Consider the following 57,671-nt stretch of genomic DNA (forward strand, 5'->3'; position numbering starts at 1 on the left):
TCACCGCGCCCCCCGGCCCTGCTTACATCGCGTTGGACTGGTGCTGGAGTGCCGCATGCAGAATCCACGTTTCAGTGACACTTGGCAATGACCGACGAGCATGTAATGGATCGCAAACTGCATCCACGCATGGCGTGGATCTACCGGTACGCCTGCACCTGCTTCCTCAGCAGATGCGGCACGATCAACCGATGCACCGGGGCGACCGGCAGCATGTACACGCGCCCGAACGCGTTGTGCGTATGCACCACCGTCGCCACTTCCAGCACGTCGCCCTGCCACTGCAGCGCCAGCTGCACGCGCAGGTGGCGGTCGTCGTCTTCCAGCACGATGGCATCGTCGTCCAGCGACTGCAGGGTGAAGATGCCCAGCCGCTGGCCGGGTTGAGGATCCTCAACATCCTGCACCGCACGCAACGAGCCCAGGTGCTTCATGCCGAGCAGGCGCATGCCGCGATTGCGCAGTGCCATCAGCCCATCGAACCAGCCGGGAATGGTCGCGGCCATATCGCGGTAGGCCTGCAGGGCCGAGCGCCCATCGCGACGAGTCGTCGCCTGGCAGGCGTGCACGAAGTCGGCACCGGGCAATTGCGCACGCAGCACACTGCAGGCAGTTGGCGGCCTGCTCACGACGGACGCACTGCTCACGGCTTCGGTCCCTGCCCCTCGTTGTCTTCCCAATGCAGGATGCGGCGGGTGACGAAGCGATAGACCGGCTTGCCGGTAGCGAACCACAGTTCGCGCACCCACGAGGTGCGCTTGAGCACGCGCTTCTCCACCGGGGTGAGCGACTCGCGGCAATACATGCGCTTGTGCTTGAGCAGGTGGCGCAGGTCCTCGCGGGCCAGCAGCCGCATCCAGCGCGAGCGCGGGTTGCCTATCACCGCCAGCTGGAAGTCGATCAGCGCTGGACGACCGTCTTCGGTGACCAGCCAGTTGGCTTCCTTGGCCAGATCGTTGTGGGCCACGCCATTGCGGTGCAGCTGCTGCAGCAGCCGACGCGCCGAGCGGAACCAGGCCAGGTCACCGCGTGGTGGACGCTGGTACATGGCATCGCCGGCCATGAAGCTGCGGTCGAGGTGACGGCCATCCCACGCCAGCAGCTGCGGCACATCGGCCATGCCGTGGATGTGGCGCAGCGCGCGTGCTTCGCGGCGGGCCAGCCACCAGGCCGGCAGCCGCAGCCACAGCGGTGTGGCGCCCAGATCACGGCGCACGAAGGGGCCATCGGGCCCTTTCACAAGAAGGATCTGGCCGAAGCTGTCGGCCTTCAAAGCGTGCGGTGGAGCGTCTGGCGTATGCGGCATGGGGCCATTCTAGGCGAAGGCGCCGGTTGCAAACGGTCACGAAGCGGCTGGGAACCAGTCACCTTCACGCCCCTATAATCGGGCAATGGACTCTTCATGGATCGACGCCACGCTCGCGTGGATTGCCGCTCACCCCGTGTTGGCGGGTGCCGTTATCTTCCTCATCGCCTTCTGCGATGCGGTGATCATTCTTGGCGCCATCGTGCCGGCGCTGCCGTTGCTGTTCGCGGTGGGCGTGTTCATCGGCCTGGGCCAGATCTCCGGGCCGTACGCGGTGGCGGCTGCAGCCCTGGGCGCATTTGCGGGCGACGGTATCAGTTACTGGATCGGCCGCCGCTGGGGTGACCGCCTGCGCGGCGTGTGGCCGTTCAGCCGCTACCCGCAGCTGCTCGACCGCGGCGAGAACCTGTTCCGCCGCAATGCCTTCAAAAGCATCCTGATCGCACGCTACGTCGGCGCGATCCGACCGTTCGTGCCGGCCATCGCCGGCATGATGAAGATGCCGGCCAGCCGTTACGTGCAGGCCAGCGGCATCGCCAGCATCTCCTGGGCGGTGCTGTTCCTGGCGCCGGGCTGGATTCTTGGCGAGGCGTATGACGCCGTGGCCGCCGTGGCCGGACGACTGGTGGTGGTGGTCGGCCTGCTGGCGGTGATCCTCGGCCTGGTCTGGGCCATCGTTCTGTACGGCTATCGCTGGTCGGCCGCGCGCATGGACAACTGGCTGGCGCGGCTGCTGGATTGGTCCAACCGTCACCCGACGCTGGGCCGCTACACCGTTGGCGTGCTGGACCCGAAGCGGCGTGAGTCCGTGCCGCTGGCAATGCTGGCGTTGATGTTGCTGGTACTGGGCTGGGGCTGGTTCGCGTTGCTGACCGTGGTGGTCGCACACGGCGAGCCGCTGGCGATCGACCTGCTGGTGCACCAGGCCATGCTGGCGCTGCGCAACCCGCTGGCCGACTACCCGATGGCCGCACTGGCATCGCTGGGCGCCTGGCAGGTACTGCTGCCGGCCACCGCGGCGGCGATGGGCTACCTGATCTGGCGCCGACGCTGGATGGCGGCCGCGCACTGGCTGGCCGCGCTTGCCTTCGGCCTGGCGCTGACCATGCTGCTCGGTGCCACCGTGGATGTGGTGCGCCCGATCGATGCCAGCAGCGGCTTTGGCTTCCCGTCGGTGTCGGTGACCATGGCCACCATCACCTTCGGCTTCTTCGCGGTGCTGATCGCCCGCGAGATGCCGGGTCGCACCCGCGTCTGGCCGTACCTGGTGTCGGGCATCGTGGTCAGCCTGATCGGCTTCTCGCGCCTGTACCTGGGCGCGCATTGGCTGAGCGATGTGATCGGCGGCATGCTGTTCGGCACGTTCTGGCTGCTGGTGCTGGGCATCGCCTACCGCCGCCGCTTCAACCGCTCGTTCTGGGTGAAGCCGGTGGCCTGGCTGTTCTACGGCGTCTTCGCCGTGGCGGCGATGTGGTACGCACCGCGCCACATTCCGGTGAAGCTGGAGCGGTTCGAGCCGACCCTGCCGGCACCGCAGGCGATGGATGCGCAAGCCTGGTGGCAGCACGACTGGGCCACGCTGCCGGCGCGCCGCAACGAGTTCGACGACGACCAGCGCTGGCCGCTGGACGTGCAGGTGGCGGGCCCGCTGGCGCCGCTGCAGGCGCAGCTGGAAGCCCGCGGCTGGAAGCGGCAGGAGCAGGCCGGCTGGCAGCAGGCGCTGCTGATGCTGGACAAGAACACCGGTGCCGACGAGCTGCCGGTGTTGCCGGCGACGCTGGATACCCGCGTGGAAGCACTGCTGATGGTGCGCCAGGGTGCGAAGCCGGATGAGCGCTATGTGCTGCGCTTGTGGCCGGCACCCGCGCAGCTGCAGCCGGGCAACACGCCGCTGTGGCTGGGCAGTGCACAGACCCTGCGTTACGAGCGCCACTTCGAATGGATCGGCATGTGGCACCCGCTGCGGGGTGTCGACCCGGCGTTGAACGCGGTGAAGGACGCCGTGCAGAACCTGCCGCAGCGGGAGGATGTGCACAGCGAAACCGGGCTGCCGGTGCTGCGGTTGAAGACCACGCCGTGATCGAGCCGGTGCTTCTCTGGTAGTCGCCAACCTTGGTTGGCGCTTCGGGAAAAGGCCGCCAACCAAGGTTGGCAGCTACCGGTTCCGGTGCGCTCTGGCTGTCGCCAACCCTGGTTGGCGTTTCCCGGTTCCGGCGCGCTCTGGCTGTCGCCAACCCTGGTTGGCGTTTCCCGGTTCCGCCGCGCTCCGGCTGTCGCCAACCCTGGTTGGCGTTTCCCGGTTCCGCCGCGCTCTGGTAGTCGCCAACCTTGGTTGGCGTTTTCCGGTTCCGCTGCGCTCTGGTAGTGGCCAACCTTGGTTGGCGTTTTCCGGTTCCGCTGCGCTCTGGTAGTGGCCAACCTTGGTTGGCGGTTATCGGCTACGGCATCCAGCCCAGCAACTGCTGCAATCGCTGGTGCGGGTCATCCATCTGCAGCAGCTGCAGGCGCTGCTGCTCGCTCAGCGGCAGCAGTTCGGCCAGCCGCCAGCCGACCCAGCTGGCCTGGTCCAGCAACACCGGGTTGGCCGGCGCATAGGTCTCGCCGGCCTGTTCGATGATGTGCCCCAGCACCGTGGCCAGCAGCGCATGCTGCGGCCGTAGCTCATCGTCCGGGTCTTCATCGCACCAACGCACGTCGGCTACCACCAGGCCGTTGTCGCGTACGCGGGTGCGCTCGACATGGAAGCGGCGGGTACCACGCAGGCGCAACTGCAGCACGCCGTCGGCGCCGACATCGAAGTCTTCGATGCGTACCTGCACGCCATAGGCGGCCGGCGTCGCTGGTGCGCCGACTTCCTCGCCATCGAGGATCAGACAGACACCAAACCCCTCACCACTGCGGCCGCTGTCGCGGACCAGGTCCAGATAGCGGCGCTCGAATACACGCAGGCCCACCGCCGCACCCGGCACCAGCGTGGTGTGCAGCGGAAACAGCGGCAGCGAACCGTCGACGCTCATCGGGCCTGCAGCGCGGCCAGGAAACGGCGCGGCGCGCCGTCGAAGCCACCATTGGACATGAACACCACGTGGTCACCACTGCGCGCGCTGGCCTGCAATTGCGCCAGCAACGCGTCGGTATCGGGCACCGCGTGCGCTTCGCCACGCACCGCGGCGATCACCGCAGCGGCATCCCAGGCCAGTTCCGGGCGATGCAGGAACACCACTTCATCGGCCAGCGCCAGCGACGGAGCCAGCGCCTGCGCGTGTGCGCCCAGTCGCATCGAATTGCTGCGCGGCTCCATCGCGACCACGATGCGCGCATCACCCACCTTGGCACGCAGGCCTTCCAATGTGGTGGCGATCGCGGTCGGGTGATGGGCGAAATCGTCGTAAATGGTGATGCCGTCATGCTGGCCGATCACTTCCATGCGGCGCTTGACGCTGCGGAAGCGTGACAACGCAGGAATCACGTCGGCCGGTGCCACGCCCACCGCATGCGCGGCGGCCAGCGCAGCCAGGCCGTTGAGCACGTTGTGGCGGCCCAGCAACGACCACTGCACGTCGCCCATTGCCTGCCCGCGGTGATGCACGCGGAAGGCGCTGCCATCGGCGGCCAGCAGCTCGGCATGCCATTCCAGCGACGGATCGAATCCGAAGCGTTCGACCGGCGTCCAGCAGCCCATCGCCAGCACTTCGGCCAGATGCTGATCCTCGCCGTTGACGATCAGTCGGCCACGCGCCGGCACCGTGCGCACCAGATGGTGGAACTGGCGCTGGATCGCGGCCACGTCGGGGAAGATATCGGCGTGGTCGTATTCAAGGTTGTTGAGGATGGCCACCAGCGGCCGGTAGTGCACGAACTTGCTGCGCTTGTCGAAGAAGGCGGTGTCGTACTCGTCGGCCTCGACCACGAACTCGCGGCCCTGGCCCAGGCGGGCGGAGACGCCGAAATCCTCGGCTACGCCGCCGATCAGGAAACCGGGTGAACGACCGGCGCTTTCCAGCAGCCAGGTGAGGATGGTGGTGGTGGTGGTCTTGCCGTGGGTACCGGCCACGGCCAGGGTGTCGCGGCCCGGCAGCACCTGTTCGGACAGCCACTGGGCGCCGGAGATGTAGCGCTGGCCGGCGTCGAGCACGGCCTCCACGGCCGGGTTGCCGCGCGAGAGCGCGTTGCCGATCACCACCTCGTCGGTGCCGGCCGGCACGCTGTCGGCGCGGTAACCCTGGTCCAGGGTGATGCCCAGCTGTTCGAGCTGGGTCGACATCGGCGGATAGATGGCCTGGTCGCTGCCGCTGACCGTATGGCCCAGTTCCCGCGCCAGGGCGGCCACGCCGCCCATGAAGGTGCCGGCGATTGCAAGGATATGTACGCTGCTCATGACCGAGGATTGTGACCGATGACGGCTGTATAGGGCCAATGTCCGATCCGGGGTAAGACAAGTCCTACACAGGATGTGAGAAAACTCCAATCATCTGTCAGGGAAATCCCGATAGCGATGTTCTGTGAACCCGGACACAATTCGAACTGCCAGCCGCAGTACCCGAACCGGTCCTACTCCCCAAGAGGCCATCCCCAAGGGAGCTCATGCTGCGGGGCCCTGAGCAAGCCCTCTGCTGGCGCCTATCAAACGACACAGGCCTGGTCCTCGCGGACCAGGCCTGTGCTTTTTGCGCCCGAAGGACCGGCAGTGCACCGGCCCTGCAGGATCAACCCTTGATCGCCGCCAGGATGCGGGCTTCGATCTCGTCCAGCTCACCGACGCCGTCGACGCGGGCCAGGGTGCCACGGCCGGCGTAGAAGTCGACCACCGGGGCGGTCTGGTCGTTGTAGACCTGCAGGCGCTGGCGCACCGCTTCCGGCGTGTCATCGGCGCGGCCCTGTTCCTTGGCACGACCGGCGATGCGCTCGACCAGCAGCTCGGTGGCCACGTCCAGCTGCACCACGGCATCCAGCGGCTGGCCGATCTTGGCTAGCAGGCCGTCCATCGCATTGGCCTGGGCCACATTGCGCGGGTAGCCATCGAGGATGAAGCCCTTGGCGACATCGGCCTGGGTCAGGCGCGACTCCAGCATGCCCAGCAGGATGTCGTCCGACACCAGGTTGCCGGCATCCATCACCGTCTTGGCCTGCTTGCCCAGCTCCGTGCCCGCGGCGATTTCCGCGCGCAGCATGTCACCGGTCGAAATGTGGGCGATCCCCAGCTTTTCCTTCAGGCGCGTCGCCTGTGTCCCCTTGCCCGAACCGGGCGGTCCCAACAGAACCAATCGCATTGACCTGACTCCAACGTGTTGAAAACAAAGAAGGTTCGCGTCCCGGACGGACCGGTATCGCTGCACCGCAATAGCGCCACTTTACCGCATCCGGGTAATGTCCCTGCAATGTCCCCTCCCCCGAGCAGGTAGAAGCATGCGCAACGGTACTCTCCTCTACGCCCAGTCCGGCGGTGTCACCGCGGTCATCAACGCCACGGCAGCGGCGGTGATCGAGCAGGCCCGGGCCAAGGGCATCAAGGTCCTGGCTGCCCGCAACGGCATCCTCGGCGCGCTGCGCGAGGAGCTGATCGACACCAGCAAGGAGAGTGCCGCCGCGATCCGCGCCCTCGCCCATACCCCGGGCGGCGCCTTCGGCTCGTGCCGGGTCAAGCTGAAATCGCTGGACGCCGACCGCGCCCGCTACGACCGCCTGCTGGAGGTGCTGCGCGCACATGACGTGCGCTGGTTCCTCTACAACGGTGGCAACGACTCGGCCGATACCGCGCTGAAGGTCTCGCAGCTGGCCAAGGCCTCCGGCTACGACCTGACCTGCATCGGCGTGCCCAAGACCATCGACAACGATCTGGCGGTGACCGACACCTGCCCCGGCTTCGGCTCGGCGGCCAAGTACACCGCCGTCTCGGTGCGCGAGGCGGCGCTGGACGTCGCAGCGATGGCCGAGACCTCCACCCGCGTGTTCATCTACGAAGCGATGGGCCGCCACGCCGGCTGGCTGGCCGCGGCCGCCGGCCTGGCTGGCAACGGTGATGACGAAGCGCCGCACATCATCCTGCTGCCCGAGCGCGCCTACGACGAGGCCGCGTTCCTGACCAAGGTGAAGGCCGTGGTCGAGCGGGTCGGCTACTGCGTGGTGGTGGCGTCGGAAGGCATCGCCACCGCCGATGGCCGCTTCGTCGCCGATGCTGGCGGCGGCAAGGACTCCTTCGGTCACTCGCAACTAGGCGGCGTGGCTGCCCACCTGGCCGCACGGGTCAAGGGCCAGCTGGGCCTGAAGGTGCATTGGGCCCTGCCCGACTACCTGCAGCGCTCGGCCCGCCACCTGGCCAGCAAGACCGACTGGGAGCAGGCGCAGGCAGTCGGCAAGGCCGCCGTGCAGCTGGCGTTGAAGGGCCAGAACGGCGTGATGCCGGTGATCGTGCGCAGCAGCGATGCGCCCTATCGCTGGAGGATCGAAGCGGCGCCGCTGTCGAAGATCGCCAACCACGAGAAGAAAATGCCGGCCGGCTTCATCCGCCGCGATGGCTTCGGCATCACCGCCAAGGCACGCGCCTACCTGTCGCCGCTGATCAAGGGCGAAGCACCGCTGCCGTACGGCACCGACGGCCTGCCGAAGTACGTGACGCTGAAGAACGTGGCCGTGAAGCAGAAGCTGCCGGCCTTCGAGGGCTGAGCCGAAAAAGGGGACGGAGGGGATTAAGTCGTATACGCCCCTCTGTGCTGAGCCCTGTGCGGAGCGCAGGGCACATTGCGGCGGCCGCCGAAGCACCCCACAATCGGGCTCCGGCCCGGGGCAAAGGGGCCGCCGCAAGCCAGATTCGACGCTGCCCGGCCTTCAAGGCCCGGGCCTGTGCTGCCATTTCACAAGGACTGTAACCATGAAGCACCCGATCCTGATCGCCGCGCTGCTGTCCGGTGCCGCCGCGCCGGCCTTCGCTGCGACCTGCGAAAGCAACTTCCAGAAGAAGGGCAATCCCTTCGTCGGCACGACCTTCACCTCATCGGTCACCCATCCAGACCTGACCGTGGCCAGTGCCATCGGCCAGATGCGGGTGATCGCCAAGAACGCCAACATGGACGTCCTCAGCGAGGACGTGGAAGGCGGCTCGATGCTGATCGAAGAGCCGGAATCCATGGCCCACAAGCCGATTCCGATGATCATCAGTGCCACCTCCGAAGGCGGCCAGGGCACCGTCGGCATGGTGGTGAAGGTCAACAAGGGCGCCATTGCCTCGGCCGATGGCGTGCGCGAAGAAATGTGCAAGCTGCTCAACCAGATCAAGCCGGGCAAGGCTGGCGAACAGGCAGCCAAGGCCACTCCGCAGGCGTCGGTGGTAACGATTGCCGCCGACCGCTTCGGCTTCCAGCTGCGCAACCAGAACAAGGACAACCCGGCCGCGGTCGAGCCGCGCTACAAGGGCAAGACCTACGCCATCACCGGTCGCATCACCTCCGTGCTGCGCAGTGGCGGCACCTACAACACCAGCTTCGACCTGCCCAGCGATGGCAGCATCGACTTTGAGCGCGTGGCCATTTCCTGCTCGTTTGCAGCCAATCAGGCCGCGTATGCGCTGGCCCTGCGCCCGCGCGAGAAGGTGACGCTGACCGGCGTGGTCGACAGCTACGACCAGATTGGTCGTGTGTTGTGGTTGAAGGACTGCCGCGGCAACTGATCGCTGCCAGCATGGGAAAAGGCCCGGGTGCGCAGGCGCCCGGGCCTTTTCGTTTCCACAGCGGTTCACACCTGGCGCACGTGCATCGCAGGATGATGGATACCCCGTCCGGAGGTCATCATGGCACTGCGTGTTGTTCGACTGGGTACGCCGCGCCACCCCGGCGAAGGGCTGCGTATCGGTACCGTGCGGCGACCACCGCGCGGCGTACCACGCAGCGAATTCGCGACACAGGACTGGTACGACGTCTGGTTCCCGACCCTGTCACCCAGCGCGGAACTGGTAAAGCGGGCGCACGAAGCGAAAACCGCGGCCGACTGGAATGCGTTCTTCCGCCACTACAAGGCCGAGATGAAGGCGCCGGACGCGGCCCACGCGCTGGATCTTCTGGCCGCGATGTCACAGCACAGCGACATCAGCGTGGGGTGCTACTGCGAGGATGAAGCGCATTGCCATCGCAGGGCCCTGCGAGAGCTGCTGGTGGCGCGCGGGGCGACGCTGGCGGAGTGATGATTGCAGGGTTGCCGGCCAGCGGCCGGCACTACCAGGTTGCCCGCCGGGCATGGCCCGGCACTACCGATGCGCAGCGAAGTAGATCCACGCCATGCGTGGATGCGCAGCGCCGGGCACGTCAGTAGATCCACGCCATGCGTTGATGCGCGCTGCTGGACGGCCTCAATTGCAGGCCTTGCCTTCCATCTGCAGCTGCGCGGCGAACATCGTCACCTGCGGAATCTGGCCGGCAGCGGCCTGCTTCTTGGCCTCTTCCAGATAGATGCGCGACTGGCCCTGCCCGTCCAGCTCGACCTTGTTGCTCGACGGCAGGCGCCACACCCGCACTACCGCCTGCTGCGCCGGGCACGCGGCATTGGGCACGCGGATCACATCATTGAGCTTCCAGCCCTTGTCCACACTCGGCTGCGCCTTGGCATAGTCGACGAAACGCGCGCGCGGCTGGCACTGCTCGCTGGTCCGCACCGGCGCGAAGCGATACGGCTCGGCCGCCTGACCGGTGAAGGCACCTTCCAGGCGCGCGCAGGCCTCGGGAATCTGCCGCAGGGTGTGTACCGCGCCCACGGCCTGGGGGGCACCCACGGCACGCTGCAGCTCCGGGGTTTCCGCGGCGAGTGCCGGTACGGCGGGGACCAGGGCGGCAAGCATCAACAGGGACAGGCGCATGGGGAATCTCCTACGGGACTGAGCGCAGGCTTGCAGAGGCTGGCTTAACGGGGTGCAAAGGCCTGTGGATCTCGAAGCATGCTCATGGACTGGCGGCGGGTTCCGCGCGCATGGCGATGCGTTCAGCGGGAGGGCGCCCACGGGTGATGCGGCGCGGCTCGCAAAAGCCAGTCGAGCAAGCTCGACTCTACAGGTGGCGGCACGCATACTGCGGGCACCAGGGAATGCTGAACACCGCCATACGTCGGACGACCACCAAGGTCGGTACGGGTTGGTTCCAGGCTGCAGCCCGTCGTCCCCCTCGTGGTGCCGTTCATCGCCACTGGATGCCTACATCCATTCTGCGGAGGGGTCTAATGCTGGAACGTCACGGGCTGTCATTGGCGCTGGGCTGCGCCATTCTCGCGATCCTGTTCGGAATCGTCTCGGCGCGCTGGATCCTGCGCCAACCCACCGGCAATGAACGCATGGTCGCGATCGCCACCGCGATCCAGGAAGGTGCGCGTGCCTACCTCAACCGCCAGTACCTGACCATCGGCGTCGCCGGCGTGGTGCTGTTCGTGCTGGTCGGCATCTTCCTCAGCTGGTACACCGCGATCGGCTTCGCCATCGGTGCGGTGCTGTCCGGCGCGGCCGGCTACATCGGCATGAACGTGTCGGTACGCGCCAACGTACGCACTGCCGAAGCTGCACGCCACGGCATCAGCGCGGCGATGGATGTCGCCTTCCGCGGCGGCGCGATCACCGGCATGCTGGTGGTAGGGCTGGGCCTGCTAGGCGTGGCCGGCTATTACGCGCTGCTGCTGCGCATGGGCCTGCAGATGGACCAGGCGCTGCATGCACTGGTCGGGCTGGCGTTCGGCTCGTCGCTGATCTCGATCTTCGCGCGCCTGGGCGGCGGCATCTTCACCAAGGGCGCGGACGTCGGTGCCGACCTGGTCGGCAAGGTCGAAGCCGGGATTCCCGAGGATGACCCGCGCAACCCGGCGGTGATCGCCGACAACGTCGGTGACAACGTCGGCGACTGCGCCGGCATGGCCGCCGACCTGTTCGAGACCTACGCGGTGACCGTGATCGCCACCATGCTGCTGGGCAGCCTGATGCTGGCCGAGGCAGGCGCCAATGCGGTGCTGTATCCGCTGGTGCTGGGCGGCGTGTCGATCATCGCCTCGATCATCGGCGCGCTGTTCGTCAAGGTGGGCGAACCGGGTAGTGGCCGGGGCAGCTCGATCATGGGGGCGCTGTACAAGGGCGTGATCGTCTCCGGCGTTCTGGCCGCCATCGCCTTCTACCCGATCACCACCGGGTTGATGAGTGACAACGTGCATGGGCCGATGGCGCTGTATGGCTGCGCATTGATCGGGCTGGTGCTGACCGGCCTGATCGTGTGGATCACCGAGTACTACACCGGCACCCAGTACAAGCCGGTGCAGCACGTGGCACAGGCCTCGACCACTGGGCATGGCACCAACATCATCGCCGGCCTTGGCATTTCGATGAAGTCCACCGCGCTACCGGTGGTCGCGGTGTGTGCGGCAATCTGGGGCGCGTTCGCGCTTGGGGGCCTGTACGGCATCGCCATCGCCGCCACCGCGATGCTGTCGATGGCCGGCATGATCGTCGCCCTCGATGCCTATGGACCGATCACCGACAACGCCGGTGGCATCGCCGAGATGGCCGAGCTGCCCTCGGAGATCCGCGACATCACCGACCCGCTGGATGCGGTGGGCAACACCACCAAGGCAGTGACCAAGGGTTACGCGATCGGCTCAGCGGCGCTGGCGGCACTGGTGCTGTTCGCCGACTACACCCATAACCTGCAGGCGGCCAATCCCGGCCAGGAGTTCCGCTTCGACCTCAGCGACCACACGGTGATCATCGGCCTGCTGATCGGTGGCCTGATCCCCTACCTGTTCGGTGCGATGGCGATGGAAGCGGTCGGCCGCGCCGCCGGCGCGGTGGTGGAAGAAGTGCGCCGCCAGTTCCGCGAGATCCCCGGCATCATGCAGGGCACCGGCAAGCCGCAGTACGACAAGGCGGTGGACATGCTGACCCGCTCGGCGATCCGCGAAATGATCGTGCCCTCACTGCTGCCGGTGGCGGTGCCGGTGGTGGTCGGCCTGCTGCTGGGGCCGCGCGCACTGGGCGGCCTGCTGATCGGCACGATCGTGACCGGCCTGTTCGTGGCCATCTCGATGACCACCGGCGGCGGCGCCTGGGACAACGCCAAGAAGTACATCGAGGACGGCCACTTCGGCGGCAAGGGCAGCGAGGCGCACAAGGCGGCGGTAACCGGCGATACCGTCGGTGACCCCTACAAGGACACCGCCGGCCCGGCGATCAATCCGCTGATCAAGATCATCAACATCGTGGCACTGCTGCTGGTGCCCCTGCTGTAGATCCACGCCTTGCGCAAACCCGTAGAGTCGAGCTTGCTCGACTGCTTCTGGCCCACACCGCAAGAGCAGTCGAGCAAGCTCGACGCTACAAGGTCACCGCCCGCGCAGGAAGAACGACACCGGCACCATCACTTCCACCGGGTCGCCGGCCACTTCGGCCGGCGGCGCCGGTACCGGGCTGGCCCGCTGCACGGTGTCCAGCGTCTCCTGGTCGAGCAGCGCGAAGCCACTGCTGCGGCCCAGTTTCAACCCCGAGACCGCGCCATCGCGGGCAACCGCAAAGCGCACGTAGACCACACCCTGCTGGCGCAGCCGCTCGGCCTGGCGCGGATAGCGGCGGTGTTTCTGCAGGTGCCCGAGCAGGCGTCCTTCCCAGGTCGCCTCGGCACGACTGCGCTCACCCGCCGTGGTCTGCGGTGCGGTGTAGCGTGTAGCCGCATCAGCCGCCACCTGCGGCGGTGCGCTGGTCTGCGCGACGTTGGCGTCAGCGGTGTCCGGCGACGGCGTCGGCTCCGGTGTACGCGGTGGCGGCAGGTCACCCTGCGGCTGCACCGGCGCCTTGGGTTGTTCACGCAGGGCCGGCGTCGGCGCCTGCCGCTGTTGTTGCTGCTGCAGCGGCCCGGTCGCGACCTCGCGCGGCGGCACCGGCGGTGCCTGTGCCATCGGCGCCAGTTCCAGCATCAGCGCCGCAGGCGGAACCGCAGCCGTCAGCGCCGGCGCACGGGCCGCCCACCAGCAGGCCGCGCCGATCAACAGCGCATGCACCAGCAGCACGATCGCCAGGCTGGTCGCCCAGCGCCGCAGTCCACTCATCGTGCGCCCTGCTCCAGGCCGACCAGTGCCACCTTCAGGTAGCCGGCCGCGCGCAGCGCATCCAGCGTGGCCATCAGTTCGCCATAGGGCACACGGGTATCGGCACGCAGGAAGATGCGCTGCGTGGTGTCACTGTGAGTGGCCGCCTGCAATGCAGCCGCCAGGCTGTCGCGCGCCACGGCCTGTTCACCAACGCGCAGCGACAGATCGGCCTGGACGGTCACGTACACCGGTGCCTGTTCCGGCGGCGTGGCACTGGCATTGCTGGCCGGCAGCTGCACCGGCACCGACACGGTGGCCAGCGGTGCGGCCACCATGAAGATGATCAGCAGCACCAGCATCACGTCGATGAAGGGCGTGACATTGATCTCGTGTGCTTCTTCCGGCACATCGTCGCGGTCGGACGCGGTCCTGATCGCCATCGACGCGCCTCAGTGCACCGCACGCAGCGGCGCCGCTGCGGTACGCGGAACGGCACGATCGAGATCGCGCGAGACCAGTTGCTGCACAGCCGCGGACAGATCGCCGAGCAGACCCCGCAGGCCGGCCAGCACACGGCTGAAGTGGTTGTAGACCAGCACGGCGGGAATCGCTGCGACCAGACCCAGCGCGGTCGCCAGCAGAGCCTCGGCGATGCCGGGCGCAACCACCGCCAGGTTGGTGGTGTTGCTGTGCGCGATGCCGATGAAGCTGTTCATGATGCCCCACACCGTGCCGAACAGGCCGACGAACGGCGCCACCGCGCCGATGCTGGCGAGCACGCCGATGCCGCGTCGCTGCACGCGCGCGGTTTCCAGTTCAATGCGGTCCAGGCGCGAGGCCACGCGCTCCTTGATGCCGTCGCGGCTATCCAGTTCCTGCGACAGGCGCAGTTCGGTGCGCGCTGCGTCCAGCATGGCGAGTGCGGTACCCTGCTGCATACTGGCGTCGGCGCTCTCGCCGGGCAGGCTCGGCGCCTGCAGCAGCAGCGCACGCGCTGCGCGCAGCTGCCGTGCCTGGCGGGCCAGTTCCCAGCCCTTGGCCAGCAGCACGGTCCAGGTGGCCAGCGACGCCAGCGCGAGCGCGATCATCACCGTTTTCACCACCACGTCGGCGGCCAGATACATGCCCCAGGGCGTCAGTGCAGGGGCAGCCACGGGGGCCAGGTCAGCAGGCAGCATCGTCTCGTTTTCCATCAGCATCAGGGGTCGCTGCACGGCGGCGTACCGTGCGCGGATCATTGGCGTCGTCCACTTCCACGACCGGGTTGGGCTCCAACCGCGGTGCGGGCCGACTGAGCACGTAGCCGGCGCTGACCGCGAAGAACAGGCCCACGCCCAGCAGCAGCCGCCAGGACGGATGTGCGCCCCAACAGAACAGCACGAAGCCCACCGCCATGCCGGCGCTGGCAAACGCCTTGCCCTTGCCCGACACCGCGCCCTGCTCGCGCCACAGCCGCAGTGACGGGCCGTAGCGCGGGTGCGCCAGCAGGCGTTGCTCGAACTTCGGCGAACTGCGCGCGAAGCAGCCCACGGCCAGGATCAGGAAGATGGTGGTCGGCATCACCGGCAGCAGCGCGCCGATCACCCCGAGGCCGACCATCACCCAGCCCAGCGCGAACCAGAGCCAGCGCATCAGCGTTGCGCCGATAGGCGGGAGGCGTGCATCAGGCGAATTCCACTTCGACGTGGCCGTGCACGCTGCGGAAGGCGGCGTCCGCCGCATCGATCACCTGCTGCTCCTGCTCGGCGCTCAGCGGCACCGCATCCAGCGCAGCGGTGAATTCACGCCAGTGGCGCGCCGCGCCATCCGGGTGCGCGGCCAGGTGACGGGCGCCGAAGTCGCGGTCCAGGCCGAGCTTGGCAGCCATCTTGTACAGAATGGTGCCGCCGAGATTGGAGCCTTCGGCCACATACAGCCACCCCAATGCGGCGGGTAGCTCCAGATCGGACGGCAACGCCGCGATGTCGGCCCCCGGCAGGGTCTGCTCCAGATCCTGCAGGTCGCGCGCCACCTGGGTCAGGCGGCGGCGCTCGCCCAGGTCCGGCAGCAGTGCATCCAGCGCAGGGTTGGCATACAGCGCATCGATACTGCGGTGGAAGCGATACTGCACGCGCAGGAAACGGGCGAAGTTGCTGCGGTCGGCGAAGATGTCGCCGGCCATGATGCGCTTGTCCAGCGCGCCATGGCTGTCGCGGGTGGCGGCCTTGAGCCGCAGGCTGCGGCTGTCTTCAGGGGCGATGTGTGCGTTCATGGGGGATGCCAAGGGGGTCGTCCTGCTGTAGACGTTCGCCACGGGGCTTTCCCCAAGGCCATGTGCACCGATAATGGCGTATCCCTTCTTCCCGCAGGAACCGACGATGATCACCACCGAACCGCGCATGACCAACCTGTTCCTGCAGCTGGGCCTGGACGCCAGCGCCGAGGGCATCGCCCGCTTCATCCGCGAGCACCAGCTGGCCACCGATGTGGAAGTGGTCGAAGCGCCGTACTGGAACGATGCCCAGCGCCAGTTCCTGTCCGAATCGCTGCAGGCCGACGCGGCGTGGACCACGGTGGTGGATGAGCTGAACGAGTCGCTGCACGAAGATGCGGTGAAGGCGGCGACCGGGCTGTAACTGGCTGGAGGAAGGCGCCGGGCATGGCCCGGCGCTACCGTTGTCTCCCGCTGGGGTCAGAGCCCTTTCTGCAGGAAAGGGATCCGACCCCGACGATCAGTACTTCCAGGTCAACGCCAGGCGCGCGGTGCGGCCCGGGGCCGGCATCACGCCCAGGGCAAGCGGGTCCAGGTAGTAGCGGTCGGTCAGGTTGTCCACGCCGGCTTCCACCGACAGCTGGTCGTTGAAGCTCCAGCTGGCGAACAGGTCGACCAGGGTGGTCGGCCGGTACAGCTGCTGGATCGCCGACAGGCCCACGTTCCAGTCCTTGTCCAGCTTGCTGATCGGGCCGGCGTTGTGGACCACGCGGGTACCGAAGGTCAGGCGCTCGTCGAACAGGCGCGAGCCCAGGGTCAGGTTGACCATGTAGCGCGGCGGGTTCTGGGTATTGGTGTACGAGCCCTCGAAGCCGCCGTCCACGCAGTTCGGCGTGTTGGCCAGTTCATCGTTCCTGCGCTGTGCACCATAGGCACGGCGCTCGGCTGCGATGTCCGGTGCGCAGGTCTTGGCCTTGAAGTAATAGTGCGCGGACAGATCAGCAAATACCTTGCCGCTGTCATAGCTGGACTGGAACTCCATGCCCGAGACCTTGAACTGGTCGACGTTGCGGATCAGTCCAGCCGACAGCGTGCGGTAGTCGCGGGTGATCAGGTCATCGATGCGGGTATCGAAGTAGGCCAGCTTCAGTGCCAGGCGGTCGCCGGCAGTGAACAGATCGTAGCGGATGGTGCTGGCACCGATTTCCCAGCTGCGCGCACGCTCCGGCTTCAGTTCGCCGACCGGCTTGGCGGCGGTGAACAGCCCCAGCGTGGTCTCGAACAGGCTCGGCACCTTGGTGCCTTCGGCGTACTTCACGTAGACCATGGTGTCTTCGCTGAAGCGGTAGGCCACGCTGGCGGTCGGCGAGAACGCGGTGTCACGACGGCGGATCGGTTGCGACCAGGTCCAGCTGACCGGCACCTCCAGGTCCTGCGCCTTGCCGGCGTCGTAGAAGTTCCAGCCACCGATGTCGCCCACCGTACCCTTCTTGTACGGTGAAGCCAGCAGCGATTCCTGGGTGAAATTGCCGTTGGCGTCCGGATACCAGTTCAGCAGCGCGATGCGCTTGGCCCGCCAAGACGGCAGCGCCGGGTTGCCATTGAGCAGCTCGGTGTAGCGGTACTGGCCCTGCACCTCGTAGGCATCGGGCGTGGCCAGGCGGTTGCGGTCATGCACATCCACGCGGTTCCAGCGGCCGCCGGCCAGCAGTTCCCAATGCTCATCGGGCTGCCACTTCAGCGAGGCCACGGCACTGTATTCCTTGCGCTCGGCGTTGCGCAGGAAGCGGTTGTTGATCAGGTCATCGTGCATGACCGGCCCCGAACTGCCCGGTGCAATGTCCTCATCGCTGTAGGACAGGCCGTAGTCGAGGGTGAATGCACCGGCGTGGGTATCGAACTTCGAGGTGTTGCTGGCATCCAGGCCGAAGCGCTTCTGCCGCAGCGGATTGCGGTAGGCATCCTTGTAACCGGGGTCGCCACTGAAGCTGGGCGCGTCGTACCACTCGGTGCGGCGATCGAAGTACCAGGGGGTGATGCCGGTCAAGCTGTTGTACATCACGCTGTCGGTGTCGGTGTACGTGGCGTTGACGCGCAGGTCGACCAGCTCGCTGTCCGGGTTGAAGCGATAGCGCAGGGTGTAGCTGTCCATGTCGACGTGGCCCGGGTCCCATTGCGGAATGCGGTCACGATCCACACGGATGATCTGCGAGGCCATGATCTCGCCGGCGGTGCCCTCGTAGCGGCGGTAGCCCGCTTCCAGGGTCTGTGCATCGTCGATGCGCCAGGTGCCCTTGAGCAGCGCCGACTTCGAGCGGGCCGAGGTATTGAATACCTCGGTACGCGGCGGATTCAGCGGTGCCAGCGTGCGCCGGGTCTGCGGGAAGACATCGTAGCCATGCTTGCCGGAGAAGTAGTTGCCGTTGTCGCGGTAGGCGTAGGCGGCAACCAGATCGAAGCGATCCCAGTGTCCCGCAGCGGCCACGTTGAAGAACTGGCTGCCGGTGGCGCTGCGGTCGGTGCGCGGCGCGGCGCTGTAGGACGGCAGGTTGTTGGCGCTGTTGTTGGCCAGGCCGCCACGCACGCGCACGCCGAAGTCCCGGCCTTCGCGCAGCACGTCACCGATCTTCAGCGTCTCCATCTCGACCACACCGCCGATGCCACCGGAGGCGTTGGCCTGCAGGCTCGGGCCCTTGGTGATGGTCAGGCTGGAGATCAGGTCCGGGTCGAGGTAGGTGCGCTGCGACTGGCCGGCATAACCACGGTAGGTATCCATGCTGGACTGGCCACCGTCGATGATCACCGGCACGCGGCCCTGGCCCTGGATGCCACGGATGTTGACGTCGAAGCCGTTGCCCACGCGCGGATCACCGGCGGTGACGCCAGCCACGCCCTTGACGATGTCGCCGTTGGACGTACCGCGGAATCGCTCCAGGTGCGTGCGGTTGAGCGTGGTGGTGGAGCCAACGCTGCGATAGCCGTCGAGCAGGCGCGCCTCGTCGCTGGTTGCGCCGCTGTCGATACGGTCGCCGGCCACGCTCAGCGTATCGGTGACGATCACACCGCTGTCGGCCTGCGCCGACGCTGCCGCTTCCAGGGTCACCGCATCGGCACTGACCCGGCGCACCGCCAGGCCACTGCCCTGCAGCAGGTGCTGCAAAGCCTCGCTGGCCGACAGGCTGCCGCTGACCGTACGCGAGGTAACACCCCGGGCCAGAGTGGCCGGGTACACGACCTGCACGCCGGACTGGCGCATGTAGCTGCGCAGCGCCTCGTCCAGTGGCTGCGCGGGGATATCGAAGCGCTGCACGGCAGCGTGGTCACCGCTGGCATCCTGCGCGAGTACGGAGGGCGCGGCGCTGGCCAGGCCGGCCGCCAGCAGGGCGATGCACAGGCGGGACGGGCGCGGCATGCGGCCCGGACGATGGAAATCGAACATGGGGGAACCTGTCAGGTAATCGGTGCCGCGGGCGCGGCGACATCCGCAACACGGGCGGACACGGCGACGTACTGGCGGCGGCGGGTACGTTCGCGGAGTAAGACGGATGAAAGCGTGGCAACCCCAAGAGCGATTTGCGGCCGCGGCAGGTGCCGACCGTGGGTCGGCTGGTTGCAGTGGTGGGTGCCAACCGTTGATAGGCTGCTTGCAGTGGTGGGTGCCGACCGTTGGTCGGCACAGGGACGGTCATCCACGCATGGCGTGGATCTACTGCACGATGGCGACGCCGAATGGAAGACGAGTAACCCTAAGACCTGCTGTTGCCGCCAACGCGTCCAGCGCCTGTTCCGGGCGATCGATGCGCAATGCTGCACTGACGGCCGGCAGCTGCGACAGATCGCCACGCACGAAGGTCGGGCCAGCGCGATAGCGCCCGACCCATTGCACGGCCTCGGCGACGCTGGCCTGCTCCAGCAGCAGTTCACCCTGCCGCCACGCGCCGACACTGTCGGCCGCCACATCTCCCAGACGCGTCACGCCACTGCGCTCGCCATAGACCGCACGCTGTCCCACCTGCAGGTAGGTCCAGCCACCGTCGGCCGGGCTGGCCACGCGCACCCTGCCCTGTCCGACCTGGGTTTCCACCTGATCGTTGTCGCGTGCGACGGAGAACGCGGTCGAGATGTCCTCGACCACGCCATTGCCCGCGCGCACGCTGAAACGCCGCTGGGCATCCGGGCTGACCTCGAACCAGGCGCGCCCGCGCAGCAGCTCGATCCGGCGTGCATCGGCATCAAACCGCACGGCGATCGCGCTGTCCGCATCCAGCACGGCGCGACTGCCATCGGGCAGTTGCACGTTCTGCACGACATGCGAACTGCGATGGTCGGCCTGTAGCCGCAACCAGGCCTCCGGCCATGCCACCAGCATCGCCAGCGCAGCTGCAGCGGCCATTGCCCAGCGCAGCCGCCGCGTGCGCCGGCGTTCGGCGGGCCGGGCCTGCGGGCGTGGTCCGACGCTGCGCCACAGCGCGCGCTCGTGCTCGAAGGCCCGACGGTGCCCCGGCTGTGCCAGCCAGCGTTCGAACTCATGCATGCGCCCCTCGCCGATGTCACCCGAGGCCAGCCACGCGATCCAGCCCCGGGCCTGTTCGGCCAGGGCATCGTCATTGGCGGCGGGCAGCGTGTTCGGCGGGCTCATCGGCTGGCGGACAGGCGCATTCAAGCGCGGGCGGAGGAACTAGACCGCATCCGCGGTCCAGTGATCAAGACGTTTCAGCGAGGGCCAACCCCAAGCCGGGGCGATCATCGGCCGCTGCGCGCCCAGGCCAGGCGTTGCAGCGCGGTGCGCACATGGTTCTCGATGGTAGTCACCGACACCCCCAGACGGCGGGCGATCTCGGCCTGGGTCAGGCCCTGCAGGCGGTTGAGCCGGAAGATGGTGCGGGTCGGCTCCGGCAGGTGTCCCGCCGCGTCGAGCACCCGCTGCAGCTCGTCCTGTGCCATCGCCTGCTCCTCGGTCGAGATCACCTCGTCCGGCCCCCAAAGGTAGTGGTCGGCCAGCAGACGGTTGCGCCGGGTCGATTCGCGGCCATGGTCGGTGGCCAGGTTGGCGGCCAGCCGGTACAGATAGGCGCGCGGGTTGTCGATGGCCTGGCTGTCATCGACGCCACGTGCCTTGAACCACACCGCCTGGATCACGTCCTCGGCGCCGTTGTCGCCCCCCAGGATGCGTTGCACCCGGCGCAGCAACGCAGGCCGCTCGCGGATCAGCAGTTCGGTGAGGGAGGCGGCATTGGAGGACATGCGCGGAACCGGGACGACAGACGGAAGGCGCCGCGCATGCTACTCCGTTAATGAGAATCAGTCACGTTCTCATCAATGGATGCACCCGGTCAGCCCGTCATAGACGCTCTGCGAGGTCCCCGGCAGCGGGTCATGCAGTGGATTGCGGGCGGCGAGCGCGGCATGGAAGGCTTCCACCGGGGTTCCCGCCACCAGCGGCAGGCGGCACAACCAGGTCGGTTGCCGGGCCACGATCGCGCCATCGTTGCGGGACACCTCCAGATCGCTGGCGGCGAATGCCCACAGGCATTCATGCACGGTTCCCCGCACCGCATCCACCGAACAGCGCAGGCGCAGGGCGCGGATATCGCTGTATTCGCCCTCGCAGAAGGTGTCGCCACAGATGGCATCGAAGCCATGCTGCAAACGGCCTTCCAGGGCAAAGAAGCGGTCCCAGTTGGCCTCCTGGTGCGGGTAGTCGATCAGGTCGACATAAGGGGACGCCTGGGCCAAAGGCGCAACCAGCAACATGCAGGTCAGGCCAAACGACAGGGCAGACACGTTCATGGGCAGACTCCTTGGGAAGGTTGGTCCAGCCTGCGCTCCCATGCCGGCCGCCCCCATCAGCCAATCCCGGCCTGCCCGGTAGGCCCCCGCCCCGCAGCGCCGTCGGCCCCTCCCTCTGCACAGCGCCCGGCAAAGGCATAAAATGGGGGGCTATCCGTCTACATCCCCCACCTGGAGCACGACCATGGGTCTGGAACTCGTCTCGCCCGGCAAGAACCCGCCGGAAGAAATCAACGTCATCATCGAGATCCCGAAGGACTCGGAGCCGGTGAAGTACGAAGTGGACAAGGAAACCGGCGCGATCTTCGTCGACCGCATCCTGTCCACCCCGATGCGCTACCCCTGCAACTACGGCTACGTGCCGAGCACCCTGTGCGGCGACGGCGATCCGGCCGACGTGCTGGTGGTGCTGCCGCTGCCGCTGGTGCCGGGCTCGGTCGTGCGCTGCCGTCCGGTCGGCGTGCTGAAGATGAGCGATGAGGCAGGCAGCGACGAGAAGATCCTGGCCGTGCCGGTCTCGAAGATCTTCAGTGGCTATGCCCACGTCGAAGACATCGCCCAGGTGTCCAGCCACTGGCTGGAGCGCATCGGCCACTTCTTCGAGCACTACAAGGACCTGGAGAAGGGCAAGTGGGTCAAGCTGGACGGTTGGGGCGGCGCCGCTGAGGCCAAGCAGATCCTGATCGAGGCGCACCAGCGCCATCTCGACAGCAAGGCCTGAGCCTGAACCGGATCGCTCCGGCGGCACCCCGCCGGAGCGATGCGGGTCACGTTTCATGACGACGGCACATCACACGTGCCGCCGTATTAGGTAAATTGCGTCACTTCACACGTCGTCGACATCCATCGTCGAGACAGCCAGGGGAATGTGTCGTGCGTATTCTGCTTGTTGGGGATGCAGCCAGCCTGCCGGCCGAGCTGACCGAATTCATTGCCGATCTTGGGGAAGACTGGCAGCCGCTGACCGCCACCGATGGCCAGACCGCGATGACTGCGGTGGCCACACAGGGCGTGGATGCAGTGATCGTCTGCCCGCAGCTGCCGGATCTCAATGCCACCACGCTGCTGGGCCAGATCCGGACCTTGCGCCCGGAAACCATCCGCATCGCGCTGATCGATGCCCAGCACGGCAACCGGCCGCCGCCGGCACGCCTGATCGGTGTCGCTCACCGTTTCCTGCCGTTGCCACTGGCACCGGAAGTGCTGCTGGAAGCGCTGACCAGCCTGGAAGAGCTGCGCGAAGTACTGGACAGCCCACGCCTGCGCGATGCCATCGGCCGTATCGAGAAGCTGCCCTCGCCGCCGCACCTGTACCTGAGCCTGACCCAGGCGCTGGAGCATGACGACGACGCCGACAGCGCCGACGTCGCCAAGCTGGTGGCGGCCGACCCGGCCATTGCCGCGAAGGTGCTGCAGCTGTCGAACTCGGCGTTCTTCAGCCAGGGACGCACCATCGCTGACCTGCGCACGGCCGTGACCCGCCTGGGCCTGTCGACGCTGCGCGACCTGGTGCTGGCCAGCGAGGTGTTTTCCGCACCCACGTTGTCCACCGCCGAACGCAATTCACTGCAGCAGCGCGCCCTGCTCGCCTCGCGCCTGGCCGCGCGCCTGCTGCCCGAATCCAGTGCCGAACTGGGCGCGACCGCCGCCCTGCTGGCCGACATCGGCCTGCTGCTGCCCGGCGTACGCAACGAGCGCAGCGAACCGTCGCTGGCCGGTGACACCCGCCCCGGCCATGCCGAGGCCGGCGCCTACCTGCTGGGCCTGTGGGGCCTGCCGATGCCGATCATCGAAGCGGTTGCCTTCCACCTGCAGCCGCAGCGCGCCAATACGCGCAGCTTCTGGGTGACCGGTGCGGTGCATGTGGCGCTGGCGCTGGTCAACGGCGATCCGGTGGATGAGGACTACCTGCAGCGCGCAGGTGTACTCAACAGGCTGCCGCAGTGGCGCGAGCATGCCAATGCGTTGATGGGACTGGTACCCAGCGAGGCCTGAGCTGTCAACGCAGGAACAACCTCGAAGGCGCGCCCAAAGGCGCGCCTTTTTTTGCATCAGCGCGCGCCGCAGGCGTCCTGCACGCAGTGGCGATACTGCAGATCGCACATGACCTTCGAATTGCCTGCAGCCAGGCATTGCTGGCGCAGCTCTTCGCAGTACAGCCCGCCCCCACAGACGCCACCGGTCTGGGCGAACACCGCACCCACCAATGTTGCATAGATCAGTGCAGCAGCAGACAGTTTGTGCAACAGCGTGCTCTTCATCGCTCTCTCCATGTGCAAGTGTCCGCAAGTGGACCCAGCAACTGTGTTGATTACGACACGACAGGAACGTGACTCTGCTCACCTTCCACGACATTTCGGAATTCCCCTACAAAAAAAGAGGGCGGACCTTGCGGTCCGCCCTCCCGGTATTGCTATCGCACTTCGAACGATCAGAAGCGCTGGGTGTACTTCATGTACAGGAAGCGACCGACGTCGAAGCCACCGTAGTAGGCGAAGCTCGAGTTCGGCGCCGAGTACTGCAGCGCACCGCGGTGATCGAACACGTTGTTCGCACCCAGGGCGATGGTGGCATCCCACGGAGCCTTCCAGCTGACCTGCACGTCGTGGAAGGTGTTGGAGCCGGTGTGGCGCAGCGGATCCGGCTCACCATTGGCGTAGTGGTTCGGGGCGTCGCACCATGCGTCGTCGATGCAGCTTTCCTTCATGCCCGAGTAGTAACGAGCAGTCCAGTTGACACCGAAGTCACCCAGCTCCCAGTTCACGCCCAGGTTCGAACGGACGCGGAACAGGCCCGGCTCACCAACGCGACCGATGGTGATGTTCTCACCCTTCTTGTTCTGGCCGGCTTCGTCGTACTTGGCCAGGTAGCTGGTCTGCCAGTCGATGCTGAACTTGCCGATCGACAGTTCCGGCAGGCGGTACTTGACACCCAGGTCGTAGCCTTCGGTCTCCATCGAGCCGAGGTTGGCCAGGCCGTAGGTCAGCGCCTCGATATGGCCATCGGCGGCACGGGTGACGCCTTCACAGCGAGCTGCGTTGCCCAGCACGTAGCAGTCACGCAGGATGCGATCAACGCTGTCAGCGATGATCATGTTCTTCAGCTCGTAGCGGTACCAGTCGAGCGAGATGTCCAGGCCCTGCACCCAACGCGGGCTCCAGACCAGGCCAACCGTCTTGCTCTTGGAGGTTTCCGGCTTCAGAGCCGAATTCGAACCGCTGACGAACTGGTCCGGGGTCGCGCACGGGAAGGTGCTGCAAGGCGCGAAGCCCTGGCCGACCTGCACGTAGTTGGCCGGCACGCCAGCCCCGGCGCAGGCAGCATTGCCAGCGACGTTGCCCGGCGAGGTCGAACCGCACGGGTCGGTGTAACGCTCGAAGCTCGAGTTGGTGCCGCCGTACAGATCGTCGACGGTCGGCGCGCGGAAGCCTTCTGCGTAGGTACCGCGGACCAGCAGCTCTTCGATCGGGCGCCACACCAGGCCGAACTTCGAGTTGATCGTGTCACCGAAGTTGCTGTAGTCGGAGTAGCGGCTGGCGACGTTGAAGGTCAGTTCCTTGGCAAACGGCAGGTCCGACAGGATCGGCACGTTCAGTTCCAGGTAGAACTCATCCAGCGAGTAGTTGCCCGAGGTGGTGGTCGACGCCAGGCCGGTCGACTGGCCCGACTGACGGAAGGCGTCCGGCACGAAGCGGCCTTCTTCCTTGCGGTGCTCGTAGCCCATGGCCACGCCCAGGTCACCGGCCGGCAGCTCGAACAGCGAACCGGACAGGTTGGCGGTGTAGCTGGTGGTCTTGGTCACACCGGTGTCGGTGTAGGTCGGGAACAGGAAGTTTTGCAGATCACGGTCGGCAAGCGAGCCCTGGCCGTTGACGCCATACGGCAGCAGCGGGTTCCACGGACGGCACTGGCTCAGCGGGATCGGGTTGGCGGCGGTGCCGCACTGGGCAACACCCTGGCCGTTGATGAACGACTTGCCAAGTGCCTGCTCGGATGCGATCAGGCTCATGTCGCCGTAGCCGGTCTTGGTCAGCTCGTTGCGGTTCCACAGCGCGCCGACGTCCCAGTCCCAGGTCTTGCCGGCGAATTCGAAGAAGCCGCTCAGGCTCGGCGCGAAGCGCAGGGTCTTGAGGTCGCTCTTGGTGGTACGCGGCACTTCCCACAGGCGGCGACGGAACTCGACGTCCTGACCGATCGGGTTGAACGCGCTGTCCTTCGACAGCGGGGTACCGAACGACAGCGACTGGTACGGGTAACCCGCGATCTGCTGGTCGGTGGTGCGCTGGTTGTACAGCACGTCAGCATTGAAGGTGATCGAGTCGGCCAGATCGTAGCTGCCGTTGACGTACACGGACTTACGCTCGATGCCGGTCTGCACCATCATCTGCTGGTTGGCATTGGAGTACTCGGCCGGGGTCAGCTGGTGGTAGTCGGCCGCATTCTTCGGGTCACCGCCCGGATTCAGGGTCATCCACTCCGGCTGCGGCTGGCCTGCAGCGCGCGGCTTGCAGTCGCCCCACACGCGCGGGTCGCACCAGGTGCTGTTCTGGCTCAGCGGGCTCCAATCACCGGAGGTGGTGTTCGGGCCCAGGCCGCCGTCGCGGCTGAACCAACGATCCTTCGCCCACACCGGATCCTGCTTGGAGTATTCGGCCGACAGGGTCACGCCGCCACGCTCGCCTTCGGAGCCGAGGGTGAACGAGTAGGTGTTGGTGTCGCCGTCGCCGCGGCCGTACTGGCCGACGTAGACGCTGGCTTCAGCACCGTCGAAGCGCTTGCGGGTAATCACATTGACCACGCCAGCGATGGCGTCCGAACCGTAGATGGCGGAGGCGCCATCCTTCAGCACTTCGATGCGCTCGACGGCGGCCATCGGAATCTGGCTCAGATCCTGGTAGCCGGCAGTGGTTGCGCCCAGGCGCTTGCCGTTCATCAGCACCAGGGTGCGCTGCGCGCCCAGGTTGCGCAGGTCGACGTAGTAGCCGCCAACGTTTTCGCCGGAGGACAGCGAGTCCGCACGGGAAATGGCCGGCGAACCTGCCGAGGTCAGGTTCTGCAGGACATCGGCGACGGTGGTGTAGCCCTGCTTTTCCAGGTTCTCACGGCTCAGGGTGAGGACCGGCTGCTGGGTCTCCATCGAGGCGCCGCGGATGCGCGAGCCCGTGATTTCGATGCGATCCAGGGTGGTCGCATCCTTTGCTTCCTGTGCAGAAGCAAAGGCGGGCGTCAGCGCCAACGCAATGCCAGCCGGCAGAAGGCCCAGCCGCACTGCGGGATTACGAACGTTCATCTATCTCTCCAAGGTACGTGTTAGCAGCGTGTTAAAACACCCCAGCACGTTACGATTGCGTTGCAGCGCTGTATTTGCGCGAACCAACCGGAGACTTTGCAGATTGTGGCGGCAGCAAGCCGCCGTTCTCCCTGAAGCGCGATGCGGACTGGCCGTAGCGGGCGCGGAACGCACGCGCGAAGCTGCAGCAGTTGTCGAAGCCACTGGCTGCAGCAACTTCGCCGACCATCATGTCGGTGTCACGCAGCAGGTCGGCAGCGCGCTCAAGGCGCAGCCGCGCCGAAAGCGACTGCGGGCTTTCCTCGTACAGGCTCTGGAAGGTCTTGGAGAGATACCAGCTGGAGAAGTTGGTCAGCTCGGCCAGTTCACCGATGCGCACCACGCGGTGGCTGTTGCCTTCCAGGTACAGGCGGGCGCGCTGCATGCGGCCGAACACCTGGCGCTTGCGGCTGCGCGAGCGCCCCGGGCAACGCTGCACGTTGTCGGCCAGCCCACGCTGCAGGCCCGCCAGGTGCAGCAGCAGCGGGCGCAGTGCCTGTGCCGGCTGGCCACTGGCCAGCGCATCGCGCCACAGGCGCAGCGCAACGCGGGCATCGCCACGGTTCATGCGGCCACGCCCGGCATACAGACCGCAATCGGCCATCTCGGCCAGCACGCGCAGCGCTTCGACCGTCAGGTTCAGGCCAACGCACAAGCCGTTGCGACCGGCCTGCACCAGCGGCCGCGACTCCTTCTCGAAGGCGATCCACTCGCCCTGGCGCAAGCGGAAGCGTCCTTCCTTGGCTTCCACCCAGGAGCTGCCGCGCACCTGCATCCACACAGTGAAGCTGCTGCCTGCGGTCTGCAGGCTGCCGAGCCGGGCCACGCCCAGGCAGGTCGGCGCAGCATCGTCGAGCGACCGGTCCAGAGAGACGGTTTGGCCGCGATCGGCCAGCGAGAGTTGACGCATGGGGGCACCACGGATTTGCCTAGTACAGGCCTCCGTTTTGCCAAATCAGGCGGCACCACGTCAGGAAAGTCAGACGAGATCGCCACGAATTCGCGGCGAGGTCGCCACGAAGAAATTACGAAGGCCCATTTCCGTTGAACAACAACAACTTGGAGAACGCCGGAAGCAGCGTCGGCGAGCGCTCGGGCAAACGCATCACACCGATGTCGGCACCGTCGCTGACCGCCATTGCCACGAACAGGGTGCGCCCATCGGCGCCGGCACTCAGCCCGTTGCCGGCACTGAGGCGTTCCGCATCCAGGCAGCGTTCCGGTTCCTCGCGCCCGGCCTGGATCAGCACCAGTGTCGTACCGCAGCGGGTGGACGTACCGAGATAGCCGATCGCACTGTTGCCGGCCACGGTCCAGGCCCGGTACCGCCACCGGCTGGGCTGGTCATCGCTGATCTGCTGCACGCTGCCTGGCGCCAGCGCCGCATCCACCGACCACAGGCCACCTGCCGCCAGGCGGGTGAACAGCACACGCCCGCTGCTGCGATCGAACCGCGCCTGAGACACGCCCTCGATGCTGGCAAGGCGGCGCCAAGGCTGCACGCTTCGATCAAACAGGCTCAGCCGGGTCTGTTGCTGGTCATCGCGCTCGACTACCAGCAGCTGGTCCGGGTTTGCGCCGTACAGTGCCTGCAGCGGCTGCTCCGACGGTACCGGCAACGGCTGGACGCGTTCGTCACGTGGGGCGATCTCATAGACCACCGTGCGTCCGTGTTCGTCGCGCCCGACCACCAGCAACCGCCGGCTGTCGGCCGACCAGTCCGGTGCCTGACGTGCCTCAGGCCGCAATCCTTCGATAGGCCGCAGCGAATCGGGGCGCTCCATGTCCGCCCACCACAGCGCGAAGCTGCCTGAACGATCGGACGTGAACACCAGTTGGCGTCCATCCGGCGCCGCCATCGGCTGCCCATCCCGGCCGCTGGACGCAAACAGGCGCTGCGGGGGTGAACCGCCCTCCATCGGCACCTTGAAGATGCCGAACTGCGCGCGGCGGTGAACGAAGGCCAGCATGCCCGCGCGGCGCGCCGTCGCCGGCCATTGTGCGTCGTCGAGCCCGGCGTCGCGCAGCGTGCGGCTCTCGACGTCCAGGTAATACAGGCGCACCTCACTGTCGACACGGCGTCCAAACACGATCGTCCGGCCATCACGCAACCAGGCCCAGCCACGCAGTTCAGCGGCCTCGTTGGTCAGCTGCTCGGGCGTGCCACCCGCGGCCGGCATGCGCCACAGGTCGCCCAGCTGCGGATTGCGCACGAATACCAGCCACTTGCCATCAGGCGAGTAGCGCGGCGCATAGTCGAAGTCATCCTCGGCGACACCGTAGTCCAGCGCCTTCCATTGGCCACTGGCCAGATCAAGCTTGCGGATGCCGCGATGGGCATAGCGCCCCACCATGCTGCCGAACACCAGACCACGGCCGTCCGGCGTCCAGTCGAAACTGAGCAGCTCGGTGCCATCACACCGTGTGGCCTGGCGCAGGGCACCACCGGTCGCGCTGGCGATCAGCACCTGGCAACCGCCGTTGTTGCTGAACCGCGCGAAGGCGATCTCGCGTCCATCCGGCGACCAGCTCGGGAAGCGATCGACCGAGCCGGCCGGCGGAGCCAGCAGCTGCCGCGCAGGCGCGTTGCCGGAGGTCTGCACCTTGATCGCGCCACCGCCCTGCCCGTCTTCGTTGGCGCCCTCATAGGCCACCAATGAACCATCGGGTGAAAGCGTGGGATAGGTTTCAAAGCCGCTGGTCGCGGTGATCAACCGATAGGGACGCTGCGGGCTGCCGATCACGCGCGTGCCGTTCTCCACGGCCGCATCCACAGCTGAACTGCTGGCCGGTGCCCGCCGCAGCAGCAGCGCGGTCAGCACCACCACCGTGGCCAGCATCAGCACGCCCAGCACCAGCAGTACGCGCCGGCGGACGTGGCGCCAGCGGCGGCGCGATGCCTGCACGTGTGGCGGCATCATCTCGGCGATGGCCATCGCCGGTTGCATGTCCACGATTTCGTCATCGGCTCCCGCGGGCGGCGCCGGCTCGACATCGTCCAGTACCTGCACCGGCACCAGCAGGCGATAGCCGGTCTTGGCGATGGTCTCGATATAGGCCTGGCCGTTGTCGTCGTCGTTGCTGAACGCCTTGCGCAGCTGGGTGACGGCCTGGGTAAGCACATCATTGGTCGGCAGCGTGTCCGGCCAGACTTCCGCGAACAGTTCATCGCGGGTGACAACACGCCCCGGCTGGCGCAGCAGCACACGCAGCACGCCCAGCGCCTTCGGCGTCAGCCGACGCGGGCGACGCGCACCCACGACCTCGACTTCGCGCGAGGACAGAGTGACAGTGCACTCTCCTATCCGGATCCGATCGAATCCGGGGGGCTGGTTTTCACTGCTGTTCATTTTCCGCTACACAGTAGAGACAGGTCCGGGGCAGCGTTTGCCTTCGATACCCTCCCGTCCTGGGAACAGCAAAAAGCCAGACTCCGCACAAAGCATCGGCGCATACCGCAAAAACAATGAAGCGGGCGAATACTAGCCTATGCGGGTTACCTCGCCTATCGCGTGGTCGACATCCAGGCTCTCTCTCGCCGACGAATTCACATAATCTGCAGCACCATTCGCGCCCTGCGGGGCGCGAAATTTTTATCTGGCGTTCATTTTCACATGCGCCGCAGCATGGTCAATCCAACCAGTCGCGAAACCACCAAAGCTACGTACATCACGCCTGAAAACTGCTCCAGCATGACCAAGGCGCGCGCCTGCGGATGCAGTGGCACAACGTCGCTCAAGCCAACACCCGAGAGCAAACTGAAGCTCAGATAAAGAAGCTCCATCCAGGTGCGCTGCGCGCCACCACCGGTGCCCTGGAAACTGCCCGGATACCATTGCTGGCACACGGCGAAAGCAAACGCGAAGGCCCACGCCAGCAACGTGAATGTCGCACCTGCTGCGAACAGTTCATCGCGGGTGACTTTATGGTCCTGGAGCATGTAGGCGATGAGCGCACCGGCCGTATAGAAGTACAGCAGGCTTTCCAGCAGCTGCGCGGTGGTCAGCAGCGCACTGCGATCCAGCAGTGCGCCGGCCAGCGAGAACACCACCGAAGGAATGGCCAGCAGCAGTGCCAGCCAGGTGCCCAGCGGACTGCGCTGGACCACCCACAGCGCCAGGCCGAGTACCGCCATGCCGAACATGCCCAGTGCCGCACGGCCGCCGGCGGTGTCATCAAGTGCGGGATACAGCAGCACCGCGATCAACTGGGCACCCAGCAGCCAGGCCGAAGGATGGCGGCGGGCAATGGCCAGCCAGCGGGTGGTGATGGCAACGGGCATGGCGTCCTTCCCCAGGGTGATGGGCGGAGGATAGCCGGGAGCGGCGTGATGAGCGGTAGTGCCGGCCACTGGCCGGCACTCTCCCCGGTCCCACGCACGACGGAATGCCGGCCAGCGGCCGGCACTACCCGTTACACGTCAGCCCTGGTGATAGACCTCGGCGCCGGCGGCGCGGAACTCTTCCGACTTCTCCTTCATGCCGGCCTCAGCGTAGTCGCGCACGTCCTGGGTGATCTTCATCGAGCAGAAGTGCGGGCCGCACATCGAGCAGAAGTGCGCCAGCTTGTGCGCATCCTTCGGCAGGGTCTCATCATGGAATTCCTTGGCCTTCTCCGGGTCCAGCCCGAGATGGAACTGGTCTTCCCAGCGGAACTCGAAGCGCGCCTTGCTCAGCGCGTTGTCGCGCACCTGCGCGCCGGGGTGTCCCTTGGCCAGGTCCGCCGCATGCGCGGCGATACGGTAGGCCATGATGCCGTCGCGCACGTCCTGGCGATTGGGCAGGCCGAGGTGTTCCTTCGGCGTCACGTAGCAGAGCATCGCCGTACCGAACCAGCCGATCATCGCCGCACCGATCGCGCTGGTGATGTGGTCGTAGCCCGGTGCGATATCGGTGGTCAGGGGGCCCAGCGTATAGAACGGCGCTTCGCCACACTCGCGCAGCTGCTTGTCCATGTTCTCCTTGATCAGCTGCATCGGCACGTGGCCGGGGCCTTCGATCATGGTCTGCACGTCGTGCTTCCAGGCGATCTTCGTCAACTCACCCAGCGTCTCCAGCTCACCGAACTGCGCGGCATCGTTGGCATCGGCGATGCAGCCCGGGCGCAGGCCATCGCCCAGCGAGAAGGTCACGTCGTAGGCCTTCATGATTTCGCAGATGTCTTCGAAATGCGTGTAGAGGAAGTTCTCCTTGTGGTGTGCCAGGCACCACTTGGCCATGATCGAGCCACCGCGGCTGACGATGCCGGTGACCCGCTTGGCGGTGAGCGGAACATAGCGCAGCAGCACGCCAGCGTGGATGGTGAAGTAGTCCACGCCCTGCTCGGCCTGCTCGATCAGTGTGTCGCGGAAGATCTCCCAGGTGAGTGCTTCGGCGCGGCCATCGACCTTCTCCAGCGCCTGGTAGATCGGCACGGTACCGATCGCCACCGGCGAGTTGCGGATGATCCACTCGCGGGTCTCATGGATGTGCTTGCCGGTGGACAGGTCCATCACCGTGTCACCGCCCCAGCGGATCGCCCACACCAGCTTCTCCACCTCCTCGGCAATGCCCGAGGAAACAGCGCTGTTGCCGATGTTGGCGTTGATCTTGGTCAGGAAATTTCGGCCGATGATCATCGGCTCGCTTTCCGGATGGTTGATGTTGTTGGGCAGCACCGCACGGCCGCGGGCGATTTCGTCGCGCACGAACTCCGGCGTGATGATCTTCTGGATCGACGCGCCGAACGCCTCGCCCGGGTGCTGCTGCAGCAGCCCGGCATCGCGGATCACGTCCAGCCGCTGGTTCTCGCGGATGGCGACGAATTCCATTTCCGGCGTGATGATGCCGCGGCGCGCGTAGTGCATCTGGGTGACGTTGGCACCTGCACGCGCACGGCGTGGCAGGCTGCGCGCGGGGAAGCGCACCGCATCGAGCTTCGGGTCATGCTCGCGATCGCGACCGAACGAAGAACTCAGTCCTTCCAGCCGCTCGGTATCACCGCGTTCTTCCACCCAGCCGCGACGCAGTGCCGGCAAACCAGCGGACAGATCGATGCGCACCTCCGGATCGGTGTACGGGCCCGACGTGTCGTAAACGGTCACCGGTGCATTCTCTTCGCCGCCGAACAAGGTCGGCGTGCGGGTCAGCGCGATCTCGCGCATCGGCACCTGCAGATCCGGGCGTGAACCGGGCACGTGGATCTTGCGCGAGCCGGGAATGGGCCGGGTCACGGATTCGGAGAGTTGCTGGGCCTGTTGCTGCAGGGCGGAGAGCTGTGCGTTCATCGGGCATCGTCCAGGAAGGTCAGGGACGAAGCGGCGGCGCACTGCTGCCGCGCCCGGACGGTCCTTGGGCGGAGTCCGGGCATGGCTGCACTGCAAAGCTTCCCTACGCCGGTATGAGCCGGATCAGGTTCCAAGGGACTGTCTCAACCGTGGCCACATGGCCGCGGTACCCCCGCTTCTTGGTGTGCATTAGAGCATAGAACGCACTGCAGCTCCTGGCTGTTCCATCCACGCACGGCGTGGATCCGCTGTTTCTGTATTAACAGAACCGTGACATCGCATTCAGTAACGTGCACGCGCATCGTGCCGCTGCGGCCGGTGTTTCCCCGCCGCCTTCGCGGCCCCTGCCCGGTCTGTGCTGCATGTCGCCGGCCCCTCGCAGCAAGCTCTGCTCGCTCCCCTCAATCCCTTGATCGGAGAAGCTCCTTCATGGTGTTTCGCGTTTCCATCGCACTGGTTCTGCTTCTGGTGCTGCTTGCCGGTGTTGCACCCGGCCCCTTCAATACCGTGGTGCAGTCGGTACTGGCCGATGTCATCCGCAGTGTCGGCTGGCTCTATCTTCTGGTCGTGTTCCTGGCACTGACGTTCCTGATGTACCTGGCATTCGGTCGCTTCGGCAACCTGCGCATCGGCGGTGAAGATGCCGAGCCGGAGTTCTCGCGCGCCAGCTGGATGTCGATGCTGTTCGCCGCCGGCATGGGCATCGGCCTGGTGTTCTGGGGCGCCGCCGAGCCGATTTCCCACTTCACCAAGCCTCCGGAAGGCCTCGCACCGCAGAGCATGGACGCGGCGCGGGCTTCGATGCGCTATGCATTCTTCCATTGGGGCCTGCATCCATGGGCAATCTACGCGCTGATCGGCCTGGCGATGGCCTGGTTCCAGTTCAACCGCAATGGCCGTGGACTGGTCAGTGACATGCTGCAACCGATCATCGGCCGGCACCATCGCGGCTGGATCGGACGCGTGGTCAACATCGCCGCGGTTGTTGCCACTGCCATTGGCGTGGCCACCACGCTGGGCTTCGGCACCATCCAGATCGCTGCCGGCATGGAACGCGTGTTCGGCCTGCACGCGGGTGTGCCACTGCAGCTGACCATCATCGCCATCGCGTTCGTGCTGTACATGGCGTCCACCGCCAGCGGAGTCGAGCGCGGGGTGAAGTGGCTGTCCAACTTCAACCTTGCGCTGGCCGCGCTTCTTGCGGCCACCGTACTGGTGCTGGGCCCGACCGGATTCATCTTCGATACGTTCACCACCACACTGGGGTCGTACCTCAACCAGTTGGTGACGATGAGCCTGCGCATGTCGCCGTTCTCGGGCAGCACATGGGTAGCGGACTGGACCATCTTCTACTGGGCGTGGTGGATTTCCTGGGCCCCGTTCGTCGGCTCGTTCATCGCGCGCATCTCGCGTGGGCGCAGCGTCCGCGAGTTCGTCATCGGCGTCGTGCTGGCACCCACGGTGCTGGGCTTCTTCTGGTTCGCGGTGTTTGGTGGTACTGCGCTGTGGGCGCAGATCTTCGGCCACGCCGACCTGGTGCAGGCGCTGGGCAATGGCTATGAAACGGTGCTGTTCACCCTGTTTGACAGCATGCCGCTGCCCTTGCTGCTTTCCTGCATCGCACTGGTGCTGCTGATGATCTTCTTCGTGACATCAGCCGATTCGGCGGTGCTGGTACTGGCCAGCATGTCCACTGACGAGGCAGGCGATCCGCCGTTGAAGCGCAAGCTGGCCTGGGGCATCGCGGTGGCGCTGATCGCAGCGGCGTTGCTGCTGGCCGGTGGCCTGGATGCACTGCAGGGCATGATCACGATTGCGGCGTTGCCATTCGCGCTGCTGATGGTGCTGGTGATGGTGTCGCTGTACCGGGTGCTGGACCAGGAGTACACGCGCGAGCGGCGGCAGGCGCAGCGCCAGCGGCATATGATCGATGCGTGGATCGCGCGCGAGATGGCGGCGCAGGAGGAGACCCAGGCGGAGGCGGCGCGCGCGCACGATCAGGATTGAGGGGGTTTTGCAGCCTGCGGCTGCACTGCTTTTCTTTCAAGCAAGAGCAAGTTCAAAAGCCAGAGCGGCTCTGGGTTACTGCTGGTTTGGCGGGGCGGTGTGGGCTGGCAGGACACGCCGTAAACCCGTCCATGGGGGCTCGATGGCGCCATCCATGGCGCCAACGGTCCTGCCAGCCCACACCGCCCCACCCCCGACAGTTTCCGTGTGACGGTGGGTTTTCCACGCCATGCGTGGATGAGGTGTATCGGAAAACAAGAAGGGGGCGGATTCGTTTTCCTCCGGAAAACGGATCCGACCCCAACTCACAGCACGCGGCTGTTGCTGCTGCCTTTGCTTTTGATCTTCTTCTTTCTCTTCCTGCGGTGGCAGCCACAGGAAACTGTCCGTGGCCGGGCGGGTGGATTGGCTGGGGGCGTGAGCCGCATGGATGCGGCGACCGAGCTTACATGGACGTACTTGCAGCGGCCCCCAGACAATCCACCCGCCCGGCCAAACCCAGCTTTACGGAATCCACCGCAGAGGGGGCTCCGCCCGGTGGCCGGGAAACCTCAATACCCCGCCGCCTGCCCATCCTTTCGACTCTCAGACGCACCGTAGTAAACGCCGGATTCCGGATCACGCATGATCGCCTGATACCCGCCATACGGACCGTCGGCGAACACGATGCGATGCCCCTTGCGCATCAGCGCACGCACCGTCTCATACGGGAAGCCGGTTTCCAGATTCACCTCACCACCGTCGGTCATCGCCGTGGCCTGCCCGGTCGGTTCGGTCGAGCCTTCATGCTGGATGCGCGGTGCATCACCGGCCTCCTGCAGGTTCATGCCGAAGTCCACCAGGTTCATCACGATCTGCGCGTGGCCCTGCGGCTGCATCGCGCCGCCCATCACGCCGAAGCTGGCATACGGCTTGCCGCCCTTGGTGATGAACGCCGGGATGATGGTCTGGAACGGGCGCTTGCCCGGTGCATAGCCGTTGGGATGATTCTTCTGCAGCACGAACATCTCGCCACGATCCTGCAGGATGAAGCCCAGCCCTGGCGGCGCCATGCCGCTGCCCATGCCGCGGTAATTGGACTGTATCAACGACACCATCATGCCGTCGGCGTCAGCCACGGTCATGTAGATGGTGTCGCCCTCCTCCAGCTGCTTCGGCGTGCCCGGTTGCACTTCCTTCAGCGCCTTGTCCATCGAGATCAGCGCGCGGCGCTGTGCGGCGTACTCCTTGGAGATCAGCTTCTGCACCGGCGCCGGCTGGAACGCCATGTCGGCATAGAAGCGCGCACGGTCGGCGAAGGCCAGCTTCTTCGCTTCAACGAACAGGTGCACATGCTCCGGTGAACCGAACGGGATCTTCGAGAAGTCGTAGCCTTCCAGCACGTTGAGGATCTGCAGCGCGGCGATGCCCTGGCTGTTCGGCGGCAGCTCCCACACGTCGTAGCCACGGTAGTTGCTGCTGACCGGTTCGACCCACTCACCGTGGTGGTCGGCCATGTCCTGGTAGCTCAGGAAGCCGCCGTTGGCCTTGAAGTAGTCGCCGATGGTGCGGGCGATATCGCCCTTGTAGAAGGCATCACGACCGCCGTCGGCGATTTTCTGCAGCGTGCTGGCCAGATTCGGGTTCTTCCACATCTCGCCCTTGCGCGGGGCGTGGCCGTTGATCGTGAACTGTTCCTTGAACCCCGGATACTGCGACAGCTTGGGCACCGAGCGGTCCCAGTAGTAGGCGATCACCTCAGCCACCGGGTGACCCTCGCGGGCGTAACGGATGGCCGGTGCCAGGTTGTCCGCCATCGGCTTGCGGCCGAAGCGGTCGTGCAGTGCGAACCAGCCGTCGACAGCGCCCGGTACCGACACCGGCAGTGGACCGGTGGCCGGGATGTCCTTCAGGCCACGGCGCTGGAACTCGGCCAGGGTGAGCGACTTCGGCGAGCGGCCCGAGCCGTTGTAGCCGTAGAGCTTCTGCGTCTTCGGGTCCCACACGATGGCGAACAGGTCGCCGCCGATGCCGTTGCCGGTGGGCTCCATCAGGCCAAGCGCGGCGTTGGCGGCAATCGCCGCGTCCACCGCCGAGCCACCGCCCTTCATCACGTCCAGCGCGATCTGGGTGGCCAGCGGCTGTGAAGTGGCAGCCATCGCATGCGGGGCGATCACCTCCGAACGCGTGGCAAAGGTGTGGCCGGTGATGCGGTCGGCGGCGGAAGACAGTGCGGGCACAGCGGCCAGCAGAGCAGCGGCCAGCAGGGAACGGGCAAGGCGTCGGGACACGGTCGGGTTCCGATGGAAGGGTGGTCCCTCGATCTTCGCCGCTGCGGCCTGCATGCGGTATCGGGCAGAGGTCATGGACGCTGATCCTGGGGTGGGTGCGGAAGGTCCGCACCCGCCAAGGCGAAAACCCGCCGGATTCCGCGCAAAAATCGCGCTGAAAGGAGTGAATTCGGGTTCACCGAAACACTTTCAGCGGCAACCATCCTTGTGCCACAAGCGATTGCGCTGGATGCAGCGGAAACCTATAAAAATTCCGTCGCGAGGGTTGACATCACCAAAACGGCTGTGTTTCTCTCGATCACATGTTGCATCACAACACGCCACCGCGAACCCATATCGAAGCCGCCGACACCGGCGCCGCCTCGCTGCGTTCGATTCTTGTGCTCGTACTTATTACCCAACCAACAGGTGCGGGACGAGCCAGCGTGTAAGCAACAAACACACCGGAACTCTTCAAAAACCCGCACCCGCCCCGGTGCGGGTTTTTTCATTTCAGGACCTGGTTTCAGACGCAACCACCATGCACAACGCCGATCGCACAACCCGGACCTGCACCACCGCGACGCCTCGTGGTGGCTGTGCCTGTGCAACGCGCGGCGCCTCCTCCACCGCTTTCCCCTGACCGGCCGGCACGTCACCTCGACGACCGGCCGTTCTTTTTTCTTCCCACCGCAAGGAACCTCCCCCATGAGCACCAACGACCTGCCCCAGACCAAGATCGCCGTCATCGGCTACGGCAGCCAGGGCCGCGCCCACGCGCTGAACCTGCGTGAATCCGGCTTCGATGTGGTGGTAGGCCTGCGTCCGGGCGGCCCGACCGAAGCCAAGGCGCAGGCCGATGGCTTCACCGTGATCGCGCCCGCTGAAGCGGTGAAAGACGCCGACCTGGTCGCCGTGCTGACCCCGGACATGGTGCAGAAGAAGCTCTACAACGACGTGCTGGCGCCGAACATGAAGCAGGGCGCCTGCCTGCTGTTCGCGCATGGCCTGAACGTGCACTACGGCATGATCGAGCCGCGCGCCGACCTGGACGTGGTGCTGGTTGCGCCGAAGGGCCCGGGTGCGCTGGTGCGTCGTGAGTATGAGATCGGGCGCGGCGTACCGTGCATCTGGGCGGTCTACCAGGATGTCAGCGGCAAGGCTGCGCAGCACGCGCAGGCCTATGCGGCCGGCCTCGGCGGCGCTCGCGCCAACCTGATCCAGACCACCTTCAAGGAAGAGACCGAGACCGATCTGTTCGGCGAGCAGGCGGTGCTGTGCGGCGGTGCCTCGGCACTGGTGCAGGCCGGTTTCGAAACCCTGGTCGAAGCCGGCTACCAGCCGGAGATCGCCTACTACGAAGTACTGCACGAACTGAAGCTGATCGTCGACCTGTTCTATGAAGGCGGCATCTCGCGCATGCTGGAGTTCATCTCCGAGACCGCGCAGTACGGCGACTACGTCAGCGGCCCGCGCGTGATCGACGCCGGCACCAAGGCGCGCATGAAGGAGGTGCTGAAGGACATCCAGGACGGCACCTTCACCAAGAACTGGGTGGCCGAGTACGAAGCGGGCCTGCCGAACTACAACAGGTTCAAGCAGGCCGACCTGGAGCACCCGATCGAAAAGGTGGGCAAGGAACTGCGCGCCAAGATGGTCTGGTTGCAAGGACAGGCCGCGTAAACGCGCGGCCCTCCCCCACCCGCTTTGCAAGGTTCCCCCATGAACTCTTCCACACATCGCAGCGCGCCGCCCAACGGCGCGCGCTGGCTGACCCAGGCGCTGGAGGCCGAGGGCGTCCACACGCTGTTCGGCTATCCCGGCGGCACCATCATGCCGTTCTACGACGCGCTGGTGGATTCGTCGCTGAAGCACGTCCTGGTGCGCCATGAGCAGGGCGCGGCACTGGCCGCCAATGGCTTTGCCCGCGCCAGCAACCAGGTCGGCGTCTGCGTGGCCACCTCCGGCCCGGGCGCCTCCAACCTGGTCACCGGCATCGCCGACGCGATGCTGGATTCGGTGCCGATGGTCTGCATCACCGGCCAGGTCGCCACACCGCTGCTGGGCACCGACGCGTTCCAGGAACTGGACGTGTTTGGCCTGACCCTGCCGATCGTCAAGCACAGCTGGCTGGTGCGCAGTGTCGACGATCTGCCGCGCGTGGTCGCCGATGCGTTCCGCATCGCCCGCGAGGGCCGGCCCGGCCCGGTGCTGATCGACCTGCCCAAGGACGTGCAGCTGGCCGATGCCAGCCATCTGCCGGTGCATGTGCCGAGCAGCGTCGAGCCTCCGCCTGCGCCCGCCGAAGCGGCCATCGCCGAGGCCATCGCCGCACTGGCGGCCGCCGAAAAGCCGGTGGTCTACGCCGGTGGCGGCATCGCGCTGGGCGATGCGGTGCAGGACCTGCGCGATTTCGTCGAGGCCAGCGCCATCCCCACCGTGATGACCCTGCGCGGGCTGGGCGCGCTGCCGGCCAACCACCCGCAGTCGCTGGGCATGCTGGGCATGCATGGCACCCGCGCGGCCAACATGGCGGTGCAGGAAAGCGACCTGCTGCTGGTGCTGGGTGCACGCTTCGACGACCGTGCCACCGGCAAGCTGGCCGAATTCGCACCGTTCGCCCGCGTCGTCCACATCGATGCCGACGCCTACGAGATCTCCAAGCTGCGCAGCGCCGATGTCGCCGTACCCGGCAATGTCGGCCATGCCATCCGCGCCCTGCGTGCGGCCTTCCCCTCCCCCAAGGCCCACCAGGACGCATGGCGCAAGCGCTGTGCACAGCATCGCGATCGTTTCGCAGCGCGCTACGACGCACCGGGCCAGCACATCTACGCCCCGGCGCTGCTGAAGCGCCTGAGCGAACTGGCACCGGCCGATGCGGTGATCGCCTGCGATGTCGGCCAGCACCAGATGTGGGTGGCGCAGCACTGCCGCTTCAACCACCCGCGCAACCACCTGACCAGTGGCGCGCTGGGCACCATGGGCTTCGGCCTGCCGGCAGCGATGGGTGCGCAGTTCGCCTGCCCCGATCGCACCGTGGTGCTGGTGTCCGGCGACGGCAGCTTCATGATGAACGTGCAGGAGCTGGCCACCATCGCGCGTTGCCGCCTGCCGGTGAAGATCGTGCTGCTGGACAACAGTTCGCTGGGCATGGTGCGGCAGTGGCAGGAGCTGTTCTTCGCCGAGCGTTACAGCGAGATCGACCTGTCCGACAACCCGGACTTCGTGGCGCTGGCGCAGGTGTTCGGCATTGCCGCGACCCGCATCGACGCGCGAGATGACGTCGAGGGTGGGCTGGCCGCGCTGCTGGCCGAGCCCGGCCCCGCGCTGCTGCACGTGGCCATCGATGCACGCGCCAACGTGTGGCCACTGGTGCCGCCGAACACCGCCAACAGCACGATGCTGGAAAGCAACCCTGCCCATGCCCGCCAGGAGATCCCCAATGCAATACCGGCTTGACCTGGTGCTGCACCCGGCCGAAGGCGCACTGCTGCGCGTGATCGGCATGGCCGAACGCCGTGGCTTCGCACCGCGTGCGATCAGCGGTGCGCCGGTGGCCGACGACGATGGCCGCTGGCACCTGCAGCTGGTGGTGGATGGCCAGCGCCCGGCGGAAACGCTGTGCCGGCAGATCGAGAAGATCTACGACTGCGTGTCCGTGCAGGTCACCGCCGTGGAAGGAGCATCCGTATGAACACCCGTACCGTAGTGACCACGGTGCCGGTACGGAGGCGTCTTCTTCGCCGCCCGTGCCCGCATGCGGCGGTCGCCTGCACCCCGCTGGTGGCCCATGCCGGCCGCTGATGCCAGCCAGGAAAGCGATGTCGGCGACGTAAGCGTCGCCGACGTACTGGCGGCGCAGGCCCGGCTGCGCCGCTTCCTGCCGCCCACCCCGCTGCACCATGCCGAGCGCTTCGGCACCTGGCTGAAGCTGGAGAACCTGCAGCGCACCGGGTCCTACAAAGTGCGCGGCGCGTTGAACGCGCTGCTGGCCGGCCGCGAGCGCGGCGATACCCGGCCGGTGATCTGCGCCTCGGCCGGCAACCATGCGCAGGGCGTGGCGTGGGCGGCCTACCGCCTGGACGTACCGGCCATCACCGTGATGCCGCATGGCGCGCCCGCCACCAAGATCGCCGGCGTCGCCCACTGGGGCGCGACCGTGCGCCAGCACGGCACGAGCTATGACGAGGCCTACGCCTTCGCGGTTGAACTGGCACAACGCCACGGCTACCGCTTCCTGTCCGCGTTCGACGATGCCGATGTGATCGCCGGCCAGGGCACGGTCGGCATCGAGCTGGCCGCACACGCGCCGGACGTGGTGATCGTGCCGATCGGCGGCGGCGGTCTGGCCTCCGGCGTTGCATTGGCACTGAAATCACAGGGCGTGCGCGTGGTCGGCGCGCAGGTGGAGGGCGTGGATTCGATGGCGCGTGCGATCCATGGCGACGTGCGCGAGATCGCCCCCGTCGCCTCGCTGGCCGACGGCGTGCGGGTGAAGATTCCCGGCTTCCTGACCCGCCGCCTGTGCACCTCGCTGCTGGACGACGTAGTGATCGTGCGCGAAGCCGAGCTGCGCGAAACCCTGGTCCGGCTGGCACTGGAAGAACACATCATCGCCGAGGGTGCCGGTGCGTTGGCGCTGGCGGCCGGCCGCCGCGTCGCCGGCCGCCGCAAGTGCGCGGTGGTCTCCGGCGGCAACATCGATGCCGGTGTCCTGGCCGGCCTGCTCACCGACATCCGTCCGCGCCCGCCACGCAAACCGCGGCGACGGCGCAGTGAAACCCTGCGCTCGCCGGCCAAGGCCAGCGCGCCCGCATCCCCCACCTCTTCCCCTTCCCCCCTGAAAGCCGTCGCACCCGCTGTCGAGGAGATTTCCCTGTGACCACCATCGAACGAATTACCACCCCGCGCATCCGCATCTTCGACACCACCCTGCGTGACGGCGAGCAGTCCCCCGGCTGCAGCATGAGCCCGCCGCAGAAGCTGGTGATGGCGCGTGCGCTGGACGAACTGGGCGTGGACATCATCGAGACCGGCTTCCCGGCCAGTTCGCAGTCCGACCGCGAAGCAATGGCGCTGATCGGCCGCGAACTGCGCCGCCCGAGCCTGAGCCTGGCGGTGCTGTCGCGCTGCCTGCAGGCCGACATCGAGACCTCCGCACGTGCCCTGGAGGCCGCTGCCAACCCGCGCCTGCACGTGTTCCTGTCGACCAGCCCGCTGCACCGCGAGCACAAGCTGCGGATGACCCGCGAGCAGGTACTGGAGTCGGTACGCAAGCACGTCTCGCTGGCCCGCTCCTACATCGACGACGTCGAGTTCTCGGCCGAGGATGCCACCCGTACCGAGCTGGACTACCTGATCGAGGTTTCGCGCGTGGCCATTGCCGCCGGCGCCACCACCATCAACCTGCCCGACACCGTCGGCTTCACCACGCCGGAAGAGATCCGCGCGATGTTCCAGCAGGTCATCGCCGGCGTCGCCGACGTGCCCAATGCCGCCAATGTGATCTTCAGCGCGCACTGCCACAACGACCTGGGCCTGGCGGTGGCCAACTCGCTGGCCGCCATCGAAGGCGGCGCGCGCCAGGTCGAGTGCACCGTCAACGGCATCGGCGAGCGCGCCGGCAACTGCTCGCTGGAAGAGATCGCGATGGTGCTGAAGGTCCGCCAGGCCTTCTACGAACAGGACAGTTCGATCAACACCCCGCGCATCGTCGGCACCTCGCAGCTGCTGCAGCGCCTGGTCGGCATGCCGGTACAGCGCAACAAGGCCATCGTTGGTGCCAATGCCTTCGCCCACGAATCGGGTATCCACCAGCACGGCATGCTGCGCCACCGCGGCACCTACGAAATCATGCGTCCGGAAGACGTGGGCTGGGAAGATTCGCAGATGGTGCTGGGCCGCCACAGTGGCCGCGCCGCCGTCGAAGCGCGCCTGCGTGCACTGGGCTTCTGGCTGGACGAAGACGAACTGAAGCTGGTGTTCGAGCAGTTCAAGGGCCTGTGCGAACAGCAGCGCGTGGTCACCGATGCCGACCTGCAGACCTTGATGCAGGGCGGCTCCAACGCGCAGGGCTATCGCCTGGCATCGATGACCATCAGCGACGTCGGCAGCCGCGCCAATGCACTGGTCGAACTGTCCGACCCGGACGGCAACCGCGTAGCCGAGACCGCGCAGGGCGACGGCCCGGTCGATGCGCTGTTCGGCGCGCTGTCGGCTGCCACCGGCGTGCAGCTGATGCTGGACAGCTACCACGTGCACAGCGTCGGCATCGGCGCCGATGCGCGCGGCGAAGCCAACCTGAGCGTGCGCCACGAAGGCGTGGAGTACGACGGCACCGGCACCAGCAAGGACATCATCGAAGCCTCCGCGCTGGCCTGGCTGGATGTAGCCAACCGCCTGCTGCGCCAGCGCCAGGCCACCACCCACAGCAGCACAGACGTTCCCACCCCCGCCACCGCCTGAGGAACCCGACATGAGCGCCTTCGACACCCCCACCCCGGCCAGCGCCGCTGGCCAGCAGTGGAACGCCCAGGACTATGCGATCGACGCCGGCTTCGTGCCGCTGCTCGGCGGCGCTGTATCGCGCCTGCTCGACCCGCGCGCCGGTGAACGCATCCTCGACCTGGGCTGTGGCGATGGCGTGCTCAGCACCGAGCTGGCGCTCAGCGGCGCACGCATCCACGGTGTGGATGCGTCGCCAGAACTGGTGATCGCCGCGCGTGCGCGCGGTGTCGATGCGCAGGTGATGGATGGCCACGCGCTGACCTTCAACGCTGAGTTCGATGCGGTGTTCAGCAACGCTGCACTGCATTGGATGGGTAACCCCGACCGCGTGCTGGAAGGCGTGCGCCGCGCGCTGCGCCCCGGCGGCCGCTTCGTCGCCGAGTTCGGTGGCCATGGCAACGTGGCCACGATCATCGCGGCGGTGCAGGCCGCGCGCGTGGCCCACGGCCATGGTGCCAGCGCCTTCCCGTGGTACTTCCCCACTGCCGATGCCTACGCCGACCGCCTGCGCCAGCATGGCTTCCAGGTGCAGCTGATCGAGTGCACGCCGCGCCCGACCGCACTGCCGACCGGCGTGGCCGGCTGGCTGCGGGTATTCGCCGCACCGCTGCTGGACGACCTGCCGGCCGAGGCACGCGCCACCGTGCGCGAGGCAACCACCGCACTGCTGGCCGATCTGCCGCGCAACGCCGCCGGCCAGCCGCTGGCCGATTACGTGCGGCTGCGGGTACTTGCCCGTCGCCGCTGACATGATCCATTCGTTATCTTTTCCGATGTCCGCAACTTCGTACTTCTGCCAGGCACACGCATGACCTCCGCACCCCGCACCCTGTACGACAAACTGTGGGACGCCCACGTGGTTGTCCCTGAATCCGACAGCGCGCCCGCCGTGCTGTACATCGACCTGCACCTGATCCACGAGGTGACCTCGCCGCAGGCGTTCACCGAGCTGCGCGAACGCGGCCTGTCACCGCGCAGGCCGGACCGCACCAAGGCGACGATGGACCACTCCACGCCGACCCTGCCAGCCGCCGCCGACGGCACGCTGCCCTACGCCAGCGCCGCTTCCGAGGCGCAGGTCGCCACGCTGGCGCGCAACTGTGCTGAGCACGGCATCGAACTGTTCGACATGGCCTCGGACAACCGCGGAATCGTCCACGTGATCGCGCCGGAACAGGGCTTTACCCAACCCGGCATGACCATCGTCTGTGGCGACAGCCACACCTCCACCCACGGTGCGTTCGGCTCGCTGGCGTTCGGCATCGGCACCAGCGAAGTCGGCCACGTGCTGGCCACGCAGTGCCTGCTGCAGCGCAAGGCCAAGACGTTCGCCATCACCGTCGATGGCCCGCTGGCGCCGGGCGTCGGCGCCAAGGATGTGGTCCTGCACATCATCGGCGTGATCGGCGTCAATGGTGGCACCGGCCATGTGATCGAGTTCCGTGGCAGCACCATCGAAGCGATGGACATGGAACAGCGCATGACCCTGTGCAACATGTCGATCGAGGCCGGCGCACGCGCAGGCATGGTGGCGCCGGACCAGGTCACCTTCGACTTCGTCGCCGCGACCCCGCGTGGCCCCAAGGGCGCCGACTTCGACGCCGCCGTGGCCCGCTGGCAGCAATTGCGCAGCGATGACGGCGCGCGCTTCGACAGCGAAGTGCGCATCGACGCCGCTGATATCCGCCCGACCCTGACCTGGGGTACGCATCCGGGCACCGCCATCGCAGTGGATGCGCCGATTCCCGCAGCCAACGATGCCGCCGCACAGAAGGGCCTGGACTACATGCACTTCCAGGCCGGCAAGGCGCTGGCGGGTACGCCGGTGGATGTGGTGTTCGTCGGCTCGTGCACAAACGGCCGCCTGAGTGACATGCGCGAAGTGGCGCAGGTGCTGCGTGGTCGTCGCGTCGCTGACCGCGTTCGCATGCTGGTGGTGCCGGGCTCGGAGATCGTCAAGCGCGAGGCCGAGGCCGAAGGCATCCATGAGATCGTGCGCGCGGCCGGTGCCGAATGGCGCGAGCCGGGCTGCTCGATGTGCATCGCCATGAATGGCGATCTGGTCGCGCCCGGCCAGCTGGCCGTGAGCACCAGCAACCGCAATTTCGAGGGCCGCCAGGGCCCCGGTTCGCGCACGCTGCTGGCCTCGCCGATGAGCGCGGCATGGGCCGCAGTGAACGGGCACGTTGCCGACACCCGCGACCTGTTTGCACAGGAGGTGGCGTGATGGCCGGCTTCCGTACCCTGACCTCGGCCAGCGTGGTGCTGCGCCAGACCAACATCGACACCGACCAGATCATTCCGGCGCGGTTCCTGTCCACCACCGAACGCGCCGGCCTGGGCCGCAACGCGTTCAATGACTGGCGCTGGCAGGCCGACGGCTCGCCGGTGGCCGACTTCGCCTTCAACCAGCCGCACAACGCCGGCCGCAGCATCCTGCTGGCGGGCCGCAACTTCGGCTGCGGTTCCTCGCGCGAGCATGCACCGTGGGCACTGACCGACCTGGGCCTGCGCGCCATCGTCAGCAGCGAGATCGCCGACATCTTCCGCGGCAACTCGCTGAAGAACGGCCTGCTGCCGATCGTACTGGACGAAGCCGACGTGCAGGCGCTGATGCAGCGCCCGGACGACGAGCTGACCATCGACGTGGCCGCGCGTGAGCTGCGCACGCCCGATGGGCGCGTCTATTCCTTCCCGCTGGATGGCTTCTCGCAGACCTGCCTGCTGGAAGGTGTCGACCAGTTGGGGTATCTGTTGGGCCGTGTCCCTGAAATTGAACGTTACGAGAGTGAGCATGCACGCTGAAATTGTTGTCCTGCCCGGTGATGGCATCGGCCCGGAAGTGGCCGCCGCCGCGGTTGCGGTCCTGAAGGCCTTCGCCGAACGCTTCAACCACACCTTCACCTTCAGCGAGCACGACATCGGTGGCGTCGCCATCGATCGCCATGGCGAGCCATTGCCCGCCTCTACGTTGACCGCCTGCCAGGCCGCCAACGCGGTGCTGCTGGGTGCGGTCGGCGGCCCGAAGTGGTCCGATCCCAACGCCAAGGTGCGCCCGGAACAGGGCCTGCTGGCGATCCGCAAGGCGCTGGGCCTGTATGCCAACCTGCGCCCGGTGCGTACCCACGAAGCCGCACTGCACGCCTCGCCGATCAAGGCCGAGCTGCTGCAGGGGGTGGACTTCGTGGTGGTACGCGAGCTGACCGGTGGCATCTACTTCGGCGACAAGACCCGCGACGCCGACAGCGCCAGCGACCTGTGCCGCTACACCGTGGCCGAGATCGAACGCGTGCTGCGCAGTGCCTTCCGCCTGGCCCGGCAGCGCCGCGGCAAGGTCACCTCGGTGGACAAGGCCAATGTGCTGGAAACCTCGCGCCTGTGGCGTGACGTGGCCGCGCGCATCGGCCGCGAGGAGTTCCCGGACGTTGCGCTGGAGCACCAGCTGGTCGATTCGATGGCGATGCACCTGCTGGCCAAGCCGCGCGAGTACGATGTGATCGTGACCGAGAACATGTTCGGCGACATCCTCACCGACGAAGCCTCGATGCTGGCCGGCTCGCTCGGCCTGCTGCCGTCGGCCTCGCTGGGCGAGCCCGGTGCGGTCGGCATCTACGAGCCGATCCACGGTTCGGCCCCGGACATCGCCGGCAAGGGTATCGCCAACCCATACGCGACGATCTTCAGCGCCGCGATGCTGCTGCGCCATTCGCTGGGGCTGGAAGCGGAAGCCGCTGCGGTGGAAGCGGCGGTGCACGCCGTGCTGGATGATGGTGTGTTCACTGCCGACCTGGCGGCGAAGGGCCAGGCCGTCAGCACCGCTGCCGCCACCGACGCGGTGCTGGCCAAACTCAACTGATCCGATAGCGCCACGCCATGCGTGGCGCCCCTCCCTTTGGACATTGTGCGCAGCCCCCCATGGGGTGGCTCTACTGTAGATCCACGCCATGCGTGGATGCGCCATCCGTGCCAACCAAGGTTGGCACCTACCACCGCAGTAGAGCCACGCCCTGCGTGGCTGCGTTACTTGGTGGTGTACCCACCATTGACCAGGATGGTCTGCCCGGTCATCCACCAGCCATCGGTGACCAGGAAACGGATCCACGGCACGATGTCGGCGATGTCGGTCAGGCCGGTACGGGTGAAAGGCGACAGTGCCGCAGCCGTCTTGTGGTACGCCTGCGCATCGGCACTCTCGGCCGGATAGAAGAACGGCGTGTCCATCGGACCGGGGCCGATCGCCGTCACCGAGATGCCGCGCTCACCGAACTCCTTCGACGCCGCACGGGTGAAGTGCTCGACCGGCGCCTTGGTACCGGCGTAGCTGGAATAGAACGGCGTGAACGCGCCCAGCAACGAGGTGACCAGGGTGCAGATGCGACCGCCGTCATTGACGTTTCGACCGGCTTCCTTGAGAAAGAAGAACGCGGACTTCGCATTGACCGCGCTCATCTCGTCGTACTCGGCTTCGCTGATCTCCAGCATCGGCTTCTTCAGCACTTTGCCGACGGTATTGATGGCGATGTCCGGCCGGCCGACTGCAGCCACGGCATCGGCGAACAAGCGCTCCATCGCTGCGGCCGAAGTCAGGTCGCCCTGCAGCGCCACCGCCTTGCTGCCAGCGGCCTGCACGGCGGCAACGGTTGCTTCTGCATCGGCCTGGGTGGCGGCGCTGTTGTAGTGGATGACGATGGCCTTGGCGCCCTGGCTGGCAAAGTCGCGGGCCAGCAGCCCGCCCAGGTTCTTGGCGCCACCGGCGATCAGCACGGTCTTGCCCTTGAGGGAATGGTCGGTCATGGCGTTTGTCTCAGGAGGGGGCTGCCCGGGGTGGCAACCCTGCCCTGACGACGATATCGTGCAGAAAATGCGGATAAAGCCCGCCACATTGACTTAACTTTCCAGAATAGGCGAACAATGGACCGGATCGATCGCTTCCGCATCTTCACCCGGGTGGTGGAATGCGCCAGCTTCACCCGCGCCGCCGACCAGCTCGGCCTGCCCCGCTCCACCGTTTCCGCGGCGGTGGCCGAGCTGGAGCAGCGGCTCGGCACCCGCCTGCTACAGCGCTCGACCCGGCGGGTCTCCACCACCCACGATGGCGACGTGTTCCATGCCCGCTGCCTGCGCCTGATCGCAGAGGTTGAAGACGCCGAATCGTTGTTCCGACAGGATGACGCACAGCCGGTGGGCCTGCTGAAGATCGACGTGCCCAGCCGCATCGGCCGCCGCATCCTCGCCCCGGCCCTGCCCGACTTCTTCGCGCGCCATCCGCAGGTTGAAGTGGACCTGGGCATGACCGACCGCGCGGTGAACCTGATCGAAGACGGCTGTGATGCGGTGCTGCGGGTCGGCCAGCTGGGTGACTCCAGCCTGGTGGCCCGCATGCTGGGACAGCTCGACTTCGTCAACGTCGCCGCGCCGGCCTACCTGCGCGAACACGGCGTACCGCAGCATCCTGCCGACCTGCAGCAGCACCGCGCGGTGAACTACGCATCGCCGACCACGGCGCGGGTGGAACCGTGGGAATGGCAGGACGGTGGCCAGCTGCGCACGCTGCCGATGCCTGGCTGGGTACGGGTAAACAGCGCCGAGGCCTCGATCGCGTGCTGCGTGGCGGGGCTGGGGTTACTGCAGATTCCGCGCTACGACGTGCAGGCCGAACTGCAATCTGGTGCGCTGGTGGAAGTGATGCCACAGCACGTGGCGCAACCGCTGCCGGTGACCCTGTTGCAACCGCATCGGCAGCACCGCGCGCAACGCGTGCAGGTGTTCATCGAATGGCTGCTGCCGGTGCTGCGGAGCGGCCTGCAGCTGCAGTAAATCCACGCCATGCGTGGATGCGTGCAACAGTGCCAACCAAGGTTGGCACCTACCAGGGTGAAGACCCGCTGCGGTAAATCCGCGCCATGCGTGGATGCGTGCAACAGTGCCAACCAAGGTTGGCACCTACCAGGGCCAAGACCCGCTGCGGTAGATCCACGCCATGCGTGGATGCACGCATCAGTGCCAACCAAGGTTGGCACCTACCAGGGCCAAGACCCGCTGCGGTAGATCCACGCCATGCGTGGATGCGCGCATCAGTGCCAACCAAGGTTGGCACCTACCAGGGCCAAGACCCGCTGCGGTAAATCCCCGCCATGCGTGGATGCGTGCAACAGTGCCAACCAAGGTTGGCACCTACCAGGGCAGTGGCCGCCGAACCCGGGGCGTTACGTCCCGGATTCGTCCGGCTTGACCCGGAACCACGCCGCGTACAGCGCCGGCAGGAACACCAGGGTCAGCACGGTGCCCACGATCAGGCCCCCCATGATCGAGATTGCCATCGAGCCATAGAACGCACTGCGCGACAGCGGAATCATCGCCAGCACGGCCGCCAGCGCGGTCAGCACAATCGGGCGGAAACGGCGCACGGTCGCATCGATGATCGAATGCCAGCGGTCATGCCCGGCATCGATGTCCTGCTGGATCTGGTCAATCAGGATCACCGAGTTGCGCATGATCATGCCCGCCAGCGCGATCGTGCCCAGCAGCGCCACGAAGCCGAACGGCGCGCGGAACAGCAGCAGGAACAACGTCGCGCCGATGATGCCCAGCGGCGCGGTCACCAGCACCATCGCCGCACGCGAGAAGCTGCGCAGCTGCAGCATCAGCAGCGTGGCCACCACCACCAGGAACAGCGGCATGCCGGCCTTGATCGAGTTCTGGCCACGTGCCGAATCCTCCACGGTACCGCCGGTTTCCAGCAGGTAACCGTTCGGCAGCTCGGCACGGATGCCATCCAGCGTCGGCAGGATCTGATGCACCACGTCCAGTGGCTGCATGCCATCACTGATGTCGGCGCGCACGGTCACCGTCGGCAGGCGGTTGCGGTGCCAGATGATGCCGTCCTCGAAGCCGTACTCCATCGTCGCCACCTGCGACAGCGTGATGCTGCCGCCGTTGGCGGTCGGCATCGACAGGCTGGACAGCAGCTCCAGCTGGTTGCGCTCATCGGCCGGGCCACGCAGCAGCATCTCGATCTGGCGGTTGCCCTCGCGGTACACGCTCACCGACTGCCCGGCCAGCGAGCTGGACAGGAACTGGCTGACCTGGGCACTGCTCACACCCAGCGCGCGCGCACGCTCCTGGTCGATCACCAACCGCACCACCTTGCTCGGCTCGCTCCAGTCCAGGTTGACGTTCATCACGTGCGGGTTTTCACGCACCTTGGCCTCGACCTGCCGTGCGATCGCCTGCACCTTCTCGATGTGCTCGCCGGAAATACGCATCTGCACCGGATAGCCGACTGGTGGGCCGTTCTCCAGGCGGGTGACGCGCATCTGTACGTCCGGGAACTTCGGGATCACCTCATGCAGCAGCCAGTCGCGGGTGCTTTCGCGCGACTTGATGTCCTTGGCCAGCACCACGAACTGGGCGAAGTTGGTGGCCGGCAGCTGCTGGTCCAGCGGCAGGTAGAAGCGCGGCGAACCGGTGCCCACGTAGGACACGTAGTTGGCGATGCCATCGCGGTTGGACAGCAGCTTCTCCAGCTTCTCGGCCTGGGCCTGGGTCGAGCGCAGCGACGCGCCCTCGGCCAGCTCGATGTCCACCATCAGTTCCGGCCGGGTCGAATCCGGGAAGAACTGCTGCGGCACGAAGCGGAACATCATCAGCGAGAACACGAACAGGGCGATGGTCGCGGCGATCACCCACCAGCGGTGGCGCAGGCAGCCATCGAGGAAGCGACGGAAGCTGCGATAGAACGGGCGCTGGTACGGATCATGGTCGTGCCCGTGCTGCGGCGGCGCGATCAGGTTGGCCAGCGCCGGATAGCGGTCGGCCCACTGCTGGCGCTTGGCCAGCCAGCGCGCGGACAGGCTGCCCGGCTTCGGCGGCTGCGGATTGAACAGGTCCGGCAGCATCTTGTCGCCCAGGTACGGGATGAACAGCACCGCCGCGATCCACGACACCACCAGCGCAATGGTCACCACCTGGAACAGCGAGCGGGTGTACTCACCCGTGCTCGATGCCGCCGTGGCGATTGGCAGGAAGCCGGCCGCCGTGATCAGCGTACCGGTCAGCATCGGGAACGCGGTCGACTCCCAGGCGAAACTGGCCGCACGCAGGCGGTCGTAGCCCTGCTCCATCTTGGTGGCCATCATCTCCACCGCGATGATCGCATCGTCCACCAGCAGGCCCAGCGCCAGCACCAGCGCGCCCAGCGAGATCTTGTGCAGGCCGATGTCGAAGTAGTGCATGACGAAGAAGGTCATCGCCAGCACCAGCGGGATGGTCACACCTACCACCAGGCCGGTGCGCAGGCCCAGCGAGAAGAAGCTGACCAGCAACACGATCACTACGGCTTCGGTCAGCACCTGCACGAACTCGCCGACCGACTCTTCCACCGACTGCGGCTGGTCGGACACCTTGCGCAGCTGCATGCCCGCCGGCAGGGTCTTCTGCAGGCGCTCGAACTCGGCATCGAGATTGGCGCCGAGCTTGAGGATGTCACCGCCATCCTTCATCGCCACTGCCAGGCCGATGGCCTCTTCACCCATGAAGCGCATCTTCGGCGACGCCGGATCGGCGAAGCCACGCTTGACCTCGGCGATGTCGCCCAGGTGCACGGTGCGGTCACCGGCGCGGATCGGGAACTGGCGGATCGCTTCGATGTCGTTGAACTGGCCGGTCACGCGCAGCTGCACGCGGTCGGTGGCGGTCTCGAAGAAGCTGGTGCCGGTGACCGCATTCTGGTCGGCCAGCGCCTGCTGTACCTGCTGCATCGACACACCCAGCGTGGCCAGGCGGGTGTTGGACAGCTCGATCCACACCTTCTCGTCCTGCAGGCCGACCAGGTCGATCTTGCCGACATCGGGCACGCGCTGCAGTTCCAGCTGGATGCGGTCGGCGTAGTCGCGCATCACCGCGTAGTCGAAGCCCTTGCCGGTCAACGCATAGATGTTGCCGTAGGTGTCGCCGAACTCATCGTTGAAGAACGGACCGACGATCTCGCGCGGCAGCGTCGCACGGATGTCGCCCACGCGCTTGCGCACCTGGTACCACAGGTCCGGGATCTGCCTGGAACGCAGGCTGTCGCGGGCCATGAAGATGACCTGCGATTCGCCGGGGCGCGAATAGGAGCGGATGAACTCGTACTCGCCGGTGTTCATCAGCGCCTTCTCGATCGGCTCGGTCACCTGCCGCGAGACCTGTTCGGCGGTGGCGCCCGGCCACAGCGTGCGCACCACCATCGCCTTGAAGGTGAATGGTGGATCCTCGGACTGGCCCAGGTGCTTGTACGACCACGCGCCGATCAGCGCGAAGGCCAGCATCGCGAACAGCACCAGGGGTCGGTTGGCCAGCGCCCACTCGGATAGATTGAAGCGGCGCACCGGCTTACTCCTTGGCCTTGGCGGCAGCGGCCGGCGCGGCCGGCTTCAGCACCGGGCGGTTCTGCCGGTCCACGGCGATCACCGGCTGGCCCGCCCGCAGCAGGTGGCCACCGGCGGCAACCACCCAGTCACCCGCGTTCACGCCGGACAGCACCGGCACGGTCTCGCTGCCAAACGCACCGGTGGTGACCGAGGCGGCCTTCAGCGTGCTGTTGGCCGGATCGACCACCCACACGCTGGCGGCACCGTTGGCACCGCGCTGCAGCGCGCCCAGCGGCAGCTGCAGGGTACCGTGGCGACCGGCGCTGCTGTAGACGCGTGCGCTCTGGCCCAGTTCGACATCGGCCAGCGCATCGGCGGCCAGGCTGACGCGGGTGGCATAGGTGCGTGCCTGCGGATCGGCGGCGGCGGCGATCTCGCGGATCGTACCGGGCAGGCGCTGGCCCGGGCGGTTCCACAATTCCACCTCGACCGGCTGGCCGACCGCGTAGTCGCGGATGGTCGCCTCGGGCAGGTCGATCAGCACTTCGCGGCCGCCATCGGCGGCCAGGTTGAAGATGGTCTGGCCGGCGGACACCACCTGCCCGGCTTCGGCCTCGCGGCTGGCGATCACGCCATCGGCCGGCGCGCGCAGCTGTGCGTAGTCGGCCTGGTTGCGCAGCACATCAAGGTTGGCGCGGGCCGCGTTGGCCTGCCCCTGCGCGGCCTTGAAAGCGGCGGATTGCTGGTCCAGCTGCGAACGGCTGACCAGTTGCTGGTCGGCCAGCACCTGGTAGCGCTTGAGGTCATCGCGGGCACGCACCAGATCGGCTTCGGCCGCCGCCAGCTGCGCCTGCGAGGCGCGCGCCTGCAGCGCGAAGTCGGCCACGTCCAGCTCGGCCAGCACGTCGCCCTTCTTCACCCGTTGCCCGGCATCGACGTGGCGCTTGACCAGGTTGCCGCCGACGCGGAACGACAGCGGACTTTCCTGCCGTGCACGCACCGTGCCCGGGAACGCCGCCGGCGCCTGCCCGGCCTGCTCGCCGGGGTGAACCACCAGCACCGGCACGGCCGCCTGCGGCGCCTGTTCCTGTCCCGAACAGGCTGCCAGCGCAGCCATCCACACCATACCGCCCATCCAGCGCACGATCTTCATCGGTCAACGTCCTGAAAACGCAGGGTTGCAACTAAGGGGGGAGCCGCGACTGCCGGCCCAATTTAATAAACCGGCCGGTATAGTATAAATATCGAACCGCTTGGTCTAGTATTGTCGTGATGAGTTCTCACACTTCCCGCAAGCCGTCGGCCAAGCCCGCTGCCAAGGCCGCCGGACCCGGGCGTCCCAAGGACCTCGGCAAGCGCGCGGCGATCCTTGAAGCAGCCAAGGCACTGTTCATCGAACAGGGCTATACCGGCGTGAGCATGGACACCATCGCCGCTCAGGCCGGCGTCTCGAAGCTGACTGTGTACAGCCACTTCGGCGACAAGGAGACCCTGTTCTCCGAGGCCGTGCAGTCAAAATGCATTGAAATGCTGCCTGATGCGCTGTTCGTGGCCGACGCGGACGGCCCCCTGCGCGACCAGCTGATCGGCATCGGCCTGGCCTTCTTCGAGCTGATCACCTCCGACGCAGCGATCTCGATCCAGCGCATGATGATGGCGCCGGAGACCGACGAACGCCTGCGCGAGCTGTTCTGGCAGGCCGGCCCGGAACGTACCTGCGAGGCCCTGGCCGATTTCCTGCGCGCGCGCGGCAAACGCGGCGAGCTGGACATCCCCGACTATTACCTGGCTGGCCAGCAGTTCCTTACCCTGGTCAAGGGCGAAGTGCACATGCATATGATGTGCGGCATGCCACTGTCACCGGTGGAGTGCGACCCTCTTGCCCATGTGACCGCCAGCATCGACTTCTTCCTGCGCGCCTACGCGCCAAGAGGGGCCGGGACGGCCGGATAACCAAAACTGAACGAACCGGAGGTCGCGATGACTTCCGGCACTGCGACCCCGGCCACCCGGCAGCTGATGCTCTGGGCGCGCCGCCGGCCTCCGGCACCGGTAAAATGGCCGGCCCACTGCGCTGGATTTGAACCTCATGACGATTGATTACGCCCACGCCCGCGAACTGATGGTGGAACAGCAGATCCGTCCCTGGGACGTGCTGGACATCAAGGTGCTCGACGTCCTGGCCCGCCTGCCGCGCGAGGCCTTTGTCGCCGATGCACACCGGGCACTGGCCTATGCCGATGTTGAACTCCCGATCGGCCATGGCCAGAAGATGATGAAGCCGGTCATCGAGGGCCGTACCCTGCAGGCACTGGATCTGCAGCCGGGTGACGAAGTGCTGGAAATCGGCACCGGCAGCGGCTTCCTGGCAGCCTGCATCGGCGCGCTGGCGCGCGACGTGCTGAGCCTGGAGATCGACCCGGAACTGGCCGCCGCCGCGCGTGCCCGCCTGGACGCTTCCGGCCTGGGCACCAACGTCCGCGTGGAAGTGGCCGACGCCCTGTCCTGGCAGACCGAACGCCGCTTTGACGTGATCTGTGTCACTGGTGCGGTCGACGTGGTGCCGTCACAGTTCGCCTCGTGGCTGCGTCCGGGTGGTCGCCTGTTCGTGATCCACGGCCGCTCGCCGGCGATGGAGGCCCTGCTGGTCAAGGCCGACGGCAGCAGCGAGTCCCTGTTCGAGACCGATATTGATTACCTGCGTGGTGCCGCCCCGGCCCCCCAGTTCCACCTCTGAGTCCAAGGAAGCCGCAATGATCCGCCGATCCCTCGCTGTTGCGCTGGCCACTGCCCTGCTGCCGTTGTCCGCCCATGCCGCCGACCTGCTGCAGGTCTACGAAATGGCGCGCAATGGCGATCCGCAGCTGTCCGCCGCCGAATCCACCCGGCTGTACGACAAGGAAGGCGCCGTGCAGGCCCGCGCTGCCCTGCTGCCGCAGATCAACGGCCAGGCCACGCTGAACCGCTCGCGCAGCGAGGCGGACCATGACGCCAACTCCGGCACCGTGACCAGCAAGCGCCGCAACTACACGATCGAAGGGAGCCAGACGCTGTTCAACTGGACCCAGATCAACAACCTGCGTTCGCAGCGCGAGCTGAGCAAGGCGGCGGACTTCACCCTCGATTCGGCCAACGACAGCCTGATCGTGCGCACCTCGGCGGCCTACTTCAACGTGCTGGTGGCGATCGAATCGCTGAACGCCGCACAGACCAATGAAGCGGCCGCGAAGAAGCAGTTCGACTTCGCCGACAAGCGCCTGGAAGTGGGCCTGGCGCCGATCACCGACGTGCACGAAGCACGCGCCCAGTACGACCAGGCACGTGCCAACACCATCGTTGCGCAGAACACCCTGGCCGATAACTACCAGGCCCTGACCGAACTGACCGGCCAGCCGGTGGTCAACCTGCGCGGCCTGCCGGCGGACTTCCGCCCGGAAGTGCCGGCCAACCGTGGCAACATCGATGAGCTGGTGCACCAGGCCACCAACCAGAATCCGGCACTGAAGGCACAGGAACTGAAGGTCAGCGCCGCCGAGGCCGGCGTGCAGGCCGCACGTGGTGGCCACTACCCGACCCTGTCGCTGGGCGGCAGCTGGGGCAAGACCGCCACCTGGGGCGACAGCACCGGTGCTGGCTCGTTGTCGCCGGATGCACGCACCAACAGCATCGGGCTGACCCTGAGCGTGCCGATCTTCGCCGGCGGTGCCACCCAGTCCGGCGTGCGCCAGGCACTGGCCCAGCGTGACATCGCCCAGGATGGCTACGAGCAGCAGAAGCGTGCCCTGGACCGCAACACCCGCAATGCCTACCAGACCCTGGTGCAGGGCATCAGCGAAGTGGAAGCGCGCCGCCTGGCGGTGGTCTCGGCGCAGAGCGCGTACGACGCGTCGCAGGTCGGCCTGGAAGTCGGTACCCGAACCGTGCTGGACGTGATCCAGAACCAGCGCATCCTGTTCTCGGCGCAGCTGGACTACGCCCAGGCCCGCTACACCTTCCTGCAGAACCGCCTGCTGCTGAGCCAGTCGCTGGGTGCGCTGGATGTGGCCGAGCTGCAGGACGTGAACCGCCTGCTGACCCAGGACGCGGGCAACCCGGCAACGACCACGCACTGAGTCGTCGCCCTGCCGGCAACGAAGAAGCCACCCGGGAGGGTGGCTTTTTTGTGGGCAGCGCGTACGGCCCCACCCAGACATGGCGCAGATCCGCCGGCCGTCAGCCCGGCCACGCGCCTGCCCGCTCCACTGCGGCCAGCACGCACAGCGCCGCGGCCAGCGGCGCAAGCACCATCGCAGCACCCGGCATCGGCGCGCGCACACGCAGTACTGCCAGGCACAAAGCCGCCATCACCAGCAGGGTTGCCGGACCTGGCAGCACCGGCAATGCATCGACGGGCGTTCCCAACGCCAGCAGCGCCGCCAGCACCACGGTGACCGGTATCAGCCGTGTCCGGAACCCGGGCGCTTCATCCACGGCCACAGGCCAGAGCTGCGCTGCCAGCTGTGTGGCCAACGACAACAGCACCAGCAGCAGTGCTGCCAGCCCAGCCATGCCCGCCAGCGGCAGCAACGGCAGCAGCCACTGCAACTGCAGATGGCCCTGCAATGCCACCGACAACGGCCGCGTACTGGCCAATGCCGGGAA

48 protein-coding genes and 1 riboswitch (1 of these 49 only partly in view) are annotated in these 57,671 nt (G+C 66.8%); of the genes, 22 read left to right on the forward strand and 26 right to left on the reverse strand.

The genetic code is table 11. The annotated features are described in order from the left end of the window. Positions 1–140: 140 nt before the first annotated feature. Together MG068_RS17055 and MG068_RS17060 are read right to left on the reverse strand one after the other, a co-directional pair. Positions 141–629: a DUF2867 domain-containing protein gene (locus MG068_RS17055; RefSeq protein WP_489686036.1), complete on the reverse strand. Its 489-nt coding sequence runs from the start codon at positions 627–629 to the stop codon at positions 141–143. 14 nt (positions 630–643) lie between these two features. After that, entirely contained in the window at positions 644–1,306 is a 663-nt protein-coding gene (locus MG068_RS17060; RefSeq protein WP_049400706.1) for a serine/threonine-protein kinase, read from the reverse strand. Between the two features lie 85 nt (positions 1,307–1,391). Between MG068_RS17060 and MG068_RS17065 the strand changes: the two genes are divergently transcribed. Next, positions 1,392–3,386: a bifunctional DedA family/phosphatase PAP2 family protein gene (locus tag MG068_RS17065; protein ID WP_132810737.1), complete on the forward strand. Its 1,995-nt coding sequence runs from the start codon at positions 1,392–1,394 to the stop codon at positions 3,384–3,386. A 358-nt stretch (positions 3,387–3,744) separates the two neighbouring features. Here MG068_RS17065 and MG068_RS17070 read toward each other — a convergent pair whose 3' ends face one another. From MG068_RS17070 to MG068_RS17080, 3 genes are all read right to left on the reverse strand, one after another. Continuing rightward, positions 3,745–4,323, reverse strand: coding sequence for an LON peptidase substrate-binding domain-containing protein (locus tag MG068_RS17070; protein WP_132810738.1), 579 nt, complete (start codon positions 4,321–4,323; stop codon positions 3,745–3,747). Continuing rightward, positions 4,320–5,684, reverse strand: a complete 1,365-nt coding sequence (gene mpl, locus MG068_RS17075) for a UDP-N-acetylmuramate:L-alanyl-gamma-D-glutamyl-meso-diaminopimelate ligase (RefSeq protein WP_032128384.1) — start codon at positions 5,682–5,684, stop codon at positions 4,320–4,322. The genes MG068_RS17070 and mpl overlap by 4 nt, the downstream gene beginning before the upstream one ends. Before the next feature lie 328 nt (positions 5,685–6,012). Then, positions 6,013–6,576 carry an adenylate kinase gene (locus MG068_RS17080; protein ID WP_032128385.1) on the reverse strand — a complete coding sequence of 188 codons (564 nt, stop codon included), beginning with the start codon at positions 6,574–6,576 and terminating at the stop codon, positions 6,013–6,015. Between the two features lie 136 nt (positions 6,577–6,712). On the opposite strand from MG068_RS17080, the gene MG068_RS17085 reads away from it, so the two are divergent. The 3 genes from MG068_RS17085 (at position 6,713) to MG068_RS17095 (ending at position 9,479) form a co-directional block, all read left to right on the forward strand. Beyond that, on the forward strand, positions 6,713–7,969 hold the full coding sequence (locus MG068_RS17085) for a 6-phosphofructokinase (RefSeq protein ID WP_132810739.1): 1,257 nt from the start codon (positions 6,713–6,715) through the stop codon (positions 7,967–7,969). Between the two features lie 205 nt (positions 7,970–8,174). After that, entirely contained in the window at positions 8,175–8,969 is a 795-nt protein-coding gene (locus MG068_RS17090; RefSeq protein ID WP_032128387.1) for a hypothetical protein, read from the forward strand. A 120-nt stretch (positions 8,970–9,089) separates the two neighbouring features. Beyond that, complete coding sequence (locus tag MG068_RS17095) at positions 9,090–9,479, forward strand: DUF488 domain-containing protein (RefSeq protein ID WP_049462878.1); 390 nt, start codon at positions 9,090–9,092, stop codon at positions 9,477–9,479. Positions 9,480–9,644: 165 nt separating this feature from the next. Here MG068_RS17095 and MG068_RS17100 read toward each other — a convergent pair whose 3' ends face one another. Beyond that, positions 9,645–10,148, reverse strand: coding sequence for a hypothetical protein (locus tag MG068_RS17100; RefSeq protein WP_132810740.1), 504 nt, complete (start codon positions 10,146–10,148; stop codon positions 9,645–9,647). Between the two features lie 356 nt (positions 10,149–10,504). On the opposite strand from MG068_RS17100, the gene MG068_RS17105 reads away from it, so the two are divergent. Then, a complete protein-coding gene (locus tag MG068_RS17105) occupies positions 10,505–12,547 on the forward strand; it encodes a sodium-translocating pyrophosphatase (RefSeq protein WP_132810741.1) in 2,043 nt (680 codons plus the stop codon). A gap of 93 nt (positions 12,548–12,640) precedes the next feature. On the opposite strand, the gene MG068_RS17110 is transcribed toward MG068_RS17105, so the two are convergent. Genes MG068_RS17110 through MG068_RS17130 form a run of 5 tightly spaced genes read right to left on the reverse strand, consistent with a single transcriptional unit; the run spans position 12,641 to position 15,593 of the window. Then, the gene (locus MG068_RS17110) at positions 12,641–13,360 is read right to left on the reverse strand and encodes an energy transducer TonB (protein WP_071228168.1); all 720 of its coding nucleotides are present in this window, start codon (positions 13,358–13,360) and stop codon (positions 12,641–12,643) included. Then, positions 13,357–13,782, reverse strand: coding sequence for a TonB system transport protein ExbD (exbD, locus tag MG068_RS17115; protein ID WP_107431600.1), 426 nt, complete (start codon positions 13,780–13,782; stop codon positions 13,357–13,359). The genes MG068_RS17110 and exbD overlap by 4 nt, the downstream gene beginning before the upstream one ends. Before the next feature lie 9 nt (positions 13,783–13,791). After that, positions 13,792–14,520: a tonB-system energizer ExbB gene (gene exbB / locus MG068_RS17120; protein ID WP_107431601.1), complete on the reverse strand. Its 729-nt coding sequence runs from the start codon at positions 14,518–14,520 to the stop codon at positions 13,792–13,794. Further along, positions 14,507–14,974: a YbaN family protein gene (locus tag MG068_RS17125; protein WP_132810742.1), complete on the reverse strand. Its 468-nt coding sequence runs from the start codon at positions 14,972–14,974 to the stop codon at positions 14,507–14,509. Before MG068_RS17125 ends, exbB begins: the two co-directional genes overlap by 14 nt. Positions 14,975–15,005: 31 nt before the next feature. Continuing rightward, a complete protein-coding gene (locus MG068_RS17130) occupies positions 15,006–15,593 on the reverse strand; it encodes a biliverdin-producing heme oxygenase (protein ID WP_049400694.1) in 588 nt (195 codons plus the stop codon). 106 nt (positions 15,594–15,699) lie between these two features. On the opposite strand from MG068_RS17130, the gene MG068_RS17135 reads away from it, so the two are divergent. Beyond that, complete coding sequence (locus MG068_RS17135) at positions 15,700–15,957, forward strand: DUF2789 domain-containing protein (protein ID WP_006390068.1); 258 nt, start codon at positions 15,700–15,702, stop codon at positions 15,955–15,957. 96 nt (positions 15,958–16,053) lie between these two features. Here the strand turns inward: MG068_RS17135 and MG068_RS17140 are convergent, their stop codons facing one another. From MG068_RS17140 to MG068_RS17155, 4 genes are all read right to left on the reverse strand, one after another. Continuing rightward, positions 16,054–18,972, reverse strand: a complete 2,919-nt coding sequence (locus MG068_RS17140; RefSeq protein WP_132810743.1) for a TonB-dependent receptor — start codon at positions 18,970–18,972, stop codon at positions 16,054–16,056. 267 nt (positions 18,973–19,239) lie between these two features. Then, on the reverse strand, positions 19,240–20,172 hold the full coding sequence (locus MG068_RS17145; RefSeq protein ID WP_132810744.1) for a FecR family protein: 933 nt from the start codon (positions 20,170–20,172) through the stop codon (positions 19,240–19,242). Between the two features lie 104 nt (positions 20,173–20,276). Continuing rightward, a complete protein-coding gene (locus MG068_RS17150) occupies positions 20,277–20,777 on the reverse strand; it encodes an RNA polymerase sigma factor (protein ID WP_132810745.1) in 501 nt (166 codons plus the stop codon). Between the two features lie 72 nt (positions 20,778–20,849). Beyond that, entirely contained in the window at positions 20,850–21,323 is a 474-nt protein-coding gene (locus tag MG068_RS17155) for a hypothetical protein (RefSeq protein ID WP_032128396.1), read from the reverse strand. Positions 21,324–21,507: 184 nt separating this feature from the next. Here MG068_RS17155 and ppa point away from each other — a divergent pair, with 184 nt between their 5' ends. Together ppa and MG068_RS17165 are read left to right on the forward strand one after the other, a co-directional pair. Then, on the forward strand, positions 21,508–22,044 hold the full coding sequence (gene ppa / locus MG068_RS17160; RefSeq protein WP_005410935.1) for an inorganic diphosphatase: 537 nt from the start codon (positions 21,508–21,510) through the stop codon (positions 22,042–22,044). Positions 22,045–22,196: 152 nt separating this feature from the next. Further along, positions 22,197–23,318 carry an HDOD domain-containing protein gene (locus tag MG068_RS17165; protein WP_032128397.1) on the forward strand — a complete coding sequence of 374 codons (1,122 nt, stop codon included), beginning with the start codon at positions 22,197–22,199 and terminating at the stop codon, positions 23,316–23,318. A 56-nt stretch (positions 23,319–23,374) separates the two neighbouring features. Here the strand turns inward: MG068_RS17165 and MG068_RS17170 are convergent, their stop codons facing one another. From MG068_RS17170 to thiC, 6 genes are all read right to left on the reverse strand, one after another. Then, positions 23,375–23,584 (reverse strand): hypothetical protein, encoded by a 210-nt coding sequence (locus MG068_RS17170; protein WP_032128398.1) that lies wholly within the window; start codon positions 23,582–23,584, stop codon positions 23,375–23,377. Positions 23,585–23,754: 170 nt separating this feature from the next. Then, complete coding sequence (locus MG068_RS17175; protein ID WP_049400560.1) at positions 23,755–26,613, reverse strand: TonB-dependent receptor; 2,859 nt, start codon at positions 26,611–26,613, stop codon at positions 23,755–23,757. Between the two features lie 49 nt (positions 26,614–26,662). Continuing rightward, entirely contained in the window at positions 26,663–27,562 is a 900-nt protein-coding gene (locus MG068_RS17180; protein ID WP_032128400.1) for a helix-turn-helix transcriptional regulator, read from the reverse strand. A gap of 115 nt (positions 27,563–27,677) precedes the next feature. Further along, positions 27,678–30,002 carry a winged helix-turn-helix domain-containing protein gene (locus MG068_RS17185; RefSeq protein WP_132810746.1) on the reverse strand — a complete coding sequence of 775 codons (2,325 nt, stop codon included), beginning with the start codon at positions 30,000–30,002 and terminating at the stop codon, positions 27,678–27,680. Positions 30,003–30,262: 260 nt separating this feature from the next. Continuing rightward, positions 30,263–30,934: an ion channel gene (locus MG068_RS17190; RefSeq protein WP_032128402.1), complete on the reverse strand. Its 672-nt coding sequence runs from the start codon at positions 30,932–30,934 to the stop codon at positions 30,263–30,265. Between the two features lie 138 nt (positions 30,935–31,072). Then, positions 31,073–32,917, reverse strand: a complete 1,845-nt coding sequence (gene thiC / locus MG068_RS17195) for a phosphomethylpyrimidine synthase ThiC (protein ID WP_107431607.1) — start codon at positions 32,915–32,917, stop codon at positions 31,073–31,075. Positions 32,918–32,999: 82 nt separating this feature from the next. Beyond that, a riboswitch (TPP riboswitch) is annotated at positions 33,000–33,101 on the reverse strand. Positions 33,102–33,346: 245 nt separating this feature from the next. Here thiC and MG068_RS17200 point away from each other — a divergent pair. Continuing rightward, complete coding sequence (locus tag MG068_RS17200) at positions 33,347–34,924, forward strand: BCCT family transporter (RefSeq protein WP_049400562.1); 1,578 nt, start codon at positions 33,347–33,349, stop codon at positions 34,922–34,924. Between the two features lie 551 nt (positions 34,925–35,475). Here MG068_RS17200 and ggt read toward each other — a convergent pair. Next, positions 35,476–37,269 (reverse strand): gamma-glutamyltransferase, encoded by a 1,794-nt coding sequence (gene ggt, locus MG068_RS17205; RefSeq protein WP_240792086.1) that lies wholly within the window; start codon positions 37,267–37,269, stop codon positions 35,476–35,478. A 612-nt stretch (positions 37,270–37,881) separates the two neighbouring features. Between ggt and ilvC the strand changes: the two genes are divergently transcribed. The 9 genes from ilvC to leuB all read left to right on the forward strand — a co-directional run bounded on the left by ilvC (position 37,882) and on the right by leuB (position 47,536). Further along, positions 37,882–38,856, forward strand: a complete 975-nt coding sequence (ilvC, locus tag MG068_RS17210) for a ketol-acid reductoisomerase (protein WP_032130453.1) — start codon at positions 37,882–37,884, stop codon at positions 38,854–38,856. Between the two features lie 39 nt (positions 38,857–38,895). Beyond that, complete coding sequence (gene ilvG, locus MG068_RS17215; RefSeq protein ID WP_132810747.1) at positions 38,896–40,632, forward strand: acetolactate synthase 2 catalytic subunit; 1,737 nt, start codon at positions 38,896–38,898, stop codon at positions 40,630–40,632. Further along, positions 40,616–40,867: an ACT domain-containing protein gene (locus tag MG068_RS17220; protein WP_014648335.1), complete on the forward strand. Its 252-nt coding sequence runs from the start codon at positions 40,616–40,618 to the stop codon at positions 40,865–40,867. Before ilvG ends, MG068_RS17220 begins: the two co-directional genes overlap by 17 nt. 96 nt (positions 40,868–40,963) lie before the next feature. Beyond that, positions 40,964–42,055 carry a threonine dehydratase gene (locus MG068_RS17225; RefSeq protein ID WP_132810748.1) on the forward strand — a complete coding sequence of 364 codons (1,092 nt, stop codon included), beginning with the start codon at positions 40,964–40,966 and terminating at the stop codon, positions 42,053–42,055. Further along, complete coding sequence (locus MG068_RS17230) at positions 42,052–43,638, forward strand: 2-isopropylmalate synthase (protein WP_049442925.1); 1,587 nt, start codon at positions 42,052–42,054, stop codon at positions 43,636–43,638. The genes MG068_RS17225 and MG068_RS17230 overlap by 4 nt, the downstream gene beginning before the upstream one ends. Positions 43,639–43,648: 10 nt before the next feature. Next, positions 43,649–44,428: a class I SAM-dependent methyltransferase gene (locus MG068_RS17235; protein WP_132810749.1), complete on the forward strand. Its 780-nt coding sequence runs from the start codon at positions 43,649–43,651 to the stop codon at positions 44,426–44,428. Between the two features lie 60 nt (positions 44,429–44,488). Then, positions 44,489–45,907: a 3-isopropylmalate dehydratase large subunit gene (leuC, locus tag MG068_RS17240; protein WP_132810750.1), complete on the forward strand. Its 1,419-nt coding sequence runs from the start codon at positions 44,489–44,491 to the stop codon at positions 45,905–45,907. After that, entirely contained in the window at positions 45,907–46,485 is a 579-nt protein-coding gene (gene leuD, locus MG068_RS17245; RefSeq protein WP_005410953.1) for a 3-isopropylmalate dehydratase small subunit, read from the forward strand. The genes leuC and leuD overlap by 1 nt, the downstream gene beginning before the upstream one ends. Continuing rightward, entirely contained in the window at positions 46,475–47,536 is a 1,062-nt protein-coding gene (gene leuB, locus MG068_RS17250) for a 3-isopropylmalate dehydrogenase (RefSeq protein ID WP_132810751.1), read from the forward strand. Before leuD ends, leuB begins: the two co-directional genes overlap by 11 nt. Before the next feature lie 164 nt (positions 47,537–47,700). On the opposite strand, the gene MG068_RS17255 is transcribed toward leuB, so the two are convergent. Further along, positions 47,701–48,474 carry an SDR family oxidoreductase gene (locus tag MG068_RS17255; RefSeq protein WP_100435221.1) on the reverse strand — a complete coding sequence of 258 codons (774 nt, stop codon included), beginning with the start codon at positions 48,472–48,474 and terminating at the stop codon, positions 47,701–47,703. A gap of 117 nt (positions 48,475–48,591) precedes the next feature. Between MG068_RS17255 and MG068_RS17260 the strand changes: the two genes are divergently transcribed. Beyond that, complete coding sequence (locus tag MG068_RS17260) at positions 48,592–49,497, forward strand: LysR family transcriptional regulator (RefSeq protein WP_032129092.1); 906 nt, start codon at positions 48,592–48,594, stop codon at positions 49,495–49,497. Positions 49,498–49,886: 389 nt separating this feature from the next. Here MG068_RS17260 and MG068_RS17265 read toward each other — a convergent pair whose 3' ends face one another. After that, positions 49,887–53,048: an efflux RND transporter permease subunit gene (locus tag MG068_RS17265; RefSeq protein ID WP_132810752.1), complete on the reverse strand. Its 3,162-nt coding sequence runs from the start codon at positions 53,046–53,048 to the stop codon at positions 49,887–49,889. A gap of 4 nt (positions 53,049–53,052) precedes the next feature. After that, the gene (locus MG068_RS17270) at positions 53,053–54,183 is read right to left on the reverse strand and encodes an efflux RND transporter periplasmic adaptor subunit (protein ID WP_132810753.1); all 1,131 of its coding nucleotides are present in this window, start codon (positions 54,181–54,183) and stop codon (positions 53,053–53,055) included. Between the two features lie 119 nt (positions 54,184–54,302). Here MG068_RS17270 and MG068_RS17275 point away from each other — a divergent pair, with 119 nt between their 5' ends. The 3 genes from MG068_RS17275 to MG068_RS17285 all read left to right on the forward strand — a co-directional run bounded on the left by MG068_RS17275 (position 54,303) and on the right by MG068_RS17285 (position 57,142). Then, positions 54,303–54,983: a TetR/AcrR family transcriptional regulator gene (locus MG068_RS17275; RefSeq protein WP_132810754.1), complete on the forward strand. Its 681-nt coding sequence runs from the start codon at positions 54,303–54,305 to the stop codon at positions 54,981–54,983. A 136-nt stretch (positions 54,984–55,119) separates the two neighbouring features. Beyond that, entirely contained in the window at positions 55,120–55,767 is a 648-nt protein-coding gene (locus MG068_RS17280) for a protein-L-isoaspartate O-methyltransferase family protein (protein ID WP_049421767.1), read from the forward strand. 16 nt (positions 55,768–55,783) lie between these two features. Continuing rightward, positions 55,784–57,142, forward strand: coding sequence for a TolC family outer membrane protein (locus tag MG068_RS17285; RefSeq protein WP_132810755.1), 1,359 nt, complete (start codon positions 55,784–55,786; stop codon positions 57,140–57,142). Positions 57,143–57,242: 100 nt separating this feature from the next. Here the strand turns inward: MG068_RS17285 and MG068_RS17290 are convergent, their stop codons facing one another. Next, on the reverse strand, positions 57,243–57,671 hold the end of the coding sequence (locus MG068_RS17290) for an APC family permease (protein ID WP_132810756.1). The gene runs 789 nt beyond the window's last position; 429 of the gene's 1,218 nt are visible here — the last part of the coding sequence; the start codon falls outside the window, past its right edge; it ends in the stop codon at positions 57,243–57,245.

This window comes from Stenotrophomonas sp. ASS1, from assembly GCF_004346925.1.
In the GTDB taxonomy this organism is placed as follows: domain Bacteria; phylum Pseudomonadota; class Gammaproteobacteria; order Xanthomonadales; family Xanthomonadaceae; genus Stenotrophomonas; species Stenotrophomonas maltophilia_A.

Coding starts and splice junctions, on each gene's coding strand:
- MG068_RS17085 (WP_132810739.1), top strand. CDS start 6,713: ATGCGCAACGGTACTCTCCTCTACGCCCAGTCCGGCGGTGTCACCGCG.
- MG068_RS17175 (WP_049400560.1), bottom strand. CDS start 26,613: ATGAACGTTCGTAATCCCGCAGTGCGGCTGGGCCTTCTGCCGGCTGGC.
- leuD (WP_005410953.1), top strand. CDS start 45,907: ATGGCCGGCTTCCGTACCCTGACCTCGGCCAGCGTGGTGCTGCGCCAG.
- MG068_RS17060 (WP_049400706.1), bottom strand. CDS start 1,306: ATGCCGCATACGCCAGACGCTCCACCGCACGCTTTGAAGGCCGACAGC.
- MG068_RS17255 (WP_100435221.1), bottom strand. CDS start 48,474: ATGACCGACCATTCCCTCAAGGGCAAGACCGTGCTGATCGCCGGTGGC.
- MG068_RS17135 (WP_006390068.1), top strand. CDS start 15,700: ATGATCACCACCGAACCGCGCATGACCAACCTGTTCCTGCAGCTGGGC.
- MG068_RS17260 (WP_032129092.1), top strand. CDS start 48,592: ATGGACCGGATCGATCGCTTCCGCATCTTCACCCGGGTGGTGGAATGC.
- MG068_RS17095 (WP_049462878.1), top strand. CDS start 9,090: ATGGCACTGCGTGTTGTTCGACTGGGTACGCCGCGCCACCCCGGCGAA.
- MG068_RS17225 (WP_132810748.1), top strand. CDS start 40,964: ATGCCGGCCGCTGATGCCAGCCAGGAAAGCGATGTCGGCGACGTAAGC.
- MG068_RS17280 (WP_049421767.1), top strand. CDS start 55,120: ATGACGATTGATTACGCCCACGCCCGCGAACTGATGGTGGAACAGCAG.
- exbD (WP_107431600.1), bottom strand. CDS start 13,782: ATGGCGATCAGGACCGCGTCCGACCGCGACGATGTGCCGGAAGAAGCA.
- MG068_RS17235 (WP_132810749.1), top strand. CDS start 43,649: ATGAGCGCCTTCGACACCCCCACCCCGGCCAGCGCCGCTGGCCAGCAG.
- MG068_RS17185 (WP_132810746.1), bottom strand. CDS start 30,002: ATGAACAGCAGTGAAAACCAGCCCCCCGGATTCGATCGGATCCGGATA.
- leuB (WP_132810751.1), top strand. CDS start 46,475: ATGCACGCTGAAATTGTTGTCCTGCCCGGTGATGGCATCGGCCCGGAA.
- mpl (WP_032128384.1), bottom strand. CDS start 5,684: ATGAGCAGCGTACATATCCTTGCAATCGCCGGCACCTTCATGGGCGGC.
- MG068_RS17080 (WP_032128385.1), bottom strand. CDS start 6,576: ATGCGATTGGTTCTGTTGGGACCGCCCGGTTCGGGCAAGGGGACACAG.
- MG068_RS17270 (WP_132810753.1), bottom strand. CDS start 54,183: ATGAAGATCGTGCGCTGGATGGGCGGTATGGTGTGGATGGCTGCGCTG.
- MG068_RS17275 (WP_132810754.1), top strand. CDS start 54,303: ATGAGTTCTCACACTTCCCGCAAGCCGTCGGCCAAGCCCGCTGCCAAG.
- thiC (WP_107431607.1), bottom strand. CDS start 32,917: ATGAACGCACAGCTCTCCGCCCTGCAGCAACAGGCCCAGCAACTCTCC.
- MG068_RS17110 (WP_071228168.1), bottom strand. CDS start 13,360: ATGAGTGGACTGCGGCGCTGGGCGACCAGCCTGGCGATCGTGCTGCTG.
- MG068_RS17200 (WP_049400562.1), top strand. CDS start 33,347: ATGGTGTTTCGCGTTTCCATCGCACTGGTTCTGCTTCTGGTGCTGCTT.
- ppa (WP_005410935.1), top strand. CDS start 21,508: ATGGGTCTGGAACTCGTCTCGCCCGGCAAGAACCCGCCGGAAGAAATC.
- exbB (WP_107431601.1), bottom strand. CDS start 14,520: ATGCTGCCTGCTGACCTGGCCCCCGTGGCTGCCCCTGCACTGACGCCC.
- ilvG (WP_132810747.1), top strand. CDS start 38,896: ATGAACTCTTCCACACATCGCAGCGCGCCGCCCAACGGCGCGCGCTGG.
- MG068_RS17220 (WP_014648335.1), top strand. CDS start 40,616: ATGCAATACCGGCTTGACCTGGTGCTGCACCCGGCCGAAGGCGCACTG.
- leuC (WP_132810750.1), top strand. CDS start 44,489: ATGACCTCCGCACCCCGCACCCTGTACGACAAACTGTGGGACGCCCAC.
- MG068_RS17145 (WP_132810744.1), bottom strand. CDS start 20,172: ATGAGCCCGCCGAACACGCTGCCCGCCGCCAATGACGATGCCCTGGCC.
- MG068_RS17090 (WP_032128387.1), top strand. CDS start 8,175: ATGAAGCACCCGATCCTGATCGCCGCGCTGCTGTCCGGTGCCGCCGCG.
- MG068_RS17170 (WP_032128398.1), bottom strand. CDS start 23,584: ATGAAGAGCACGCTGTTGCACAAACTGTCTGCTGCTGCACTGATCTAT.
- MG068_RS17070 (WP_132810738.1), bottom strand. CDS start 4,323: ATGAGCGTCGACGGTTCGCTGCCGCTGTTTCCGCTGCACACCACGCTG.
- MG068_RS17125 (WP_132810742.1), bottom strand. CDS start 14,974: ATGCGCTGGCTCTGGTTCGCGCTGGGCTGGGTGATGGTCGGCCTCGGG.
- MG068_RS17100 (WP_132810740.1), bottom strand. CDS start 10,148: ATGCGCCTGTCCCTGTTGATGCTTGCCGCCCTGGTCCCCGCCGTACCG.
- ilvC (WP_032130453.1), top strand. CDS start 37,882: ATGAGCACCAACGACCTGCCCCAGACCAAGATCGCCGTCATCGGCTAC.
- MG068_RS17130 (WP_049400694.1), bottom strand. CDS start 15,593: ATGAACGCACACATCGCCCCTGAAGACAGCCGCAGCCTGCGGCTCAAG.
- MG068_RS17285 (WP_132810755.1), top strand. CDS start 55,784: ATGATCCGCCGATCCCTCGCTGTTGCGCTGGCCACTGCCCTGCTGCCG.
- MG068_RS17155 (WP_032128396.1), bottom strand. CDS start 21,323: ATGAACGTGTCTGCCCTGTCGTTTGGCCTGACCTGCATGTTGCTGGTT.
- MG068_RS17190 (WP_032128402.1), bottom strand. CDS start 30,934: ATGCCCGTTGCCATCACCACCCGCTGGCTGGCCATTGCCCGCCGCCAT.
- ggt (WP_240792086.1), bottom strand. CDS start 37,269: ATGACCTCTGCCCGATACCGCATGCAGGCCGCAGCGGCGAAGATCGAG.
- MG068_RS17150 (WP_132810745.1), bottom strand. CDS start 20,777: ATGTCCTCCAATGCCGCCTCCCTCACCGAACTGCTGATCCGCGAGCGG.
- MG068_RS17180 (WP_032128400.1), bottom strand. CDS start 27,562: ATGCGTCAACTCTCGCTGGCCGATCGCGGCCAAACCGTCTCTCTGGAC.
- MG068_RS17105 (WP_132810741.1), top strand. CDS start 10,505: ATGCTGGAACGTCACGGGCTGTCATTGGCGCTGGGCTGCGCCATTCTC.
- MG068_RS17140 (WP_132810743.1), bottom strand. CDS start 18,972: ATGTTCGATTTCCATCGTCCGGGCCGCATGCCGCGCCCGTCCCGCCTG.
- MG068_RS17065 (WP_132810737.1), top strand. CDS start 1,392: ATGGACTCTTCATGGATCGACGCCACGCTCGCGTGGATTGCCGCTCAC.